At 37.4% G+C, this 41,747-nt stretch carries 29 protein-coding genes; 20 read left to right on the forward strand and 9 right to left on the reverse strand.

Annotation, left to right across the window (positions count from 1 at the left end):
* The first annotated feature begins 488 nt into the window (after nt 1-488).
* The 3 genes from ACFSR8_RS13005 (at nt 489) to ACFSR8_RS13015 (ending at nt 7,940) form a co-directional block, all read left to right on the forward strand.
* Nucleotides 489-3,575, forward strand: coding sequence for a SusC/RagA family TonB-linked outer membrane protein (locus ACFSR8_RS13005; protein WP_380292698.1), 3,087 nt, complete (start codon nt 489-491; stop codon nt 3,573-3,575).
* A 27-nt stretch (nt 3,576-3,602) separates the two neighbouring features.
* A complete protein-coding gene (locus tag ACFSR8_RS13010) occupies nt 3,603-5,102 on the forward strand; it encodes a RagB/SusD family nutrient uptake outer membrane protein (RefSeq protein ID WP_380292700.1) in 1,500 nt (499 codons plus the stop codon).
* 75 nt (nt 5,103-5,177) lie between these two features.
* Entirely contained in the window at nt 5,178-7,940 is a 2,763-nt protein-coding gene (locus tag ACFSR8_RS13015; RefSeq protein ID WP_380292702.1) for a family 78 glycoside hydrolase catalytic domain, read from the forward strand.
* A gap of 407 nt (nt 7,941-8,347) precedes the next feature.
* Here the strand turns inward: ACFSR8_RS13015 and ACFSR8_RS13020 are convergent, their stop codons facing one another.
* From ACFSR8_RS13020 to ACFSR8_RS13030, 3 genes are read right to left on the reverse strand one after another with little or no spacing between them, the layout of a single operon-like run.
* On the reverse strand, nt 8,348-9,964 hold the full coding sequence (locus ACFSR8_RS13020) for an arylsulfatase (protein ID WP_380292704.1): 1,617 nt from the start codon (nt 9,962-9,964) through the stop codon (nt 8,348-8,350).
* A gap of 29 nt (nt 9,965-9,993) precedes the next feature.
* Nucleotides 9,994-11,697: a sulfatase gene (locus ACFSR8_RS13025; protein WP_380292706.1), complete on the reverse strand. Its 1,704-nt coding sequence runs from the start codon at nt 11,695-11,697 to the stop codon at nt 9,994-9,996.
* A gap of 25 nt (nt 11,698-11,722) precedes the next feature.
* Nucleotides 11,723-13,669 (reverse strand): DUF5722 domain-containing protein, encoded by a 1,947-nt coding sequence (locus ACFSR8_RS13030; RefSeq protein WP_380292708.1) that lies wholly within the window; start codon nt 13,667-13,669, stop codon nt 11,723-11,725.
* Nucleotides 13,670-14,045: 376 nt separating this feature from the next.
* Between ACFSR8_RS13030 and ACFSR8_RS13035 the strand changes: the two genes are divergently transcribed.
* The 8 genes from ACFSR8_RS13035 to ACFSR8_RS13070 all read left to right on the forward strand — a co-directional run bounded on the left by ACFSR8_RS13035 (nt 14,046) and on the right by ACFSR8_RS13070 (nt 22,542).
* The gene (locus tag ACFSR8_RS13035) at nt 14,046-15,713 is read left to right on the forward strand and encodes a TIM barrel protein (RefSeq protein ID WP_380292710.1); all 1,668 of its coding nucleotides are present in this window, start codon (nt 14,046-14,048) and stop codon (nt 15,711-15,713) included.
* 70 nt (nt 15,714-15,783) lie between these two features.
* Nucleotides 15,784-16,563, forward strand: a complete 780-nt coding sequence (locus tag ACFSR8_RS13040) for an SDR family NAD(P)-dependent oxidoreductase (protein ID WP_380292712.1) — start codon at nt 15,784-15,786, stop codon at nt 16,561-16,563.
* A 53-nt stretch (nt 16,564-16,616) separates the two neighbouring features.
* Nucleotides 16,617-17,465, forward strand: coding sequence for a fumarylacetoacetate hydrolase family protein (locus ACFSR8_RS13045; RefSeq protein ID WP_380292714.1), 849 nt, complete (start codon nt 16,617-16,619; stop codon nt 17,463-17,465).
* A gap of 229 nt (nt 17,466-17,694) precedes the next feature.
* Nucleotides 17,695-18,042, forward strand: coding sequence for a YciI family protein (locus ACFSR8_RS13050; RefSeq protein WP_380292716.1), 348 nt, complete (start codon nt 17,695-17,697; stop codon nt 18,040-18,042).
* Nucleotides 18,043-19,281 (forward strand): RNA polymerase sigma factor, encoded by a 1,239-nt coding sequence (locus ACFSR8_RS13055; protein WP_380292718.1) that lies wholly within the window; start codon nt 18,043-18,045, stop codon nt 19,279-19,281.
* A gap of 84 nt (nt 19,282-19,365) precedes the next feature.
* Nucleotides 19,366-20,367 (forward strand): DUF3500 domain-containing protein, encoded by a 1,002-nt coding sequence (locus tag ACFSR8_RS13060; protein ID WP_380292720.1) that lies wholly within the window; start codon nt 19,366-19,368, stop codon nt 20,365-20,367.
* A gap of 113 nt (nt 20,368-20,480) precedes the next feature.
* Nucleotides 20,481-21,434: a tetratricopeptide repeat protein gene (locus ACFSR8_RS13065; protein ID WP_380292722.1), complete on the forward strand. Its 954-nt coding sequence runs from the start codon at nt 20,481-20,483 to the stop codon at nt 21,432-21,434.
* Nucleotides 21,435-21,567: 133 nt separating this feature from the next.
* Nucleotides 21,568-22,542, forward strand: a complete 975-nt coding sequence (locus tag ACFSR8_RS13070) for a tetratricopeptide repeat protein (protein ID WP_380292724.1) — start codon at nt 21,568-21,570, stop codon at nt 22,540-22,542.
* A 12-nt stretch (nt 22,543-22,554) separates the two neighbouring features.
* Here ACFSR8_RS13070 and rsmG read toward each other — a convergent pair whose 3' ends face one another.
* Nucleotides 22,555-23,184, reverse strand: a complete 630-nt coding sequence (rsmG, locus tag ACFSR8_RS13075) for a 16S rRNA (guanine(527)-N(7))-methyltransferase RsmG (RefSeq protein WP_380292726.1) — start codon at nt 23,182-23,184, stop codon at nt 22,555-22,557.
* A gap of 148 nt (nt 23,185-23,332) precedes the next feature.
* Here rsmG and ACFSR8_RS13080 point away from each other — a divergent pair, with 148 nt between their 5' ends.
* Nucleotides 23,333-24,427, forward strand: coding sequence for a fatty acid desaturase family protein (locus ACFSR8_RS13080; protein ID WP_380292728.1), 1,095 nt, complete (start codon nt 23,333-23,335; stop codon nt 24,425-24,427).
* 32 nt (nt 24,428-24,459) lie between these two features.
* Nucleotides 24,460-25,644, forward strand: coding sequence for a pyridoxal phosphate-dependent aminotransferase (locus tag ACFSR8_RS13085; RefSeq protein ID WP_380292730.1), 1,185 nt, complete (start codon nt 24,460-24,462; stop codon nt 25,642-25,644).
* Nucleotides 25,645-25,711: 67 nt separating this feature from the next.
* Here ACFSR8_RS13085 and ACFSR8_RS13090 read toward each other — a convergent pair whose 3' ends face one another.
* Both ACFSR8_RS13090 and trkA read right to left on the reverse strand, forming a co-directional pair.
* Nucleotides 25,712-27,205: a TrkH family potassium uptake protein gene (locus tag ACFSR8_RS13090; RefSeq protein ID WP_380292732.1), complete on the reverse strand. Its 1,494-nt coding sequence runs from the start codon at nt 27,203-27,205 to the stop codon at nt 25,712-25,714.
* Nucleotides 27,206-27,220: 15 nt separating this feature from the next.
* Entirely contained in the window at nt 27,221-28,600 is a 1,380-nt protein-coding gene (trkA, locus tag ACFSR8_RS13095) for a Trk system potassium transporter TrkA (RefSeq protein WP_380292752.1), read from the reverse strand.
* A gap of 114 nt (nt 28,601-28,714) precedes the next feature.
* Between trkA and ubiE the strand changes: the two genes are divergently transcribed.
* Both ubiE and porT read left to right on the forward strand, forming a co-directional pair.
* Entirely contained in the window at nt 28,715-29,440 is a 726-nt protein-coding gene (ubiE, locus tag ACFSR8_RS13100) for a bifunctional demethylmenaquinone methyltransferase/2-methoxy-6-polyprenyl-1,4-benzoquinol methylase UbiE (protein ID WP_380292734.1), read from the forward strand.
* Nucleotides 29,441-29,443: 3 nt separating this feature from the next.
* Nucleotides 29,444-30,172, forward strand: a complete 729-nt coding sequence (porT, locus tag ACFSR8_RS13105; protein WP_380292737.1) for a type IX secretion/gliding motility protein PorT/SprT — start codon at nt 29,444-29,446, stop codon at nt 30,170-30,172.
* Between the two features lie 100 nt (nt 30,173-30,272).
* On the opposite strand, the gene ACFSR8_RS13110 is transcribed toward porT, so the two are convergent.
* Nucleotides 30,273-31,007, reverse strand: coding sequence for a TrmH family RNA methyltransferase (locus ACFSR8_RS13110; RefSeq protein ID WP_380292739.1), 735 nt, complete (start codon nt 31,005-31,007; stop codon nt 30,273-30,275).
* Nucleotides 31,008-31,108: 101 nt separating this feature from the next.
* Here ACFSR8_RS13110 and tamL point away from each other — a divergent pair, with 101 nt between their 5' ends.
* The 3 genes from tamL to accD all read left to right on the forward strand — a co-directional run bounded on the left by tamL (nt 31,109) and on the right by accD (nt 36,037).
* A complete protein-coding gene (gene tamL, locus ACFSR8_RS13115; RefSeq protein ID WP_380292741.1) occupies nt 31,109-33,715 on the forward strand; it encodes a translocation and assembly module lipoprotein TamL in 2,607 nt (868 codons plus the stop codon).
* A 133-nt stretch (nt 33,716-33,848) separates the two neighbouring features.
* Nucleotides 33,849-34,916 (forward strand): class II fructose-bisphosphate aldolase, encoded by a 1,068-nt coding sequence (gene fbaA / locus ACFSR8_RS13120; RefSeq protein ID WP_186558244.1) that lies wholly within the window; start codon nt 33,849-33,851, stop codon nt 34,914-34,916.
* A 263-nt stretch (nt 34,917-35,179) separates the two neighbouring features.
* Nucleotides 35,180-36,037 carry an acetyl-CoA carboxylase, carboxyltransferase subunit beta gene (gene accD / locus ACFSR8_RS13125; RefSeq protein ID WP_380292744.1) on the forward strand — a complete coding sequence of 286 codons (858 nt, stop codon included), beginning with the start codon at nt 35,180-35,182 and terminating at the stop codon, nt 36,035-36,037.
* A gap of 114 nt (nt 36,038-36,151) precedes the next feature.
* Here accD and ACFSR8_RS13130 read toward each other — a convergent pair whose 3' ends face one another.
* Nucleotides 36,152-37,285, reverse strand: coding sequence for a PAS domain S-box protein (locus ACFSR8_RS13130; protein WP_380292746.1), 1,134 nt, complete (start codon nt 37,283-37,285; stop codon nt 36,152-36,154).
* Nucleotides 37,286-37,462: 177 nt separating this feature from the next.
* On the opposite strand from ACFSR8_RS13130, the gene rpsO reads away from it, so the two are divergent.
* Together rpsO and ACFSR8_RS13140 are read left to right on the forward strand one after the other, a co-directional pair.
* Nucleotides 37,463-37,732 (forward strand): 30S ribosomal protein S15, encoded by a 270-nt coding sequence (gene rpsO / locus ACFSR8_RS13135; protein WP_380292754.1) that lies wholly within the window; start codon nt 37,463-37,465, stop codon nt 37,730-37,732.
* Nucleotides 37,733-38,054: 322 nt separating this feature from the next.
* Nucleotides 38,055-40,319 carry a polyribonucleotide nucleotidyltransferase gene (locus tag ACFSR8_RS13140; protein ID WP_380292748.1) on the forward strand — a complete coding sequence of 755 codons (2,265 nt, stop codon included), beginning with the start codon at nt 38,055-38,057 and terminating at the stop codon, nt 40,317-40,319.
* Between the two features lie 77 nt (nt 40,320-40,396).
* Here ACFSR8_RS13140 and ACFSR8_RS13145 read toward each other — a convergent pair whose 3' ends face one another.
* Nucleotides 40,397-41,608, reverse strand: a complete 1,212-nt coding sequence (locus ACFSR8_RS13145; protein WP_380292750.1) for a serine hydrolase domain-containing protein — start codon at nt 41,606-41,608, stop codon at nt 40,397-40,399.
* Nucleotides 41,609-41,747: the final 139 nt, after the last annotated feature.

Below are 41,747 nucleotides of genomic sequence, written 5' to 3' on the forward strand. Positions count from 1 at the left end.
TTGTCTTTGATAGAAATATCAACAATATTAAAACTAGCATTATTTAAAATGCACAACGGGTTATAAATATATTTTATTGGGGTTTGCCAACACTTTATTAATTATATAAAAAGTCCAAAAATTATATAAAAATAACCTCTCCTCTATTGTAATTAATCTAATACCTAAAAAACAAACGAAAGATATATCCTTCAAAATAAAGAAACAATAAATCTACTTAAAAACCATAATATTTCTAACAAGGTATTATTTCATTCAATATACTAAACTCATCCATACAAATTTATTCTTACAAATATTACATACTAATTTTTACTAAAAATACTACAAATTTCACAGATTCGGCAGGATGGAATTTTCTTTGAAATAATATAGTTTTACAGCACCAGTTTGATAATAGCGCCAAACGAATAAACTAATTTAAATTAACCAAACTCAAGTAAATGATGAAAAAACAACTTAGGAAAACTCTCAAAAAAGTACTGTTTTTGTGCTTTATTTTAGTATCTCTTGGAATGTATTCGCAGGAGCGTACCGTAACTGGTAACGTTGCTTCTGAAGATGGGATGCCATTAACAGGTGTAAATATTGTTCAAAAAGGAACGAAAAACGGTCAGGTAACAGATTTTGACGGCAATTTCACAATAAAGTTAGTGCCTGGTACTCAAACACTCGTATTCTCTTATTTAGGTTTTACCACTAAGGAGGTTGAGGTGGCAAGTCAATCCACTATTAGTGTTATTTTAACAGAAGATTCCCAGGGTCTTGATGAGGTTGTTGTGGTTGGGTATGGTTCCCAAACTAGAGCTGATTTAGTTGGTTCCGTAGGGTCCGTTAAAGGAGATGATATTGCTAAAATGCCAGTTCCAACTTTTGATATGGCGCTTCAAGGTCGTACAGCTGGATTAAACATTGTTAACACATCTAGTGAACCTGGTGGAGAAGTTACCATAAGAATTAGAGGTAACAACTCTATATTGGGAGATAATTCACCTCTAATTGTAATAGATGGTTATCCGATGCCTACAGGAAGCGAAGCTAGCGCGGCAGGAGCGGGAGATGGTAATCAAACCTCCTCTAACCTTTTAAGTTTTTTGAACCCTGCAGAAATAGAATCTGTTGAGGTTCTTAAAGATGCGTCGTCAACAGCTATTTATGGTTCTCGTGGTGCAAATGGTGTAATAATTGTTACTACAAAAAAAGGGAATTACGAGCAGGCTACTCAAATTAATTTAACAGCTGAAACTGGATTTAGTGATATTAAAGATTTTCCAGAAGTTTTAGATGGACCAACGTATGCTGAATGGAGAAATGAAGTAGCTACTATAAACAATACACCTATACTGTTTGACGGGGTTGACCGGCCCTTGCCTGAAAACGCAACGACCACAGATTGGTTGGATAGAATTTTAAGAACAGCGATGACCAACAGATATCAACTTACTATATCTGGAGGCGGAAATAAGTCAAGATATTTCTTATCGGCTAATTACTTGAAAAATGAAGGAATTGTACAGTATACAGATTTTTCTAGAGGTAATATCAGACTAAATGTAGATAACAATCTAACTGACCGTTTAACAACTAGCACATCTGTAAACTATGTGCGCTCACAAAATAATAGATCTGGAGAAGGGTCTGGTTCCATCATAAATTCAGGGTCTGTTTTTTCAGCTTACAAAAACGCTCCAACAGCAACTCCTGATGACCCTATCGACGAAGGTGATGGTACGAGCAATTTTTTTACAGATCCTTTGGTAGAATTAAGAGACACAAGGAATGAAACTTATAATGAGAATTTAATCTTAAGTATCTTAACAAAGTATAAAATAACAGAAGATTTGACTTTTAACCTTTCAACTGGCACGAATAGTTCAAACAGTAGAAGAGAAGTTTATTTCCCTAAAACAACTAGGCAAGGACAATTACGTAATTCTAGGGCTGTTTATAACGTTAGTAGCAATCGTAATTATTTAATTGAATCTTATTTATCCTACAACAAGGCATTTGAGAAAAGTAATTTTGATGTAACCGGAGGGTATTCTTATCAAATTGATAACACACGTCGTTTAAATACGATCGTAGATGATTTTCCAGTTGATAACTTAGAGACCGATAATGTTGGTCTGGGCTTAGACCCCATTATACCTACAAGTTCTAGGATTGAAAGAATTTTATCTTCTTACTACGCTAGATTAAACTACAACTACGATAAAAGATATTACGTATCACTAACAGCTCGTGCAGATGGCTCCAGCGTTTTTGCTGAAAACAAAAAATGGGGATATTTCCCTTCTATAGGTGTGGGCTGGACTGTATCTAATGAAGATTTTCTAAGAGAATTAGAAACCGTATCTAACTTGAAGTTTAGAGCGAGTTATGGTATTACAGGTTCTCAATCTATAGCGCCATTGCAGTCTTTAACCCTTTTGGGTACTGCGAATGCTGTATATGGAGATAATCTATATTCTGGTTTAGCTCCTGTAAGAATTGGAAATCCAGATTTAGAATGGGAAAAGACGAAGCAGTTAAACATTGGATTGGATGCAGGGTTTCTAAAAAACAGATTTAATGCTTCTATAGATTATTACATTAAAACTACCGAGGATTTATTATTAAATTTCCCACTTCCAAATTCAGCTGGAATTAACTCTCTTACTGCCAATGCTGGTAGTATTGAAAACAAAGGATTTGAAATCGTATTAGGAGGTTATATTGTAGACAATAAGGACTTTAAGTGGAACACCAATTTTAACTGGAGTAATAATAAAACAACGGTTGTTAGCCTTGGGGATAACGATGCAGATATTTTTGGCCCTGGACCTGCCACAAATATTGTAACAGACCCTACAAACGTTATGCGAGTAGGTGAGCCATTTGGTGCTTTATACGGATATAAGGTAATTGGTTTATTACAAGAAAGTGATTTTGATGCTTCTGGTACAGCAACGGTTCCAATACTCGGCAACAACCAACTTCCAGGCCAATATAAATTCCAAGATATAAGTGGTCCAGATGGAGTTCCTGATGGTATCATAAGTGGTTTAGATCGGGGTATTATAGGTGATACAAATCCAGATTATATTTTTGGTTGGAACAATGATTTTACATATAAAAATTTCACTTTAAGTGTGTTTATTCAAGGTTCTGTTGGGAATGATCTCATGAATCTCAATAACTCTTTTATGGGCACAGGTAGAATTGTAAATAATGCTTTTAAAGATTGGTATGACAACCGATGGACACCTGATAACCCTACAAATGATATTCGCTACCCTAATTACACTGGAGGCAATGGAGGTTTTTTTGCACCAAACTCTGCTACTATAGAAGATGCGTCATACGTAAGGTTGAAAAATGTAAGTATTGGTTACAATATTCCTTTAACTAAAATTAAAGAAATATCGTCTGCAAGGATTTATGTAACAGGAACCAATCTACTAACATTTACGGACTATTCAGGATTCGACCCAGAGGTCAATATTCGCGGTGGTAATAATCTTGCACAAGGTATTGATTTCGCAACCTATCCAAGAGCTCAAACTTTTACTTTAGGTATAAATATTGGTTTCTAATAATAGTTTAATTTAAATAAAACAATAATGAAAAAATTAAAATATATAATTCTGCTAGCTGGTCTTGTAGCTTGTTCTGATTTAGAAGAAGTAGTTTATTCAGAAATCAGCCCATCAAATTATTATCAAAATGAAGAAGAGGCCCAAGTGGCAGTAACCTCAATTTATAATTCATTTAACAGATTTATTAGTCTCTATGATTTTGGTTTATCTTCCTTGGCTGTTGTCCCTTCACCAAAAATTCAATCTAAAGTGAGTTGGAGGAGAAAATGGGCAAATTATACTACTGATGCTACAGATGCTATTTCTTTACCTCGTGTTTGGAATCCCTTTTATCGAGGTATTTTTAGATCTAATGTCGTTATTTCAGAATTAGAAGGGCGAGAATTTATAAGTGAAGAAGAAACAGCGCGAAAAGAAATAATTGCTGAAGCCAAATTTTTAAGATCATGGTCTTTTTTTAATCTGGTTCAACTTTTTGGAGCTGTTCCAATGCCCTTAAAGCCTGCTATTACTGCTGAAGAGGCGCAACTTCCTAGGACACCAATAGCAGAAGTATACCAACAAATTATTTTAGATTTACAAGAAGCTGAAATGGACTTGCCTAGCGATAAGAGAGGTGCAACTCAAATAGGGCGACCTATTCAGGCTACAGCTAAGTTTTTACTTGCAAAAGTATATTTAACTATGGCAGGTTTCCCTTTACAGGATGCGAATGCTATGGCATTGGCAAAGACTAAAATACAAGAAGTCATTGATTTAGAAGATACCCCCCAAGGATACAAACTATTAGAAAGCTATGCAGATGCTATTTGGGTAGAAAATAACGATGAGCGTATATTTGCTATCCAACAAACACAATCTGCAACACGTCAAGGCACTGCTTTTGGACATGTTTGGGGGTCTCGAAATAGGATACTTACTAGCCCTGGCCTTGGTCAACGCCATGGTGGATTTACAATGGACTTTTACAATTCTTTCGATGCTACAGATACGCGTAGAGATGTTACTATGGCATACTCTTATGTAGATAGAGATGGCATTACACGTACCTATGGGGACGGCTTCTATCCTGAGCGTGAAGGCATATATCAAAATAAGTATGTAGACCTTGATCAAAATGCAGTTGATGGTGATCCAGATATGATTGTTTATAGATATTCCGATGCACTACTCATGGCTGCTGAAATTGAGAATAGTTTAAATGGTCCAACAGCTATAGCCTATGGTTATTTAAACAGAGTAAGGTCTAGAGCACTAGCAACTGATGCCCCAGATGGTATGACGCAAGAAGAATTTGCTGAATATGTATATGAAGAACGTTATAAAGAGCTTTCTTTTGAATTTCAAGAAATCTATGACATTAGAAGGTTAGGTAAAGTAGAAGAAGTTTTATCACAACATCCTGAGAATATAACATGGTCTCCAACAAATACAGCATATAGCCCAAATTTCAATTTGTGGCCTATACCTGTAAGTGAAATTAATAACAACCCTGAAATCCTTGAGAATAACCCTGGATGGTAATAGTTTTGAGTTAGTTTTAGTTTTGAAAGGCTACTGAAAAGTAGCCTTTTTTATAGTTTAAAAAAGTTTTGTTTTATGAAAATTACAGTTATCCTTTTTCAGCTAATTACTCTTTTTACAGGTATTTATAATGTGCCGAATGACAAAGAATCATTAAATATTAATAGATTAAGAACAGAATATATTAAGAATCCTAAGGGGATTGATGTTTTAAACCCTCGATTTAGCTGGATTTTAGAAGGAGAAGGGAGAGATAGATACCAAACGGCTTATAGAATACTAGTGTCATCCTCTGAAAAAAAGCTAAATCAAAACCAAGGAGATATATGGGATAGTGGAAAAATTACATCTAATATTACCAATCAAGTTGAATATGATGGCATTTCTTTAACATCGAATACTACGTATTACTGGAAAGTAAAGGTTTGGGATGAATCTAATACAGAATCTAGTTGGAGCAAAACAGCTTACTGGTCCATGGGCTTACTAAAATTTTCAAATTGGAAAGGCCTTTTCATTGGTCATGATGTGGGATATGACAAAACAGATAAATATGATAGTTTATACCTTCCACCAGCAAGATACCTTCGCAAGTCTTTCACACCTAAAAAAAAGATAAAAAGAGCAACAGCATATACAACTGCTTTAGGTCTATATGAATTGAGGTTAAATGGAAGTAAAGTAGGCGATGATTATTTTGCTCCAGGATGGACAGACTATAACAAGCGTTTGTATTACCAAACCTATGATATTACCGAGCACATCAACGAAGGAGAAAATGTTATAGGTGCTATTATTGCTGATGGTTGGTACGCTGGCTATATAGGTTACGGATTATTTGTTCGGTTAGATAAAGTACGCGAATTCTATGGGGTTAATCCATCATTTATGGGCCAAATACATATAGATTACCAAGATGGAAGCTCAGAGATTATTGCTACTGATAGATCATGGAAATCTAATCAAGGAGCAATACGCGAAGCAGATATCTTGATGGGAGAAGTCTATGATGCTACTATGGAAAACACAGGCTGGGACACCCCAGGCTATAACGATGCATCTTGGAGAACACCTAAAGTATACACCTACCCTAACGGAAAACTACAGGTACACCCTAGTAATTTAGTAAAAAACACAGAACGCTTGAGACCTATTAAAATTACAGAGCCAGCACCTGGAATTTATGTTTTTGATATGGGGAAAAACATTGCCGGTATACCAGAGTTAAAAGTTAAGGGGCCAAAAGGCACAAAAATTAAGCTTCGGTTTGGAGAGATTTTAAAAAGAGATGGCAACATACAAACAGAAAACCTTCGTTTAGCAAGAGCGACAGACACATATATTTTAAAAGGAGAGGGAGAGGAAGTTTGGCAACCAAAATTCACATATCATGGTTTTCAATATGTAGAAGTTACGGGATTTCCGGGTAAACCTACATTAGATGCTATTACAGGCTTAGCGTTAAGCTCCACCAAAACAAATGCAAGTACTTTCAGTTCGTCTAATGCAATGAATAATACGCTTTATAAAAATATAAAAACCACTCAAGAGGCTAATTTTTTTGACATCCCAACCGATTGCCCTCAAAGAGATGAACGTTTAGGGTGGCTTGGAGATGCACAAACCTACATGCGCTCTGCATCCTTTAATGCAGATGTAGCTTCTTTTATGACAAAATTTTTGATTGATGTAGACGATGCTCAACGCTGGTATGGTGCCTATCCTAATTTTGCACCATTTCCGTACTCAAGACCAAACCAATACGCTCCTGCTTGGATGGATGCGGGGATTATTATTCCGTATAACATGTACAAAGTGTACAACGACATTCGAATTTTAGAATACATGTATGCTGGAATGGAGAAGTTTATGGAATTTCAAGCTGAAGCAAGTACAGATTTTATTAGGCCTGGTGGCGGTAATAATTGGGGCGATTGGTTATCGGTTAACGAAACGACAAGTCACGGTTTTATTGGAGCTTCTTATTATGGTTATGATGCTAAACTAATGGCTGAAATAGCAGAAGCGTTAGGGAAAACCGCTGATGCTAAAAAATATAAAACGTTATTTCAAAATATAAAAACTGCTTTTGCTAAAAAATACATATTAGAAAACGGACACACTTCTGAAGATACGCAAACCACTTACGCTTTAGCCTTATATTTTGATTTATTTCCAGAACACCTTGCAAAAAAAGGAGCCTCAAGGTTAGCAGAAAAAATTAAAAAGAACGGGGTTAAGTTTTCTTCAGGTTTTTTAGGGACAAAACATGTTATGCTCGCTTTATCAAAATATGGTTTCGATGATATTGCTTACAAACTATTTAAGCAAACCGAGTACCCAAGTTGGGGATATTCTGTTGTAAATGGAAGTACGTCTATTTGGGAACGTTGGAATAGTTATACCAAAGACGAATCATCAAATTCAGACCTCAATAGTTCAATGAATTCGTTCAGCCATTACGCCTTTGGGTCTGTGGCAGAATGGATGTTCATTAATGCTGTAGGCATAGACACGGAAGATTCTGGCTATAGAAATATAATTATAAAACCAGCCATAAGCAAAGAGATGAACTTTATAAAAGGGAGTTATAAAAGTATAAACGGCACAATATCTTCAGCTTGGAATTGGGACAAAAATCATTTAATAATGAATATTGAAATACCAACAAATACAAGTGCTAAAGTATATATACCAACATCACAAGTGTCTAACATTAAGGAAAGCAATAAAGCCTTAAAGAAAAATTCAGATATCAAGGTTTTACTGTCAGAAGAAAAATTTACAATACTTAAAGTTGGTTCCGGTAAATATGCATTCAAAATAAAAACTGATTAAGATGCAATTTTAGAGAGGCTATCAATTGTACCAGGGTTTGTAAATGAAAAACATGATTTTTCCATTTTCATTTTTTATCCGGCTATGGTTCATTATTGCAATATAGCCTATAGGAATTAATAAAGTTTTGATGTTGATAATAAAGAGGGAAAAATTTACGACAGAGAAGCCATAAAACTATGGTCTCGTAATTATGAACCTATGGGATCCAACATTTTAACAGAGTAGAGTTCAGAAAAGCCCTATAAATACCTTTTAATGAAAAGTGAATATCTATATTTTTTGCATGTTACGGCAGGATGCATTTTTCTTTTTTTTATTCTACTTTAGAGTATTAGTATAATATTTAGTAATTAGAGTAGTAGTTTTTTGGGGCGAAATTTTTTTTCGCCCTTTTTTATTTTCTGTTACCCTTTTAAACTATACTTTTTGCTCAATCTTTCAGGCATTGCAGAAGGCGAATACATAACACCTGTGCCACGGTCTCCTTGTGGCTTATAATGTGGGTTGCCTTCAGTGCTTTCTCGTTTATACTCAGATTCTCCGCTCTCTGTCATCCACCAATTAAGCCATTTTTTTTCCAATTCTAATACTTTGTCTTTATGAATGTTAGACAGATCATTAGTTTCTAAAGGGTCTTTTATGGTGTTATATAGTTCCCAACCCTTGCCATCAACTTCAATTAAACTCCATTCAGAAGTGCGAATTGCGCGATTATCCATAAACTGAAAGTACATTGGAGCCTCTCGTTTCCATGCTTTTCCTTTTAACAAAGGCAGAAAAGACCGACCTGAAAATGTGGTGGCTTCCGATACTGAAGATGCTTTTACTACTTCTAAAAATGTTGGTATAAAATCTACTACGTTTATCGCTTGACTGTTTATCGTATTTGGTTTCATAATAGATGCTGGCCACCTAACAATTGCTCCAGTTTTTACACCTCCTGAGTGTTGGCTTATTTTATAAAGTCTTAAAGGGCTAACACTTGCATAAGCCCAACCTGTACCCAGTTGATAGTTGGAACCTACATCCCCGGGCAAAAGATCTTTTTTTAGTAGAACTTCATCAAGCACCGAAAAAGAATCCGCACCATTATCACTTAAAAACAGTATTAACGTGTTTTTATCTTGATTGGTGACCTTTAAAGCATCCATTAATTGCCCAATACCTTTATCCATACGTTCTACCATAGCGGCATAAACAGACATTCTTAAATCCTCTAAATCTTTTTGAGCATCTGTTAAAGTGCTCCAATCTGGTAAGTTTTGAGGATACTCAGGAAGAGCAACATCATCTGGTATAAGCCCCAAAGCTTTTTGTTTTTCAATACGCTGTTTTCTCACAGATGGCCAACCTTTTAAATAAGAACCACGATATTTCATAATATCTTCCTTCGGTGCTTGCAATGGGTTGTGGGGAGATTGATAACTTAAAAACAAAAAGAAAGGTGCTTTATTTTGTGCATTGTCAGATTTCACAAATTCAACTGCAGTTTCAGAAAATGCATCTGTAGAATAAAAATCGTTACCAAAGTCTCCATACTTTTCTTCATTAATCCTATAATCTCTACCGCCTTCAAAATAAGAAGAAAAACCTCCTAAAAACCCGAAGAAGTAATCAAATCCTTTTTCATTAGGTGTACCATCTAAATGCCATTTTCCAATTAAACCTGTTCTATAGCCTTCTTTCTTTAGTTCTTGAGCAATATTAGGACCGTTTTGAGCACCAAAACCTGCTCTTGGCCACCATTTACCAGTTAGCATTGCACTTCTTGAAGCTACACACATACCTGCATTAAAAACATTAGGAAGACGAATGCCTTCATTAGCTAACTTATCAAGAGAGGGCGTATTTATTTCTCCGCCATAACAGCCTAAATCGCTATATCCTAAATCGTCTGCCATAATTACAATAATGTTTGGCGACTCTGTTTCCTTTGACGCTTCAGTTTTACAGCTTACCGCAATACAAATGGCAAAAAAGAATAGAATATATCTAATACTAAAAAGGTGATTTTTTTTCATTTATAATGTTGTTTGAGAAAATATTAGAACTAGATATTTCCTTTAAATGAGGAAAACATATCTACAAATGGGGTAGCTCTAACTTCTTTTTTGGGGTTATAATTTTCATTAACCATTGGCCAATAACGCTTATCTACATTCAGTTTTAACCAACTCATTAACTTGTTAAACATTTTATCTTTAAGTTCTGGGTTTGCTGTTATTAAGTTATTTTTCTCATACGGGTCTTTCTCTATATTGTATAGATGCAACCTTCCATACCAATCGAAAATAAGTTTATAATCTCCGTCTCTAATTGCAGAATGTGGCGTAAGTGCAAAAGGTTCAAAAGGGCTATTGTAAATTACATTAAAAGGATAGTGCCAATAGTGTGTTGTTTTGGTGTAACTGTTTTTTTCATTTTTAATATCCGAAAGTACTGGCATTAGACTTTCGCCATCAAGATTGTTTTTAGCTACAATATCTTTAGTATCATATCCAGCCGCATCTAATAAAGAGGGGTAAATATCTGTACAATCTACTGGTACATCTACCCACTTTCCTTCTTGCACTTTACCTTTCCATTTAAAAATCAAGGGGACTCTAATTCCGCCTTCAGTCACACAGGCTTTACCTCCTAAAAAAGGGTCGTTATTAGTCCCTTTATTGTTCGGGGTAACTTCGGCATCAATACCTCCGTTATCAGACATGAATACAACAAGTGTATTGTCTTCAATATTAAGTTCTTTTAGTTTATCTAAAATATCTCCAACGGAGCGGTCTAAACTCTTAATCATTGAAGCATAAACTGGGTCGCCATGCCCATTCCATCCTTTATTTTCTTTGTTTTCAAAATGCGATATTTCGTCTGCTTTACCTTGATAAGGTGTATGTATAGCAAAATGAGAAAAGTATAGGAAAAAAGGTTTATCCTTGATTTTGGCTCTGTCTTCTATAAACTGCAATGCTTGTACAGTAAGGTCGTCCGTTAAATACTCTTCATTAGTTTCTTTTCCTGAGCCTCCTATTTCTAGAGCTTCTGGAGCAACTTTTGGAAATGCTTTATTTGTTCTGTCATTCCATATTTTTCTCCAATTATAATACCTAGACCCTCCAGCATCAAACCAAGCTAAAGGCTCAAAACCTTGGTCTTTGGGTTGATAGCCTTTGGCTCCAAAGCCTCCAAGATGCCATTTTCCAATGAAGCCTGAATGATAATCTTTAAGGGCTTCGGCAATGGAAAGCTCATCTCTTCCTCCATCAAGTGCACTGCCTGTTGGAATGGCAGAATTAGAAATTCCGTTAGTAAGTGCTTGCTCAATTTTTATCGGGTCTTTGTGCTCAAAAACATCATGTATGTAATAGCCTTTAGGAGCTTCTTCATTTTGATTATAATACGTTGCTCTTGGTGGCATTGCTGTAGTAAAACCCAGTCTCCCTGCATATTTACCTGTTAATATACTTGCTCTTGTAGGCGAGCATAATTGATTTGCATAAGCCTGCGAAAAGGATGTGCCTTCACTTACCAATTTGTCTATGTTTGGTGTTTCATAAAACATTTCGTCTGGATGTGTGCCCGTAAATTTATTAGCATAAGCTTGACTATCCATAATTCCATAATCGTCGGCTAGTATAAAGACAATATTAGGGCGAGATGTATTTTTATCTTCTGTATTTTTCTTCTTTGCTTTCGTTTCGCATCCTGTAAATAGTAATGCAAAAAGACAAATACCACTTAGTTTTAAATATTTCATTGGTTATGGTGTAATTAGTGTCTGTTTAGTTTTGGTTTCGTGTTTCATTAATAGGACCTTTATAACGAATTTCATCCCAACTATTTATGCCTATCATTGTTTTGTATTGATCGTAAACTTTGTCTTCCATTTCTGTTCCGAAAGCTTGATATACCTTCCAAACAGGCTTAATACCTCCGGGGTTATCTTTATCATCAGGAAAACGTCTTAGACCTATACGCAAGCCACCTTCATTCCTATTGTCTTGCCAATTATGATATTGAAACCCATCAATACCATCTAAATATTTGATTTTTTTCATGGCATAAGCCATGCCTGCCGCCTGTTCTTTCAAATCCTGCTCGCTATAGGTTGGGGAGTTAGTACCGTTTTCAGATAAATAAACCAGTCGCTTGGTTTTTCCTTTAAACAATACTTTTGGTTGCTTTACCCAAGCGTCCAATACTTCAATATTTTTAAATGTAATAAGTTGTGAGTCAAAACTAAAACTTACTTTTTCATCTAACCATGTCTTGGGTTCTCGTAAAGACTCTGGATAGGGATGATAGGCTATAGCCCATTCAAAATCGCCTTCTGTTTTTGAAAATTTCAATAAAAACTCCAACAATTCTGTGGAACGATAAAAGTGTGGATTTGATGTCCAGTCCCAAAAATGCGTCAGAGTAATAAATACTTTTGAATTAGGGTTATATTTTCTAGCAATATTAAGAGACATCCGCATAGATTTATGATAAATATCCATAAATACTAGCGCTGTTTTTTCCCCGGCATTGGTCCATACCCAACCAGCATCTACTTCATTGTGAATAATCCAATGATGAATGCGCCCATATTTTTTGTCTGGTCTACTATACCTATTTGCTAAAAAATCAAGAATGGCAGAATAATATTGAACTCCTTTTGGGGTAGTTAAGTTAGGCATGCTATAAATCCCTGAAGGGTCGCAATCTGGATGCTCAAGTATAGCCCCTATGTTTTTATCAGGAGTTTTTGAAGCTTTATCTACAAGCAAAATAGCTGATACCTCAATATTTCTTTCTGAGGTACTTAAAAACGTATTATCAAGATTTTTAATTTGCTTTTTATTTACATAATAGGTGTTTCCCATATACTCAAAAGGCATGTTTTCAGGAGAGGGATTTGAGCGAAAAAATTTAGAAATCCAAATATTAACAGTTGCGCTGGTAATACCCAAGCTATCCAAATCTGTATATGGAGCTTCCCTATTAATACTGTAACCTCCCAACCCCTTTTTTGTAGCTGGTTTTATATACGGGTAATTATATTTTGGCACTATAGAATCTGCATAGCGTGCATGAGAAGCTACTTTGTATTTATCTTCTTTTTTTTCAACAATTATCCATTTTGAAAGTAGCCTATCTTGTTTATAACCGTGCTGTGTTTTAAAACGATTAAGAGTAATATTGAAGGTTTTATCCTTATGCTCAATAACTTCTAAAAAACTAAAATCTTTAAGCTCTGTTGCATCTTCATAAACACCTACTTCTGCCAAATATAATTTTTTGTTACCCGATACTTTACCTTTTAGTCTAACAACATCATCAGTTACCAATACATTTGAAATTTGATTAGGAAAGTCTTTTTCTAAATATGTAACTAAATTACGCTCAAGTATAGCTTCTTGCTTCTTTTTGAGTGCTTTGTTTTTGGCAATTTCTAGTTCTCGTTTTGTTTGCTGTCTTAAAGCTAAATGCTTTAACTGTATATTTAGAGCAGGTGCTGGACCTAAACCTAATCTTAAATAATTTCCTTTTTTACCCCAAGTTTTTAATGCTTCAGACAAATCGACGCTAAACGTAACCCATCCTTCAGTGGAACCTATATCTCTGATTATTTTCGGCTTTAAGTCTTTGTTTTGAGGATAAAAATGAATTTCTAAAAAATCTAATCCCGTAGGACAAAAATATTCAAATACTAAATGGTTGTTCTTCTTATCTAAATCTTCTTCCAAAGGGTTTAAAAAAAGATAAGGGTCTTTTCCTAAGGTTTTAACATCATATATATCGCCTTCTAAAACGCTTAATGCTATCTGATTATACACTTTAGTATTTACGCTCAAAGTAGTTTTAGAATCCTGAGCAAAAGATGCAATGGGATATAATAGAAGAAACAAAAAATACTTGTGCATAATAATATTCAGAAGGTAATTTATATCATATAAAATTACGTTACCTATTCCAAAAAACCATCCTGCCGAATATGGTCGCTCCACAGAAGGGGCATGATTGTTTTTTTAATCTTTATCGATAATTTAGCTCTTCATAATTAGGATTGAATATCTATAAAACTTCAAAACAAACTTATTAAAATACCATAAGTATTTATAAATGAAATCTTTAATAAAACTATCACTTTTTATCTTATCAATGTATGTGGGAGCCCAAGGCATTGATAAATCTTTATACGCTTTTGATTTTAAGATGGATAGTTTAACCATTCCACAGAGAGCAGAACTTTTCGATAAACTTGGTTATAGCGGTACTACTTTTATTGTAAAGAATGATAAACAAATAAAAAAACTGCAAGACTATTTAAAAACTGAAGCATTTTCTTCAGGAAAGTTGTCAATTCCCGTGGTTTATTTTCCGTTTAATTCCTCTAATGATTCTGAAAAAGAAAACAAATTATGGCGTAAAGCATTAAGTGCATTGCCAAAAGGAACAGATTTATGGGTTATCATCTTGAAAAAGGATGCTACAAAGGAAAAGACTTTAGCGCTTTTGAAGAATATGACAACGGAAGCTCAAAAATCAAGCAGGAATATTGTTATCTATCCGCACGATAATTGTTTTATAGAATCAGCTGAAGAAGCCATTCCTTATATTGAAGAATTGAATGCGCCAAACCTCTATCTAACATTACACCTGTGTCATGAATTAAGAGCAGGTAATGGAAACCGTTTATTGGATGTCGCAATAAAATCAGCTCCTTATTTAAAGTTTGCGTCCATTTCAGGTTCAAATATAACCATGTTTGATAATGACAAAGGAAACTGGTCCGATGCCATAAAACCTTTGGGTAAAGGCGATTTTGATGTGTCAAAATTTATATCTGTGTTGCAAAAAATTAAGTTTCAAGGTAAAACCATGTTGCATACTTTTGGAATTGAAGAAGCTCCTAAAGAGCACTTGTCTCATTCTATTAAGAAATGGAACACTCTGGTTGATGCTACCTACGAAACTTTAAATAATAATCTAAATAACATTCTAGACAATCCAGAAAATGCGTATTGGGATAATGTTTCAAAAACCTGGTTTATTTCAAGTCTTGGAGGAGAAAAAGTAACGATTGAAAAAGATGGTTATGGATGGCTTACCCGCCTGGACGAAAACGGAAATGTAATATCAAACAGATGGGTTGAAGGTTTAGATGCGCCAACAGGAATGGCGTCCTATAAAAATCTATTGTATGTTGCAGATAGAGGTGTTTTAGTAGAAATAGACATTTCTAAAGGGGAAATTATTAGAAAAATAAATTTACCAAATTCTAAATTCGCAAATGATGTTGCGTCCACACCCAACGGAGATATTTATGTGTCAGATACATTTACAAATACCATTTACAAACTACCGAAAAACAAAAAAATAGAGATTTTTATTAAGGATGATGTGCTAGAGTGTCCAAATGGCTTATGGATAGATGGGCAACATTTAATAGTAGCTACTTGGGGCCCAATGACCAATCGTGCAACTTTTGAAACCAGTAGAAAAGGCACGTTAATGCGAATTAATCTGAAAACAAAAGAAATAACACCAGTAGGCAAAGGCTTGCCTATAGCAAATTTTGATGGCGTTATAAAGTATGGCAAGTTCTATTATGCAACAGATTGGACAGGAGGAAGGCTGTTAAAGATTAGTGAAGACGGAAATGTAGAAGAAGTGATTTCTGGTTTTTCACAATTTGCCGACTTAGGCATCAATGCGGAAAAGGGAATAATCATGGTTCCTGAAATGAGTAAAAACCGATTTATTTTTTTCAATCTAAAATCTCTGTAAGCTCAAAAGACAATTTAAGTGCTTTTCTCAAATCAGCAATACCCTAAACACAATAGCTTCATAATAGAAAATGAACATATTTAGTTTGAAAAATAAAAAAACTATTGTTACTGGAGGCAGTAGTGGCATTGGAAAGGCTATTAGTATCGTTTTAGCGAAACAAGGAGCCCTAGTTTATATTTTAGATATGGACGAAAAAGGTGCTACTGAGACCATCACAAGTATTCAAAAAAATGGAGGAAAGGCAGTTTTTAAGAAATGTGACATCTCTATTAAGAAAGAGGTTGATGATGTGATTAATTCTGTCGCTGGTTCTGAAAAAAAGCTAGATATTATTATTAATAATGCGGGTATCGCCCATATAGGAAATCTAGAAAAAACATCAGCTGAAGATTTTGATAAGCTATTTTCTGTAAATGTAAAAGGTGTTTTTTATGCAATGAAATCTGCCATTCCATTTTTAAAAACTAATGGCGGTGTCATTATCAATATGGCTTCAATAGCCGCGTCCGTTGGAATAAGGGACAGGTTTGCCTACAGCATGACAAAAAGCGCTGTAGTGGGCATGACCCTTTCTGTTGCAAAAGACTACTTAGACTATAATATACGCTGTAATTGTATTTCTCCGGGCAGAGTACATACACCATTTGTAAAAGGATTTTTAAAGAAAAACTACCCGGGCCAAGAAATGGCCATGTTTGAAAAATTATCAAAGTCACAGCCAATTGGTAGAATGGGACGACCAGAAGAAGTAGCAAACCTAGTGCTCTATCTATGTTCTGATGAAGCTTCATTTATTACGGGCAGTGATTACGCTATTGATGGAGGTTTTACCCGTTTAAATAATTGAGAACTTAGCCTCGTATGGCAGATAAATAATCTACAAATTTTAAAAATAAAATAATGAAATTAATTCGTTTTGGAGCGTTGGGGCAAGAAAAACCAGGTCTGTTAATAAATGGTCAGCGTAAAGATTTATCTTCAGTATTCAATGATTGGGATAAAGATTTTTTTAATAATGAAGGGCTTAAAAAGTTGGATGAATGCCTGAAAAACATATCGATTTATCCCAATGTAAATGAATCAGAACGTTGGGGAGCTTGTGTAGCGCGTCCAGGCAAAGTAATATGCATTGGTCTTAATTATTCTGATCACGCTGAGGAATCTGGAATGGCTATTCCTGAAGAACCTATTATATTTCAGAAAGGTTCTAATACCGTAGTTGGCCCCTATGACAATATTATCATCCCTAAAAATTCTGAAAAAACAGATTGGGAAGTGGAATTAGGAGTTATTATTAAAAAGGATACCAGATACCTAAACTCCATTGAAGACGCCAAAGACTGTATTGCAGGATATTGTACTTCTCATGATGTATCAGAAAGAGCATTTCAATTAGAAAGAGGAGGCCAATGGACCAAGGGTAAATCTTGCGATAATTTCAATCCGTTAGGCCCCTATTTAGTGACACCTGAAGAGATTAGCGATGTTCAAAACTTAAACATGACCCTTTCGGTTAATGGAGTTCAAAAACAAAAAGGCAATACCAGCTTTATGATTTTTGATGTATATCAGGTCATTCATCATTTATCTCAATTTATGACATTAGAGGCAGGAGATATTATAAACACCGGCACACCTCCAGGGGTTGGCCTAGGTTTTAATCCACCCCAATATTTAAAAAAAGGAGATATAGTTCAGCTTGAAATTGAGGGGTTAGGAGGCCAGAAACAAGTTTGCGTAAATGCTTAATCTTTAAAATTTTTGCATACAATAGATTTAGATGTGTTATGAAGTTATGCCTAAAGGTGGGAATGGCATATCCTAAAAAACCCCACCACGCCATTGTGCAATAACCTGCCAGTAGAGAAGCACCAAAAAAAAGACATAAAACTACTTCTTAATTAATTATTTTTGAAATCTGTCCCCTTTTTTGTTTTGGCAACCGTCATACTGATATAAACCTTAAAACATTTAAATTATGAAAGATTTTATGATGATTTTCTTGAAGGCCGATTACATGGAATTGGGGCTTTCGCCGGAGGAACTCCAAAACCGTATGGGCAAATGGTTTGCCTGGAACGATAAAATGACCCAGGCTGGCATTGTTAGGCACGGTGATGCCTTGACGCCACAGATACGCCGGGTTTCTGGTAAAAACCGCACGGTGACCGATTTGACCGCTGCCGAGGTGAAAGAAATAATTGGAGGCTACTACATCGTGAAGGCCAAGGATTTTGACGAGGTGGAAAAAATTGCCGAGGATTATCCCGATTATGATTTGGGTGGCGTGGTTGAAATTCGTGAAATTATGGTATTTGACCAGTAAATGGACTCAAAACTAATTGACCATCTTTTCCGCCACCATAGCGGAAAGATGGTTTCTATTTTAACCCGGATTTTTGGACTGAAACATCTAGATATCATTGAGGATGCGGTTCAGGATACATTTATAAAGGCGAGCATCAGTTGGCGAAAGCAACAGCCCGACAACCCTCAAGCATGGCTAACGCAAGCAGCAAAAAATCGGGTGCTGGATATCTTTAGAAAACTTAAAACGGAACAAAAACACCTCCCCAATATCCAGCAAGGAACGGATGCCATTGCCATTAACGAGCTGTTTTTGGACACCGAAATTGCCGATGCACAACTCCGCATGATTTTTACGGCCTGCCATCCAAAACTGGATACGCGCGACCGTATTTCGTTTGCTTTAAAAACCGTTTCCGGGTTTAGTACCAGGGAAATTGCCTCGGCATTATTGACCAAAGAGGAGACGACTAAAAAACGGCTATCCCGCGCCAGAAAGACGATTCAAAAATCGGATATTAAATTTAAAATCCCCCATGGAAAATCCTTGGAACCCCGATTGGAAAGCGTTATGGAAGTGCTATATCTTATTTTTAACGAGGGCTTCCATTCCAATCAAAAAGATAATTTAATCCGAAAGGAATTATGCGTTGAAGCCCTGCGATTATCACAACTCCTTTTAAAAAACAAATTGACACGCATACCCGACAGCTATGCCCTATGTGCCTTGATGTGTTTCCACGCCTGTCGCATTGAAAGTAAAATCAATGCCGAAAACGAATTGTTGGATTTAAAGCAACAAGACCGAAGTAAATGGCATTTTCCTTTAATAAAATTGGGCAACACGATGATGCACAAAGCTGTGGAAACCAATGAATTTTCCAGCTACCACTACGAAGCGGCCATCGCCTTTGAGCATCTAAAAGCCAAAACGTTTGAAGCGACCGATTGGAAAAAAATACTGCATTGGTATCAATGTTTGCATGCACTTCAACCCGCTCCTTCGCATATACTGACCATGGCCGTGGTCTGCCTTCAAACAAAAGATCTTAAACTGGCCAAAAGTTATTTGTCGCAACTAAAGCCTGAGGATTTTGAACAGCGTGCTTACTTGTATTATGGAACTTTGGCCGATTTTTATACTGCCACAGGCGAGTCTAAATTGGCTCTTGAAAATATCAATCTAGCTCTAAATCATGTGTCCAATAAACTAGAAAAGGACTATTTGAAAAAGAAAAAGGAGGAGCTTACGCCTTGATGCCTTTTCCATTCCAATACTTAGGCGAAATTTTATTAACTTTAAGTCTGTCAACCTTCCATTATGCATTAACCATTTTCAATTATGAAACCTTTTTTAGTTATTGTTTTGTTGAGTACGCTTTGGGCATTTCCGCAAAGCCCAGAAAACCATCCAGCGGTTAACTTTTTAAATGCTTTAAATGAAACGCAAAAAGCGAATGTCATGTTTCTCTTTGAAGATGAAAAGAAAACCGATTGGCATTATTTTCCTAGCACCTCGTTTTCCCGGGAAGGTATCGCCATTAAGCAATTGAATCCATCGCAAAAACTCTTATTGCATGAATTGTTAAAGGCGTCCCTAAGTGAATCAGGGTTTAATACGACCTTAAAAATTATAGATTTAGAGAATGTTTTGGCAGAGTTATCTGGAGATTATGTTAGACGGGATTCTGGGGCATATTATGTCAGCTTTTATGGGAATCCGTATAAGAACCCCCTTTGGTCCTGGTCTTTTGAAGGCCACCACGTATCATTGAATTTTACGGTTTTAAACGGTAAAACATTTCTCGCACCCCGCTTTTTTGGTGCCAATCCTGCTACTATCCGCTCTGGCGACAGAAAGGGTGAGCGCATGTTCCAATCAGAAGAAGATTTGGCATTGGAATTCATGAAGTCCCTAAATGGCGAGCAACGAAAAAGTGCCCTTATAAGAAATTCAGCCTACAGCGATATTATCACTAAGAACGACCCTAAGGTAAGTCCATTACCCGTTGAAGGCATTCCATTTCATACCTTAAACAGAACACAACGATCTCTTTTATTGAATTTGATCCGTCAGCACCTTTCCGATAGAATTGAGCAACGCTTTAATGAGATTTTTAATGGTATCACATCTGAGGAACTACAAGATATCCATTTTGGTTGGGCTGGAGAGATCAGCTTGACCGCACCCCACTATTACAGAATTCAGGGCAAATCATTTCTGATAGAATTTGATAATATTCAAAATAATGCAAATCACATTCATATAGTATGGCGCGATTTTGATGGAGATTTTGGCAGGGATTTAATTAAGGAGCATTATCAAACTTCCCATAAACACTGAGTTCATAGCACAACAAATACCTCGTTATTTCGTTTTATGAACAGATAAATTGAAATCAGATTGATTTTGGTTTGAATTTTGATGTATCTTAGTTTTGAAATTGCACCCTGACGATGAAAAGAAAAATATTCCTGCTAGTTCTGCTCCCTCTACTTTCCTTTGGCCAAGCAACTAAATTGGTAAGACAGGCCTTAAGGTTGCCCAATCCCCAGCAGCAAATTGAATTTTTGGACCAAGCCTTGGAACTTGACGCCAAACACTTGGACGCATTGTTTTACCGCGGGATTGCCAAATATAACTTGGAGGATTATGACGCTGCTATTCTGGATTTTACCAAAATTATTTTCTTTGAACCCGATGCCGACAGCTATTACAACAGAGGGAATTGCAAGTTTATTTTAGAAGATTTTGAAGGCGCACTTTTTGATTACGAACAGGCCGTTAAAATGGACCCCGATCTTATTGGAGCCTTTTTCAACCTTGGTAATACGAAACTAGAACTGGGCAAGTATGAAGAGGCCGTCAAGGATTTTACCAAAGTCATCAGAGCATTCCCAACGGATGTAAAATCATATACGCAAAGAGCTTTAGCCTATATGGAACTGGAAAATTACAAAATGGCCTTTAAGGACTATGCTTCGTGTATTTTGATAAGACCTGATAGCGAATCGTATTATAATCGAGGGGTCTCCTTGTTGCAAATCAACTATTATAAAGAAGCCAAAACCGATTTTTACAAGGCCATAAATCGAAACAGAAACAATTCTCCAGCATATTTTTATTTGGGGGTGAGTCAGTTTTTATTGGGTGAATTTGACGCCAGCATCCAAAGCTGGGAAGTATCCGTGGATAAGGACGATTTAGATTACGACGCACATTTCGGGATGGCAATGGCTTATCTCTATACCGAGGATTTTGAAAAGGCCAAGATTTCATTTAACAAAGCAAAAAACATACTTTCGGTAAATTCAAAGACCAATGATATGAACATTTTTAAGGATACCTACTGGTACGTCAACGAAAAAAAGATGTTCACCGAAATGTACGGAAAGCTTAAAAGTCTTTAGTTTTAAGACAGTTACGTCATCTCTGAATTCCCAAAAGAAGCATATTTAAGAAGATTTTAATATTTATTTTCTCGAAAAATCCGTATTTTCAAGAAAAAATTTTGCTAAGTATAATTTCTATTTTCTTTATGCTATGGGAAAGGTTAAAACTGTATCTATTTTAGTCGCATTTTTAATTTTTTGTTCGCTCTTTTCTTATGGACAAGCAGGCAAGCTCTTTAGAAAAGGGCTGAGAGCGGATGATATTCATGAAAGCATTGCTTTTTTTGACAAGGCCATTGCTGAAAACCCAAAGCATCTAAATGCCCATTTTTACCGTGGGCTTTACAAATCTGAACTGGAAGATTATTTTGGAGCTATTTTGGATTTTACCACGGTTATCAGCATAAAGCCTGATCCCGATTCCTTTTATAATAGGGCCAATGCCAAATTCAGTTTGGGGGATTTTAAAGGTGCACATAGCGATTATGTGGAAGCTATCAACTGGGATCGCACATTTTATGAGGCCTACTACAATTTGGGTATCACTCAGCTGAATTTGAAAAAATATAAAGCAGCACTTCGGTCATTTAACTTTCTACTGGCCAATGACCCGAGCGATTTTATGTTGTACACCCATGTGGGCTATACCCTACTGAAACTGGGCTACTACAAATATGCATTCTTGTTTTATAATACAAGCATCAAACTTGACAATAGTAGTCTCTCATACTATAATAGAGGCTTGGCCTATTTGGAAATCAATAAATTTGACGAGGCCAAAAAAGACTTTCAGAAGGCCATAAAATTAGACCATAAAAATGCCTCGGCACACTATTATCATGGTATGGCAGAACTTTTTTCACGGAATTATGATGGCGCTATTTCAAGTTTTGATAACGCCCTAAGTTTTAAGGCTTTGGATTATGAGGCTTTATTCGGTTCCGCCATTGCTCATTTTCACGCCAACGATTTGGAAAAAGCTAAAGCCCATTACAATAAAGCAAAAAATATACTCAACCCAAAGGGTAATAAATTTGACAGCATCTCCTTATTTGAAACCTCATCCTGGTATGAGGACGAGCGCAAAATGTTGGCACTATATTTTGATAAGCTGAACAGCCTATAAGTCCTCGATGATCTACAGTTTATATTTCATAGGCAGATGTACCACTTTCTTCGTTTCAAAAAATTCTTCTTCAAAAAAGTTGGAGAGATTATAAATTTTAACGGTTTTATAATTTTTCAATTCTTCCGTTAAGTCTCCCCCTTTTAAATAGAGAATTCCATTTTTTAAGGCATTATTCTGTTGCTTTTGAATTTTACCCTTCGTCCATTTGACAAAAGCCGGCATAGCAGTTACTGCACGGCTAACGATAAAATCATAAGTATCTTTGACGGCTTCAACCCTTGTATGCGTTGTTTTTACGTTTGAAAGTCCTAGTGTATGAGCCACACCATCCACTACTTTCAACTTTTTGGCAATACTATCCACCAAATGAAAATCGCAATTTGGAAACATGATAGCCAACGGAATACCGGGAAAACCTCCGCCAGTACCCACATCCATAATTTTTGATCCATCAGAAAAGGAGATTATTTTTGCAATAGCCAATGAATGTAAAACGTGCCTCAAATACAGCTCATCAATATCTTTTCTGGACACCACATTAATCTTTGAATTCCACTCTTTATATAGCCTTTCCAGTTGTTGTAACTGAAGGATTTGGGTTTCTGATAGGTTAGGAAAATACTTTAAAAGCAACTCCATAGTTGTTATATTTTGAACAAAAATAGAGGTTTCGCGCCAAATTTTTTGACAAAAAATGTGCTTTGTTGCGTCGATTAATATTTATCTTTGCAGGATGTATTTTTAATATTTATATTGCTATACATATCAAATTAAACCAAGTAGTATTATGAGTAAGCAAGCACTTTCGTTTTCAAGAAAAGATCCTGCAAAATTTTTTAAAACCCTGAACAAGAGAGTAAACGACTATTTTAAAGAGAATAATCTAAAGCGCACGGGCAACTGGAAATTATACACTAAGGCCATTGTGATGTTTACTTTATTGATTGCTCCTGTAGTTTTAATTTTAACTGTTGATTTACCGGGTTGGGCCCAAATTTTAGGAATGGTAATTGTTGGTGTAGGCATGGCCGGCGTGGGCATGAACGTAATGCATGATGCTAACCACGGTTCTTTTTCCAGTAAAAAATGGGTGAATAAATTGATGGGAAGCAGTATTTATATTTTGGCCGGAAACGATTACAATTGGAAAGTACAGCACAATGTGCTGCACCATACTTATACCAATATCCACGGACACGATGAAGATATTGATGCAGGAAGGGTTATCCGATTTTCAAAGCATGCTAAGTGGTACCGCTTTCATAAATATCAAAAATATTATGCTTTCTTTTTGTACGGATTATTGACTGCAAATTGGGCGATTACAACCGATTTCACCCAAACTTACAGATACCTGAAAAGAAAATTATCTTATGGAAAAATGCCAAATCCTGCTACGCAATGGACCAAACTTGTTATCGGTAAAATAGTATATTATTCCATTTGGGTGGTACTCCCTTTATCGCTTGGCTTTAAGTGGTGGGAAGTTTTAATTGGTTTTGTGGTAATGCACTACACGGCGGGCATCATTTTAAGTGTCATCTTCCAATTGGCACACGTTATGCCAAATACCGAAATGCCTTTACCTGACAATGAGGGTAATATCAAAAATACTTGGGCGATTCACCAATTGTTTACAACCTCCAATTTTTCTCCAAAAAGTTGGTTGGTCAGTTTTTACACAGGTGGATTGAACAGACAGGTAGAGCACCATTTATTTTCTCACATTAGCCATATTCACTATAGTAAAATTGCTAAAATAGTGAAGGAAACAGCGAGAGAATTCAGCTTACCCTACAATGAATACAATACGTTTTGGCAAGCTGTTGCCGAACATTACAATCAATTAAAAATGCTGGGCCAAAGACCTAGTTTAGCCTAATTTACATTTACTTATAAACATATTAAACCAAAATGCAACTACTATCAGATAGGATTTTAAGCATGTCCACGTCTGCCACACTAGCTATGGCAGCCAAAGCAAGGGAATTGAGAGGAGAAGGAAAAGACATCATAGGCCTAAGCCTTGGCGAGCCTGATTTTAAAGTACCTGATTTTATAAAAGATGCGGCCATTCAGGCTATTAACGATGGCTATAATTCCTATACGCCTGTTGATGGCTATGGCGAATTGAAAGAGGCGGTCATCACCAAATTTAAGCGTGATAATAATTTGACCTATTCGCCATCACAAATTGTGGTATCTACGGGTGCAAAGCAAGCCTTGTTTAATGTTGCCGGGGTGATGCTTAACGATGGGGATGAAGTGGTTTTGCCTTGTCCGTATTGGGTAAGCTACGCCGATATTGTGAAGTTATTTGGTGGGGTGCCTGTTGAAGTAAAAACTTCGATAGACACTGATTTTAAAATGACTGCAGAGCAGTTGGAAGCATCTATAACGCCTAAAACCAAAATGATGTGGTTTAGTTCGCCGTGTAACCCAAGTGGTTCGGTGTATAGCAAAGAAGAACTAAAAGCTTTGGTTGATGTTTTAGCTAAATATCCTGAAATTTATGTGGTTTCCGATGAAATCTATGAGCATATCAATTATGGCAAAGGCCATACGAGTATTGCCGAGTTTCCTGAAATGTACGATAGAACGATTACTGTAAACGGTGTTTCAAAAGCCTTTGCAATGACTGGATGGCGTATTGGATTTATCGGAGCTCCTGAAAAAATAGCACGTGCATGTAATAAATTGCAAGGACAAACTACAAGTGGTGCCAACTGTATCGCCCAACGTGCCGTGATTACTGCATTGGTGGAACCACCATCGCGAGTACAGTATATGATTGACACCTTTAATGGACGTCGTGATTTGATTTTGGATTTATTAAATGATATTGAAGGATTCAAAACCAATACCCCTGAAGGTGCATTTTATGTGTTCCCGGACGTTAGCCATTTCTTCGGAAAAACGTTGAGAGGCAAAACCATCAACAATGCGACTGATTTTTCATTGTACTTGTTGGAAGAAGCTTTGGTAGCAACAGTTACGGGTGATGCCTTTGGAAACCCAGATTGTATTCGAATTTCATACGCCGCTTCTCAAGATGAGATTGTTGAAGCGGTTAAACGGATTAAAGAAGTGGTGAGTTAATCACTGATTTTTTTGAAAACATATTTTAGCCCTCATAGGATTTTGAAACCTGTGAGGGCTTTTATTTTTATCGATTCCGCCAGAAGAAAGGAGTAAACAGCACAAGCACAGTAAACAGTTCCAAGCGCCCAATCAACATCAAAAAAGAAGCCCACCATTTTCCGAGTGGCGGTAAAGCGGCGTAATTATTTACCGGTCCGAAATCGCCCAAAGCAGGCCCAACGTTGCCCAAACTTGAGGCGGATAGACCAATGGCCGATTCAAAATCCAATTGGAACATCGAGAAAACCAATGAGCCGATAATAAACGAGAGCATATACAGGATAAAAAATGCCAAAACATTGAAGACAATATCCCCAGAAATGGCCTTGGTATTGTAACGTACAGGCAGAATGGCACTGGGATGCAAGGAGCGCTTAAATTCCAGAAAACCGTTTTTAATCAGCAATAAATGACGTACCACTTTTACCCCTCCCGAGGTACTTCCGGCAGAACCTCCTAGGAACATCAATCCAAAAAAGAAAACGACCAAAAAAGGCGTCCACATGGTATAATCTGCGGTAACGAATCCCGTGGTAGTGACGATTGCCAAAACTTGGAATAGCCCATGCCTAAATGCACTTTCGCCCTCGCCCCAAACCATGGGATGCTCAACGGAAGACATCGAAACATCTGCCCTAAAATAGATAAGCAAAGCTGCAACAACAGTAAATATGGCTATAAACCAAAAGTACAATTTAAACTCCTCATCCCTCAAAACCTTTTGCACCTTACCTTTAAATGCGAAATAACTCAACACGAAATTGGTACCCGCCAAAAACATAAACAGGATGATAATATATTGAATGATAGGTTGCCCGTTCCAATGGGCAACGCTGGCATTTTTGGTGGAGAATCCTCCAGTGGACAGAGTACAAAGCGCATGGTTAATGGCATCAAAAAAGGACATGCCAGCTACACTTAGCAATAGAGTTTCGGCCGCGGTATATCCAAAATAGATGAGCCAAAGGCGTTTGGCCGTGTCCGTAATCCTTGGGTGTAATTTATCGGCACTTGGCCCAGGTGCCTCGGCAGCGAACATTTGCATGCCCCCAATACCCAATAATGGCAAAATGGCAATGGCCAAAACTATAATACCCATACCCCCAATCCAATGGGTTAAACTGCGCCAAAACAAAACGCCCTCGGGCATGACTTCGATATCGTTTAAAATGGATGCGCCCGTCGTGGTATATCCGGACATCGTTTCAAAAAAGGCATTGGTAAAACTAGGGATACTTCCTGTGACAACATATGGCAAAGTACCTGTTAATGCCATAATAATCCAGCCAAAAGTAACGACGATGTAGCCCTCGCGCTTATTCATTTCCTTAGTGTGCTTTCTTGTGAAAAGCATAGCGACACCACCAATGGTCAAAGCAACTCCAGATGCCAATAGCAACTGCAATGTCACCCCATCTTTATAAATCAGACTTATCATTGCAGACAACAGCATAAAACCACCGTTGAAGACGATCAACAAGCCTAAAAAATGAAAAATGATTTTGTAGTTGAGTTTCATAAATAGGCTGTGAGGTTACAAGAATAATTTTTCCACACCCTTGATGGAGCGGAGCAAACTGCATACTACCACCCTATCCCCTTCCTGAATTTTAAAACTTCCTAAGGCGATATGACCCACACCTCCACGAATCACACCACCGATAATGGCCGAGCGCGGAAAATCCACATTTTTAATGAGTTTGTTACAAATGGCCGAGGTAGCTTTCACCTCAAATTCCAAAAGCTCAGCGTTCATATTGCTGAGTTTGGTCATGGCCACCACTTCACCTTTTCTGATATATCTAAAAATACTGTTGGCCGCCAAGAGTTTTTTATTAATCAAAGTATCGATTCCGATGGAATGCGATAGTTCAAAATAATCCATATTCTCAACAAGGGCAATAGCCTTTTTCACTCCTTTAGACTTTGCCACCAAACAACTCATAATATTGGTCTCTGAATTATCCCCTACAGCAATAAAGGCATCCATATCTGCAATATTTTCCTCATCTAGAATATCCACGTTGCGCCCGTCACTTTTAATGACCAAAACATTGGGCAACTGATCCGCCAATTCAAAAGCACGCTCTTTATCGCCTTCTAATAACTTGATATTAAACCCTTTGCTACTCAAATTTCTAGCGGATTTAAGCCCGATTTTAGTACCGCCCAGAATCATGGCACTTTTTATATCTGCATTGGCCTTCCCTGTTAACCTGCACAACTCTTCGGCACCGCCTTCAGAGGTAATAAAAACAACATTGTCACCTTCCTTAAACACCGTATCTCCCCGGGGGATGATCGTGTACTGCGTACCTTGTCGCTGAATCGCAATAGGTATAAAATGAATCTCTGGAAAAATCTTAGCTGCATCCTTAATTGTTTTTCCGACAAAAGATGCTGATTTTGAAAGTGTTAATCCAGCCATAGACAGTGCGCCGTCCTCAAACTCATAGGTTTCGCTAAAAGAAGATTGTTTCAGAGAAAGCTCAATCTCCGATGCCGCCAAGGCCTCCGGTGAAATCAATTCATCAATGCCAAAACGTGTAAACCCTACTTCATCCTTGTAGTTTATAAACTCCGTATTCGAAATTCGGGCAATGGTACGTTTGCCTCCAAGCTGTTTGGCAAGCACACAAATGGTGATATTTGTAGTCTCAGAAGCTGTTACGGCAATCACTAGATCACATTGGTCCACCTTAGCCTCCCTCAAAATAGAAATAGAGGTAGCATCACCTCGAATCACCTTTATATCCAAATGTGTATCCGCATAGGTCAATCGCTCTTTATCGGTATCTAACAGTGTAATCTCTTGGGACTCGTAGGACAATAATTTTGCCAAATGAAATCCAACTTCACCAGCTCCAGCAATTATTATTTTCATTATTCTGAGGTCATAAAAAGTAGGGCAAATATACTACAAATAACATTCGGCGCTAGCAATTTGAATGGATTATGACTGGACCGTGATTATATTTTACCTTTTTCAGAACAAATAAATTATGTAGGTTTGCCAAAAAATAGCGCATTGTCTAAAATTAAGCCCTACAAAGATAGTACCCTGAGCAAGAAAGAGCAGGTCACCCAAATGTTCGATACCATTTCTGGGGATTATGACGGATTGAACCGTGTAATTTCTTTCGGAATTGATGTGAAATGGCGAAAAAAAGTGGTAAAAATGGTAAAGGCCCAGCAACCAGAAACCGTTTTGGATATTGCCACTGGGACGGGTGATTTGGCTATCGCCATGGTGGATACCGATGCCAAAAAAATTATTGGTTTAGACATTAGCAGCGGTATGCTGGAAATTGGTAAAAAGAAAATTGCCAAAAAAGGGCTGGACAGTAGAATTGAAATGGTGCTGGGCGACTCTGAAAATATGCCCTTTGACACCAATACCTTTGACGCCATTACCGTTGCTTTCGGGATTCGGAATTTTGAAAACCTGGAAAACGGACTTAAGGAAATCCTGAGGATATTGAAACCGGGCGGTATTTTTGTGATTTTGGAAACTTCTATTCCCACGAAAACGCCATACAAACAAGGGTATTCTTTTTATACTAAAAATGTGCTTCCCGTTATAGGGAGGCTGTTTTCAAAAGACAGAAGTGCCTATAAGTATTTGTGCGAATCTGCTTCGGTTTTCCCGTATGGGGAAGCATTGAACAATATTTTGCGCCAAATTGGGTTTATTAATGTTGAAGATTTTCCACAGACCCTCGGTGTGGCAACCATTTACAAATCGTCGAAGTAATTTATGAGGTACATATTAATTACATTAGCATTTATATTTACTTTGCAAACCGCAGAGGCTCAACTCTTTAAAAAAGAAAAAGTAATTTATGACGCCAACCAAGGGCGGGGAACAACGGATTTTAAGTTCCTGCGTTGGGGGTATTTCCTGGGGATCAACAATTATGATTTTAATTTTGATTATAACGAGGATTTTAGGGATATTTATGTTAGACGAAGCCCCGGTTTTAGTGTAGGTTTGATTGGAAACATGCGCGTTAATAGTTTCTTAGACCTAAGATTTGAGCCCGGACTGTTCATTTCAACCCGGGAGTTGACCTATAGTCCTGAATATTTTCAAGGGACTACTTTTAATGAATCCGATTTGATTAGGGAAGTAAAATCTACCTATGTGCACTTGCCTCTTTTATTGAAGGTTTCCACGAAGCGTATCAATAATTTTAAACCTTTTATTGTCGGCGGATTTTCAACAGCCATTAATTTATCGAGTAACGAAGACAATCCCGACGACAATAGCAAAGGACAGTTCAGGACCAAAACAAGTCCTCTCTTTTATGAACTGGGTTTTGGTATTGATTTCTACCTTTTCAATTTTAAATTTACGCCTTCCATTCGTGGATTGTTCGGGATAAATGACGAATTGGTGAGGGATAATGACGCCAACAGCCCATGGACCAGCAATATTGCCAGCATGAAAACCAGAGGGTTGTTCATTAACTTCACGTTTCAGTAGTTTTTACACAGAGTATCGCGGACAAATTAGATGACTTTTTCGCGCAAAGTCGCTAAGACGCAAAGTTTAAAAACTGATCACTGCTAATACTGAAAACTGCCTACTGTCTTCTGAATTCACTTAACAAAATAGCCGTTGCGGTAGCCACGTTCAAGCTTTCTGTAGCTTTCAGATCACCAAATCTAGGGATAGCAATACGTTGATTTACGGTGGCCTCTATTACTTTTGAAATACCATTGGCCTCATTGCCCATTACCAAAACACCCTGCTCAGGCAATTGTCTTTGATACACATTTTCCCCATCCATAAAGGCTCCAAAAATCGGAATTTTGCATTGTGAAAGGAACTTATCTAAATCCACATAACTCACATTTACTCTTGAGATAGATCCCATTGTAGCCTGCAACACTTTTGGATTATAGCAATCTACTGTTTGTTTATTGCACACCAAATCTTTCACCCCAAACCAATCGCACAATCGGATGATGGTTCCCAAATTTCCTGGGTCTCTAACATCATCTAAAGCCACTACTAAACCACCCGCATCTATCTTTTTAACTTCAGGAGTTTTGAAAACGCCCAATGCTTTATTAGGAGTCGTCAAAAAACTGATACGCTTTAAATCACTTTCCGAAATCAAAGATTCTTTTCCGTAATTATCGGAATTGGCATCAATATTGAAGGTTTCGGTCGTATATAACTGATAGAGCTCAAAAGGAGATGTCAACAACTCGTTAATGACTTTAATACCTTCAACCACAAATAGACCCTCTTGTTGCCTATACTTTTTTTGGCCCAATCGAGTTATAAATTTTATCTGGTTTTTTGAAAGCATGCCCCAACTATTGATATACAAACATAGTTAAAATCAACAATTTTAAAGTACAGCTTTGTTTTAAAAACCCAAGGTGAGAAATTAGATGAAATAACGTATTTTTGAAAGCAATATTTTCGGTTTCTGGAAAATGCAATATCTCATCAACTTTCGACCAAAACCGGAATAGAAAATTGCAACAACGTTTGAAACAACATCTGATTAAAATAGTATGCGTATTGGCTTGTGCAGGTTACTTTGTTTCCTGCGATAGTGTTAAACAAGTTGCATCAAACGAGCATTTACTTACCGATAACACAATTATTGTTGATGGCAAAAAGGAGAGTACTGAAACCTTAAACAACCTTACATACCAGAAGCCGAACCGGAAACTTTTGGGAATACCCCTTAGACTGCACGTTTATAACATTGCCCGCCCCAATATGGATTCCATAGTGGAAAGTAAGCTTAACGACTCAGTGAAACAAGGCTTTAAACGCTTTCTGTCCAAAAAGCAGTTTTATAAGATGCAACAATCCAAATTAACCATTAACCAATGGTGGAAAAATACAGGTGAAGCCCCCGTACTTGTTGATGAAGAGAAAACAAAAAGATCAATAACCCGATTTCAGGACTACTACATCAACAATGGCTGGTTTAATGTTGATGTTTCCTATGACATCAATAAAACAGAAGACAAGCGCGCCTCTGTAGAATATTCTATTAATAGAGGCCCAGCATTTATACTAGACACTATTTCAGAAACCATAGCTTCCCCAGTTGTCGATTCACTTTATCTGTATATTAAACCCAATTCTTTAGTAAAATCAGGTCAACAATACAGAACTATTGATTTTGAGTTGGAACGCAAACGAATTACAAGCAGATTGAGGAATTCTGGGCTGTATCATTTTAAACAGGATTATATTACCGTTGAAATGGATACAATAGGCACCAGTAAAAAAGTAAATACTGATTTCATCATTCAGGACAGGGCCATTAGGACGCCGGATTCCATAAGACGAGAACCCTTCAAGATTTTTAAGGTTAAAGAGGTCAACGTGATTACGGACAATAGTTTTGCCAACGAGGGGAGGCAGTTTATGGATTCGATTGTGCACAAAAACTATAGACTTTTTAGTTATGACAAAATGCGCTTCAGGCCTCAAGCATTGACCGATGCCATTTTTATTGCACCCAACAGTATTTTTTCTGACACGGACAGAACCTTGACCTATAGGCACCTTAGTGAACTGCGTACCTTTAAATACCCCAATATCGAATATACTGAAACATCGGATTCGACATTAACAGCGAATATTCTGTTATCTCCATTGAAGAAATTTAGTTTGGGTTTTAGTACCGAAGCTTCAACGAGCAACATCCAAACGATTGGTTTTGCAGTAAACCCGAGCTTGATGATTAGAAATATTTTTAGGGGAGCAGAAACTTTTGAAATATCGGGAACAGCGGCAATTGGTGCATCGGACGATGCAGGAAGACAAGATGACGATCCCTTTTTTAACATCAATGAGCTAGGGCTGAACCTGAACTTAACTATTCCTAGAATATTTACGCCGTTTAATACCGATCGTATTATTCCAAAATATATGTTTCCGTCTACCCGGATAACCCTATCGGCATCCGGTCAAACCAATATTGGACTGGATAAACAAACCCTAAGTGGTACTTTTAATTTTAGATGGCGCCCCTCAAGCAGAGTCACCAATGGATTAGATCTGTTTAACATTCAGTATGTTAGAAATCTGAACGTCGATAATTATTTTAGGATTTATACGAATTCTTTTAGCAGACTTAATACAATAGCTCAGAATGTAGGATATATACCTACAGACAGCGATTTATCCTTGCCACAGGGTGCAGATGACTTTATTAGTGATGTTACAAACGGCAATACAAGTATTTCTCAAAATGATCCCGATTTCCGGGTAGTATCCGCCATTGGTGAAAGAAAGACAAGGCTTACGGAAAACAACTTGATTTTAACCACAAGCTATAATTTTATTCGGGACACTAGAAAGAGTCTTTATGACGAAAATTTTTCCATCTTTCGCTTTAAATTAGAGTCGGCCGGGGCACTTTTGGCCAATACCTCAAGTTTATTAGGGCTAAAAAAGGACAGTAACGACCGGTATGAGCTTTTTAACGTGGCCTATTCGCAATATATCAAAACAGAGTTCGACTACATTAAGCATTGGGACTTAGGCAAAAAAAATGTATTTGCCCTAAGGAGCTTTTTCGGTATCGCCATTCCGTATGGTAATTCCACCAATATTCCATTTGCCAAAAGTTTCTTTGCTGGGGGAGCGAATGACAACCGCGCTTGGACGGCTTATGGATTGGGTCCGGGAAGCTCGGAAACTACAAATGAATTTAACGAGGCCAACATGAAAATTACCTTAAGTGCTGAACAGCGCTTCAATTTATTTGGTGATCTGAACGCAGCCTTGTTTGTTGATGCCGGAAATATTTGGAACGTGCTGGACGATGTAGAGGACGACAGGGCTACATTCACCAATTTTAATTCGCTTGAAGATATTGCTTTAGGATCCGGTTTTGGGCTACGCTACGATTTTAAGTTCTTCCTGTTCCGCTTTGACATTGGCTTTAAAACCTATGACCCCTCCTATAGGGATGCCAACCGTTGGTTTAACGACTATAATTTTGGAAGTGCGGTTTATAACATTGGGATAAACTACCCCTTTTAGCTATTGGTTCAAAAAATCCCGGTATTACTGTTTTTTTTGGCTTCAATTACTATTTTTCATTTGAAATCATTTAGCCAAAACCTTAAAAATGACTATTTTTGATGAACTAAAATTAACTAACAAATCAAGAACAATGGCACACAATATTAAACCAGGCGTTGCAACAGGCGATGAAGTACAGGCTATTTTTAATCATGCTAAAGCAAACGGCTATGCACTACCAGCTGTAAATGTAATAGGTTCGGACACCATCAATGGAGTTTTGGAAACCGCAAGGGATTTAAACTCGCCAGTAATTATTCAATTTTCAAACGGAGGCGCACAGTTTAATGCGGGCAAAGGTTTGGGCAACGATGGGCAAAAAGGAGCCATTGCTGGCGCTATTGCGGGAGCAAAACATATACATACCCTAGCGGAAGCCTATGGTGCAACCGTAATTTTACATACGGACCACTGTGCCAAAAAACTATTACCTTGGATTGACGGCATGTTAGATGCCAGTGAAAAGCATTTCGCAGAAACCGGGAAGTCATTGTTCAGTTCTCATATGATTGACCTTTCAGAAGAACCCATTGAGGAAAACATCGAAATCTGCAAGGAGTACTTAAAACGAATGTCTAAAATGGGCATGACTTTGGAGATTGAACTGGGTATCACTGGCGGTGAGGAAGACGGCGTTGACAATACTGATGTGGATGACTCCAAACTATACACCCAACCAGAGGAAGTAGCTTATGCATACGAAGAATTGAGCAAGGTAAGTCCAAGATTTACTATTGCAGCAGCTTTTGGAAATGTACATGGGGTTTACAAACCCGGAAATGTAAAATTGACTCCTAAAATTTTGAAGAACTCTCAAGAGTATATCAGCAAAAAATATGGTGTTGAGCATAATCATATCGATTTTGTATTCCACGGCGGCTCTGGTTCTACGGTTGAGGAAATACGAGAGGCTATTGGCTATGGTGTTATAAAAATGAATATCGATACGGATTTACAATACGCTTTTATGAGTGGTATCCGTGATTATATGAACGACAAATCGGAATACTTGAAGTCTCAAATCGGTAATCCAGATGGTGAGGATTCTCCAAATAAAAAATACTATGACCCAAGGGTTTGGTTACGTGAAGGTGAAAAATCATTTGTTGAGCGCTTAAAGAAAGCTTTCGAAGATTTGAACAACGTCAATACGTTATAAGATAAGTTATATTAAAACGATAATGGAAAAGGTTCTGTGTTTTCGCAGAACCTTTTTACTTATTACACTGTATGACAACAGGTTACCTTTCTGCTGTCTATAAAATTATAAAGGCGTTACCTCAAAAATTAAAAAAAGGCTTAATTTTGTAATTGAAATGTAGTTTATCTTCCCAAATTGAAAATTACAGCTTATATTATTTTTAACGATTTCTTCAAATGATCTTTTAATCTGAAAAATCGTCAATCTAAACATTATTTAATATGTCTTGGTTCAAAAGAAAAGATAAAGGAATACAAACATCTACAGAGGAAAAGAAAGACACCCCAAAAGGATTGTGGTACAAATCCCCAACCGGTAAAATTGTAGACACTAAAGAGTTACAGGAGAATTACTATGTAAGCCCAGAGGACGGTTACCACGTAAGGATTGGCAGTACGGAATATTTCGAGATTCTCTTTGACGATAATAAATTTAAGGAATTGGATGTCAAATTGGAATCCAAAGATCCACTAAAGTTTGTGGACACTAAAAAATATCCTGACCGACTAAAAGCCGCCCAAGAGAAAACCAAGCTTAAAGATGCTGTTCGCACTGCGGTTGGAAAGTCTAAGGGGAAAGACCTTGTAGTTGCCTGTATGGATTTCGGATTTATTGGAGGCTCAATGGGTAGTGTTGTTGGTGAAAAAATTGCTCGCGCGGCCGACTACTCATTAAAACACAATATCCCATTGATGGTAATTTCAAAATCAGGGGGAGCGCGGATGATGGAAGCGGCACTATCATTGATGCAGTTGGCAAAAACTTCCGTAAAATTGGCGCAATTGGCAGATGCCAAAATTCCTTATATCTCTTTGTGCACTGACCCCACAACTGGTGGAACTACAGCTTCTTTTGCTATGCTGGGCGATATTAATATCAGTGAGCCAGGAGCCTTAATTGGATTTGCCGGTCCTCGCATCGTAAGAGACACTACGGGAAAAGAACTCCCAGAAGGCTTCCAGACCTCAGAGTTTTTATTGGAACATGGGTTCCTTGACTTTATCACTCTAAGAAGAGATTTAAAAAATAAGGTGAATCAATATCTGGATTTGATATTGAACCAACCTTTGAGAGATTAATACAAACGATTTTGAAAAATGGGCCAAAAGTGAAACTACTTTTGGCCCATTTTTCATTCTATCAAAAAGTAGGCATCCGAATTCTTGATATTGAAAAGTTTCTTGTATGTTATCTCAAGGCAAGTCTTGCGTGCTGTTTATAGCCTTCTTAAAGAAAATCGAAAATTCTGTGCCAACCTCCACCTCGCTGGTCACCTCCACTTTTCCACCCATAGATTCGATATGATTTTTGGTGATGAACAACCCAAGCCCAATGGAATCCCTGTTGGTATGGAAAGTTTTATATAACTGAAACAATTTTTTGCCGTATTTTTCCAAATCGATACCCATACCGTTATCAGCAATTTTTAGAATAACATAGCCTTCAACTTCGGAGGTTGATAATTCCACTTGTGGCGTTCTATCATCAGACCTGTATTTTATGGCATTGGTTAAAAAATTCAAAATAATACTATCCAAATAGGCCGGTACACCTTTGATGAATAGCTCTTCGTCTACATCATTAATGATATTTGTTTTTGTGTTTCTAGCCACGGCGGCCACACTATAAATTGCCTTCTCAATATAATCGTAGAGATTAAGCGTTTCCAATTCTGTAGCTTCCACAGTTTTAATTTGTGCCACCTCGGTCAAATGCGAAACGGTTTCTACCAAATTTTCAATGGCATTGGATAGCAGTTTAAAATTATCGTTGTACCTCAACCATTCAAATTCTTCTTCTAAAAACCCTTTTACCGTCATCAAATTTCCCGAGTGGGAACGTAAATTATGCGTAATGATATCGGCAAAGGAAGTCAACCGTTCATTTTGTTCCCGCACTACCCTCAACATTAATCGCAGTTTATCCTGACTTAGCTTTCTGCTTGTGATATCGGAAAATTGCCAAATCATCTGAGTAGGTTTGCCATCAATAGCAGAAATGAGGGACACGGAAATTAAAAACCAAATGACAGACCCATCCTTATGAAAATAACGTTGCATCACGCGATAGCGATCAATCTTCCCTTGCATCAACCTTTCATATTTTGTGGCATGAGCGCCCAAATCATCCCTGAAAATGATGTTCTCTATTTTCATGTTGTACAACTCATTTTTGGTGTAGCCCAACATGTCGCACATGCTGTCGTTCACCTTAATCCAATCGCCGTCTAGGGTTAGGATAGCAATGCCGTTGTAGGTATTGTTGAAGATTTTTTCAAGATGGTCGTAGGAGTCTGGAAAGCTTTCTTCCGGGAAGAGTGATTTCATATGCTTTAAACAATAAGTTCGTTCATATTAACAGCTAAAAATCAGTTTAGGGAGGTTGGTATTTTAAAATCATTGAAAAGTTACACAAAAAAACTTTTAACACCAAAAAAGTATTATATTTGCCGACTGAAAGAAAGCCTTTCGCAGTACATAACAATCATTTACAATAATATTAGCATGTATTTAACTAAAGAAGTAAAAGAGGGTATTTTTGAGAAGTACGGTAAGGGAAAAAACGATACCGGTACCGCTGAAGCCCAAATTGCGTTGTTTACGCACAGAATTAATCACTTAACCGAACACTTAAAAAACAATCGTAAAGATTATAATACTGAGCGTTCGTTAGTAAAGCTAGTAGGTAAGCGTAGAGCGTTGCTAGATTACTTAACTAAGAAGGATATCTTAAGATATCGTGCGATAGTAAAAGAATTAGGATTAAGAAAATAAACAGGATAAAAGAGGTTTGCATTGGCGAGCCTCTTTTTTCTTTTCACCCTGAGCTTGTCGAAGGGTTAGCGCTAGGGATTGAGGGATTTGTTGAAGCTCCTCGAAGAGAGCGACTCCCGAAAGCCCGACCCCTTGTGGGTAGCGCCCAAATAAAACATCTCTTGCAAAGGAGTATAAATTTTGCACAATTTAGAAGAAGCTAAACATAGTTTTTCATTGGTCAACGACCTTTCAGGTCAACACACAACCACTACACACAACACAACGACCATTGTTTAACATGATTTGAGCGCGATACTGCTTGAATCACAAGAAAAATTTTATGATTCCACAAACATTTAAAGAGGTCATAGACCTTGGTGACGGTAGAGAAATTTCTATCGAGACCGGAAAATTAGCAAAACAGGCACATGGTTCTGTTGTTGTACAATCTGGAAAATGTATGCTATTGTGTACGGTAGTTTCCAATTATCACGCGGCCGACGTTGACTTTTTACCATTAACGGTAGATTACAGAGAGAAATTTGCAGCCGCAGGACGATACCCAGGCGGATTCTTTAAACGAGAAGCTAGACCAAGCGATAACGAAGTATTAACCATGCGTTTAGTAGACCGTGTATTGCGTCCATTATTTCCAAAGGATTACCATGCTGAAACACAGGTGATGATTCAATTAATGTCACACGACGAAAATGTGATGCCAGACGCTATGGCTGGTTTAGCAGCTTCGGCCGCTATTCAATTATCGGATTTTCCGTTTGAATGTGCCATTTCTGAAGTACGTGTTGGCCGTATCAATGGTGAATTGATTATCAACCCTACCAGAGCACAATTAGAAGAAAGTGATCTCGATATGGTAATCGGTGCTTCTGCGGATTCTGTGATGATGGTTGAAGGTGAAATGAAAGAGATTTCGGAAGAGGAAATGGTTGAGGCGATTGAGTTTGCACATGAAGCTATCAAAAAGCAGTGTGAAGCACAATTAAAATTAGCTGAAGCCTTTGGCAAAAAAGAAACCAGAGAATATGAGCCTGAAGTTGAAGACGAGGATTTGGCAAAGAAAATCCATGACATGGTTTATGATAAAACCTATGCGATTGCCAAAGCTGGCTCGGCTAAACACGAAAGAAGCGAAGCTTTTAGTAAAATAAAAGAGGAAGTTTTTGAATCTTTCCCTGAGGAAGAGCATGAGGAACTTGGAAAATTGATTCATAAGTACGTCGCCAAAGCCCAAAAGGAGGCTGTAAGAAACTTGACCTTGGATGAAGGTTTACGTTTAGATGGACGTACCACAGATGAAATCAGACCAATTTGGTGCGAGGTGGATTATTTACCTTCCACCCATGGTTCAGCGATTTTTACCCGTGGGGAAACTCAGGCTTTAGCTACTGTTACCTTGGGAACTTCGAGAGAGGCTAACGTTATTGACAACCCTTCTTTTGAGGGTGAAGAGCGTTTCTATTTACACTATAACTTCCCTCCTTTTTCAACAGGTGAAGCAAGACCAATCCGAGGTACTTCACGTCGTGAGGTAGGCCATGGTAACCTGGCGCAACGTGCTTTAAAAGGTATGGTTCCAGAGGATTGCCCTTACACCGTACGTGTGGTATCCGAAGTATTGGAATCTAACGGTTCGTCTTCAATGGCTACCGTATGTTCGGGCACAATGGCACTGATGGATGCTGGTGTTCAGATGAAAAAACCAGTTTCTGGTATTGCAATGGGATTGATTTCCGATGCTGAAACGGGGAAATATGCTGTACTATCTGATATTTTAGGAGATGAAGATCACTTAGGTGATATGGACTTTAAAGTAACCGGTACTGCCGATGGTATTACTGCTTGCCAAATGGATATAAAGGTAAAGGGTTTATCCTATGAAATTTTGGTAAAAGCCCTAATGCAAGCAAAAGATGGCCGTTTACATATCTTGCAAAAACTGGTAGATACAATCGACACTCCTAGAGAAGATGTTAAGCCACATGCTCCTAAAATGGTAACTCGCATAATTCCTGGTGAATATATTGGTGCCGTTATCGGTTCTGGAGGTAAAGTAATTCAAGAATTACAAAAGGAAACCAATACCACTATTGTTATCAACGAAGACCCTGTAACAGAGGAGGGTATTGTTGAGATTTTAGGTACTGGTCAAGAAGGTATTGACGCCGTTTTAGCAAAAATTGATGCCTTGATGTTTAAGCCTGAAGTTGGTAGCGTTTACGAAGTAAAAGTGACTAAAATCTTAGATTTCGGTGCGGTTGTTGAGTATGTTGACGCTCCAGGAAATGACACTTTGATCCACATTTCAGAATTGGCATGGGAACGCACAAATAATGTAACTGACGTAGTCAATGTTGGTGATACTATGGATGTGAAGTATTTTGGTTTCGATCCAAAAACACGCAAGGAAAAAGTTTCCCGTAAGGCTATTTTACCTAAACCTGAAGGCTGGCAACCAAGACCTCCAAGAGACAATAATAAAGGTGGTAGAGATAACCGAGGCAGAGACAATCGTGGACGCGATAATCGTAACCGCGATAATCGCAGGGACGACAGAAGCCCAAGAGAAGAGAAGAAAGAAGACTAAATCCTTTCTTTTAATTCATAAAAAAAACCGAAAGACTAAAATTCTTTCGGTTTTTTGTTTTTGTCAATTACTTGGGCTTAAGGTTGCACCCAAGCATTATTATAGGCATCATATATCATTTGTCTTAGACTAGTCGTCCCTTGCAAAGTAACGCCTTGAGAGTTCATCACAATAACACAATCTACACCTGTTCCCGGGAACATCACAATTTGTGTCCTAACACCTTGTGAAACTGTTGGGTCGCTACTGGTGCCAATAGAACCAGCCTTTCCATAATAATTGCCATGGATTTCATCCGCAGGATCAGCGACATCCATTCCAAGTCTGTGCAACTTCATTAAATCTCTTTGATCTTTGGTCACTAATATTTCGGTATACTCAAAATAAGCGTTTACTTTAGCCATTTCCATAGCAGTCATAAAATATCCGCCACCACCAGACTTATTGTTCCAGCTACCGTAATATTGTCCACCGTTATTACTTCCATCGTTCGCATTATAATATAATGTTGAAACATCCCTACTTTCAGGAAAACATCCCACTAATGGCAATGACAGTCTATCAAAGATATTCTGTTGCATATACAATAGATACATAAATTGGGTATTAGCATCATTTTCAATATCGATAGCTGGACTCCCCTCAAGATTGCTCCATAAAGAAGGAATTAACACGCGGTACAAAGCAAAATTCACATTAAGGTAATTTCTGGTTTTTGCATTCACTACACCAGTTTCTATACAGTCCTTTAAACCTTGATAGCCTAAAGTAACATCAAAATTGTTGTTGGTGCTTTGTAATCCAGATTCGTGTTTTAAAAGATCTTTAAAGCTTAAATTATTCACGCCAGGGCCTATTGTCCAAGAATTTGGAAGCCAATCAGCTATGTTGTCTTCGATAGTTAGGTTGTTTGCTTCCAAAAGTTGCATTACCGCTATAGCCGTATAGAATTTGGAAACACTAGCCACATTTATTTCTTTATTCAAAGTGAAGTCGATAGAGCCATCGGCAGCATTTCGGGCTTTCCCAAAGGCATCGGATCTTTCTAAATTCCCATTTTTACTGATGGTATATGCCCATCCTATGGGGCTATCACCCCCCGCTTCAACATAATCAATTAAATTTTGTTCAAAGACATCCATATTAAAAACGGCGGTATTGGTTTGGAAATCGTTAAAAGATTCTTCAACCTCACAACTCGTAAAGGCTATGAACAAGAAAAAAATGAATAATCGTTTTACTAACTTACTTTTATTCGGTGCTGAAAACATTTTGTTTGTAGTTATCATTGGTGTTTATTTTATGTATTACACTAATAGATAACTTGCACCTGTATTTTGTTACCTCCTTTTTTTAAGTTATTTAACCCGTTGTGCATTATGATTTAAAAGAAAAAAGTTGTTCATCTTACTGATAATCAGTAAATTG

It is taken from the genome of Hyunsoonleella rubra (genome assembly GCF_042684665.1).
Classification (GTDB): Bacteria; Bacteroidota; Bacteroidia; order Flavobacteriales; family Flavobacteriaceae; genus Jejuia; species Jejuia rubra.

Coding starts and splice junctions, on each gene's coding strand:
- ACFSR8_RS13130 (WP_380292746.1), bottom strand. CDS start 37,285: ATGAAATCACTCTTCCCGGAAGAAAGCTTTCCAGACTCCTACGACCAT.
- ACFSR8_RS13145 (WP_380292750.1), bottom strand. CDS start 41,608: ATGATAACTACAAACAAAATGTTTTCAGCACCGAATAAAAGTAAGTTA.
- ACFSR8_RS13015 (WP_380292702.1), top strand. CDS start 5,178: ATGAAAATTACAGTTATCCTTTTTCAGCTAATTACTCTTTTTACAGGT.
- ACFSR8_RS13035 (WP_380292710.1), top strand. CDS start 14,046: ATGAAATCTTTAATAAAACTATCACTTTTTATCTTATCAATGTATGTG.
- accD (WP_380292744.1), top strand. CDS start 35,180: ATGTCTTGGTTCAAAAGAAAAGATAAAGGAATACAAACATCTACAGAG.
- ACFSR8_RS13065 (WP_380292722.1), top strand. CDS start 20,481: ATGAAAAGAAAAATATTCCTGCTAGTTCTGCTCCCTCTACTTTCCTTT.
- ACFSR8_RS13025 (WP_380292706.1), bottom strand. CDS start 11,697: ATGAAATATTTAAAACTAAGTGGTATTTGTCTTTTTGCATTACTATTT.
- rsmG (WP_380292726.1), bottom strand. CDS start 23,184: ATGGAGTTGCTTTTAAAGTATTTTCCTAACCTATCAGAAACCCAAATC.
- ACFSR8_RS13040 (WP_380292712.1), top strand. CDS start 15,784: ATGAACATATTTAGTTTGAAAAATAAAAAAACTATTGTTACTGGAGGC.
- ACFSR8_RS13050 (WP_380292716.1), top strand. CDS start 17,695: ATGAAAGATTTTATGATGATTTTCTTGAAGGCCGATTACATGGAATTG.
- ACFSR8_RS13020 (WP_380292704.1), bottom strand. CDS start 9,964: ATGAAAAAAAATCACCTTTTTAGTATTAGATATATTCTATTCTTTTTT.
- porT (WP_380292737.1), top strand. CDS start 29,444: ATGAGGTACATATTAATTACATTAGCATTTATATTTACTTTGCAAACC.
- ACFSR8_RS13110 (WP_380292739.1), bottom strand. CDS start 31,007: ATGCTTTCAAAAAACCAGATAAAATTTATAACTCGATTGGGCCAAAAA.
- rpsO (WP_380292754.1), top strand. CDS start 37,463: ATGTATTTAACTAAAGAAGTAAAAGAGGGTATTTTTGAGAAGTACGGT.
- ACFSR8_RS13090 (WP_380292732.1), bottom strand. CDS start 27,205: ATGAAACTCAACTACAAAATCATTTTTCATTTTTTAGGCTTGTTGATC.
- ACFSR8_RS13010 (WP_380292700.1), top strand. CDS start 3,603: ATGAAAAAATTAAAATATATAATTCTGCTAGCTGGTCTTGTAGCTTGT.
- ACFSR8_RS13045 (WP_380292714.1), top strand. CDS start 16,617: ATGAAATTAATTCGTTTTGGAGCGTTGGGGCAAGAAAAACCAGGTCTG.
- ACFSR8_RS13070 (WP_380292724.1), top strand. CDS start 21,568: ATGGGAAAGGTTAAAACTGTATCTATTTTAGTCGCATTTTTAATTTTT.
- ACFSR8_RS13055 (WP_380292718.1), top strand. CDS start 18,043: ATGGACTCAAAACTAATTGACCATCTTTTCCGCCACCATAGCGGAAAG.
- fbaA (WP_186558244.1), top strand. CDS start 33,849: ATGGCACACAATATTAAACCAGGCGTTGCAACAGGCGATGAAGTACAG.
- ACFSR8_RS13140 (WP_380292748.1), top strand. CDS start 38,055: ATGATTCCACAAACATTTAAAGAGGTCATAGACCTTGGTGACGGTAGA.
- ACFSR8_RS13085 (WP_380292730.1), top strand. CDS start 24,460: ATGCAACTACTATCAGATAGGATTTTAAGCATGTCCACGTCTGCCACA.
- ACFSR8_RS13080 (WP_380292728.1), top strand. CDS start 23,333: ATGAGTAAGCAAGCACTTTCGTTTTCAAGAAAAGATCCTGCAAAATTT.
- ACFSR8_RS13060 (WP_380292720.1), top strand. CDS start 19,366: ATGAAACCTTTTTTAGTTATTGTTTTGTTGAGTACGCTTTGGGCATTT.